We start from the raw sequence: 55,402 nt of genomic DNA, 5'->3' as shown, positions 1-55,402 counted from the left end.
GGATAATCGCGAGATTTGCTCCACCATTGGGCGAAGATAAACGATATCAAGGCCGGGGAGGCTCCGTGGCCCAAGAGGCGCGAAAAATCGAGGCAATGGACATCGGCGTTGTCATTCGGCAATCGCCGGGTGTGACCCGTTGGGCGAAGTGGGTTTGGCGCGCTGTGGCGCTTTTGCCCGGCGCCGGACCGGCGGATTGGCATGTCATGCGCCGCGAGGGCGAGGTGACCGAGTTTCACGCCGGCACGCGCCGCGTGGAGCTTTTTCGCAGCGATTGCGAAGCCTATGCCGAGAATCTCGCAACGCGTGAGCCCTCGCTCTTTGTCGTGATGCGCGAACCGCAGCCGGGCCAGCCCGGGGCCGGGCCGCTTGAGCTTACCCTCGTGACCGCGTCTCCCTTCGAGGCGCAGGATTATTGCGACAGCGGGGAAGAGATCGTCGAGAAAGTCCCGATGCCGCCCGTCGTGCGCGACTGGGTCGAGAATTTCGTGATGGCCCATGAGGCGTTCGAGCCGTTCAAGAAGCGGCGCCGGGACAAGCGGCGGATTGACCTTCGCGAAGACGGCATTGGCGATCCGCGCATCGCCCAGATCTCGGACGTCTATCGCTCGCCCACCCTGTTGCGTGCGGGCCAGAAGGGGCGCCTGCAATGAAGCAGGAGGGCGATTTCTGGTCACGCCGCAAGGCGCGGGTCCGGCAGGAGACCGAAGCAGAGGTTCGGCGCGAGACCGTCGCCGCCCATGACGCGGAGGTTGAGGCCGAAGAGCGCGCGCTGGAGGGCAAATCCGACGAGGAGGTGCTCGCGGAGCTCGACCTGCCCGATCCCGAGACGCTGACCAGCAGCGAGGAGTTGCGCGAATTCCTGACGGCCAAACTGCCCGGGCGGCTGCGGCGGCGGGCGATGCGGCGGCTCTGGCGGGTGAACCCCGTTCTGGCCAATCTCGACGGGCTCAATGACTATGACGAGGATTACCGCACGGCCGAGTTGATGGGCGATGCGGTCCGCACAAGTTACCGCGTCGGCGAGGGGCTTCTCGCCCATGTGAAGGCCTTGGCCGAACAGGCAGAGCGCGCCAGTTTGCCCGAAGCGGCCGCGGACGCGGATCTGGACGCGGGCGACACGGATGAAATTTTGGCGTATGCTCAAGGCGAGGCGGCCCAGGGCGACCCCGGCGACGCGGAGCCTGCGCCGCGCGCAGAAGTCGCGCCAACGGCAGAGCCCGACGCAGAGGTTGACGCGGAGCCAGACGCGCCCGCGCCGCGCCGCCGGACAATGCGCTTTACGTTCAACGATCCTGCCGCGCCAAGCGCCGCAGGGCAGGGATAGGGGGCGAGACGTTTCCATGAGCCAGCAGACCGCCAGCCCGATCATCGACGAAGAGGAGCGCCTCCGGGCGGATCTCTATAACTTTCTGGGCCTGCTGCTGTCGGCCCCGCCGGATCGGATGGTCCTCGATCAGACCGCCGGACTCTCGGGGGATGACAGCGCGCTTGGTCAGGCCATCACCGCGCTCGCCGGCAAGGCGCGTGGGCGCAGCCTCAAGGCGCTGCCGCGCGAGTTCAACGCGCTCTTCATCGGGCTCGGCCGGGGCGAGCTTCTGCCCTATGCCAGCTATTATCTCACCGGGTTCCTCAACGAAAAACCGCTCGCTCTCTTGCGGCGCGACATGGCCGCGCAGGGTATTAGCCGCGCGCCCAACGTGTTCGAGCCCGAAGACAACATCGCCTCGCTCATGGAAATGATGGCGGGGATGATCGTCGGCCGCTTCGGCGCGCCGGCAGGCGCGGAAGCGCAGAAGGCGTTTTTCGCCCGCCACATCGCCCCCTGGGCCGGCCATTTCTTCAAGGACCTGACCGACGCCCGCAATGCCGATTTCTATGCGGCGGTGGGCGAGGTTGGCCGGGTGTTCATGGAGATCGAGGCCGAGGGCTTTCGAATGATCGCGGAGACATCCGCACAAGGTGGCGCCACGCGCGCCGACAGCAGGGAAGGTATGCCGTCATGAAGGAGACACCGGAGAAATCCGCAAGCCGTCGAGATTTTCTCAAACTCGCATCGGTTTCGGCCCCCGCGGCCGTGGCCGCCGTTGCCGTCAGCGGAACGCAAGCCGAGGCAAGCGTGGTCGATCCCTCGTCCGACCGGATGCAGGACACCGAACACACACGCGCCTATTTCGAAACCGCGCGGTTCTGAGCGGACAAGTGATGCGACGCGCCCGGTTGCCGGGCGCCGAGACGATGAAACCCGTGCCGCGTGAGATACGCCGCAGACGACACCAAGCACGCGTTGCGCGCCAAGCGACGCAGGCCAGGGAGGACAGACAATGCTGAGAAAAAAGACATCCACCGCAACGCGGCGGCCTCAGCGGACCCGCATGCTCAACGACAGCGCCCGCACGACGGTTGACCGGCGCGCTTTCCTGCGCGGCTCGGGCCTCGCGATCGGCGGGCTTGCCGCGATCAGCGCCACCGGCGGGACCGTGACGCAAGCCACCGCCCAGACCGCGGCGGCCAACGCCGTCGAGACGATCAAGTCGGTCTGCACCCACTGCTCCGTAGGCTGCACCGTGGTGGCCGAAGTGTCGGACGGCGTCTGGATCGGGCAGGAGCCCGGCTGGGACAGCCCCTTCAACCTCGGCTCGCACTGCGCCAAGGGCGCCTCGGTCCGCGAGCACGCGCATGGCGAACGGCGTCTGAAATACCCGATGAAGATGGTCGGCGGCGAATGGGTCCGCGTCTCGTGGGATGAGGCGATCAACGAGATCGGCGACCAGATGCTCTCGATCCGCGAGGAAAGCGGGCCGGACAGCGTCTACTGGCTCGGCTCGGCCAAGCACTCCAACGAACAGGCCTATCTCTTCCGCAAATTCGCAGCCTACTGGGGCACGAACAACGTCGACCACCAGGCGCGGATCTGCCACTCGACCACCGTTGCGGGCGTTGCCAACACATGGGGCTACGGCGCCATGACCAACTCCTACAACGACATCCATAAATCCCGCGCGATCTTCATCATCGGCGGCAACCCGGCCGAGGCGCACCCGGTTTCTCTCCTGCACGTGCTGCGCGCCAAGGAGCAGAACAACGCGCCGCTCATCGTCTGCGACCCGCGCTTCACGCGCACCGCGGCCCATGCCGATGAATATGTGCGCTTCCGGCCCGGCTCGGATGTTGCGCTCGTCTGGGGCATCCTGTGGCACATTTTCCAGAACGGCTGGGAGGACAAGGAGTTCATCCGCACCCGCGTCTGGGGGATGGATCAGATCCGCGAAGAAGTCGCGAAATGGACGCCTGACGAGGTTGAGCGCGTGACCGGCACGCCGGGCAGCCAGCTCGAACGCGTCGCCCGGACGCTTGCCAACAACCGCCCCGGGACCGTGATCTGGTGTATGGGCGGGACCCAGCACACCAACGGCAACAACAACACTCGGGCCTACTGCATCCTGCAATTGGCGCTCGGCAACATGGGCACAGCCGGCGGCGGCACCAACATCTTCCGCGGCCATGACAACGTGCAGGGCGCGACGGACCTCGGCGTTCTCGCCGATACGCTGCCGGGCTACTACGGGCTTTCCGCCGGTTCCTGGGCCCACTGGGCGCGGGTCTGGGAAGAGGATCTCGACTGGCTGAAGGGTCGTTTCGCGACGCTCTCGGTCGAGGGGGCCGACGACAAGGACATGATGAATGTCACCGGCATCCCGGTGAGCCGTTGGATCGACGGGGTGCTGGAGGAACGCGAGAACCTCGAACAGCCCGACAACACCCGCGCCATGGTGCTCTGGGGCCACGCGCCCAACTCGCAGACGCGGATGAAGGAAATGAAGACGGCGATGGAGAAACTCGATCTCCTCGTGGTCGTCGATCCCTATCCCACCGTCTCGGCGGTGCTGCATGACCGAACGGACGGTGTCTACCTTCTGCCCGCGGCAACCCAGTTCGAAACGCGCGGGTCCGTGACCGCCTCCAACCGGTCGCTGCAGTGGCGCGATCAGGTGGTGGATCCGCTCTTCGAGAGCTTGCCGGATCATACGATCATCGCGAAATTCGCCCAGAAGTTCGGCTTTGAAGATCGCCTCTTCCGCAACATCGAAATGGATGGGGAGGAGCCCAACGTCGAAGACATCACCCGCGAGTTCAACCGCGGCATGTGGACGATCGGCTACACCGGCCAGAGCCCGGAACGGCTCAAGCTCCATATGGAAAACCAGCACACCTTCGACCGCACGACGCTGCGCGCGAATGGCGGTCCGGCCGATGGCGATTACTACGGTCTGCCCTGGCCGAGCTGGGGCACCGCCGGGATGAACCACCCCGGGACGGCCAACCTCTACGACATGTCGCTGCCCGTGGCCGAAGGCGGCCTGACCTTCCGCGCCCGGTTCGGCGTGGAGCGCGATGGCGACAATCTGCTGGCCGATGGGGTCTATTCCGTGGGCTCGGAAATCCAGGATGGCTATCCCGAATTCACCATGCAGATGCTCATCGATCTCGGCTGGGACAGCGATCTGACGGCCTATGAGCGGCGTATGATCGAATATGTCGCGGGCTACATCGACGAGCGGCCGAGCACGGCAACGGAAGTCGGCGAGCAGTCGCAGACCGGGCCTTATCCGTCCGATTATGTCGATCGCGTCGGCGGCGTGAACTGGAAGACCGACCTCTCGGGCGGGATCCAGCGGGTCGCGATCGCCCATGGGTGCGCGCCCTTCGGCAACGCCAAGGCCCGCGCCGTGGTCTGGACCTTCCCCGATCCGGTGCCGGTCCACCGCGAGCCGCTCTACTCCAACCGTCGCGATCTGGTTGCGGATTATCCGACTTACGAGGACAAGACCTTCTGGCGCGTGCCGACGCTCTATGCCTCGATCCAGAAGAACGACTTCAGCGAAGAGTACCCGATGATCCTGACCTCCGGGCGGCTTGTCGAATACGAGGGCGGGGGCGATGAGACGCGCTCCAACCCGTGGCTGGCCGAATTGCAGCAGGACATGTTCGTCGAGATCAACCCGCGCGATGCCAACAACCTCGGCGTCCGCGACGGGGCGCAAGTCTGGGTCGAAGGGCCCGAGGGCGGCAAGGTCAAGGTCATGGCGATGGTGACCGAGCGCGTGGGCGCGGGCGTGGCCTTCATGCCCTTCCACTTCGGCGGCCATTTCGAAGGGGCGGATCTGAGGTCCAAATATCCTGACGGGGCGGATCCGTATGTCTTGGGTGAATCGACCAACACCGCCCAGACCTACGGCTACGATTCGGTCACCCAGATGCAGGAGACCAAAGCCACTCTCTGCAAGATCATGCCAGCGTAAGGAGGAGATAGAACATGGCACGAGCTAAATTTCTCTGCGACGCCGAACGCTGCATCGAATGCAATGCCTGCGTGACGGCCTGTAAAAACGAGCACGAGGTGCCTTGGGGCATCAACCGGCGCCGGGTGGTAACCATCGAGGATGGCAAGCCCGGCGAGCGGTCGATCTCGGTCGCCTGCATGCACTGCTCCGACGCGCCTTGTATGGCGGTCTGCCCGGTGGACTGTTTCTACCAGACCGCCGACGGCGTGGTGCTTCACTCGAAGGACCTCTGCATCGGTTGCGGCTACTGCTTCTACGCCTGCCCCTTCGGCGCGCCGCAGTATCCGCAAGCGGGCAACTTCGGCTCACGCGGCAAGATGGACAAATGCACCTTCTGCGCCGGCGGCCCCGAGGAGAACCACTCTTCGGCGGAGTTCGCCAAATACGGCCGCAACCGGATCGCGGAAGGCAAGCTGCCGATCTGCGCCGAGATGTGCTCCACCAAAGCGCTGCTCGCCGGCGACGGCGATGTCGTCTCGGCGATCTACCGCGAACGCGTTGTCGCCCGCGGCTTCGGCTCCGGCGCCTGGGGCTGGGGCACCGCCTATGACCAGAAGGGCGGCTGACCGCCGCGACCCTTGAAGAGACCGGGGCGGCACCTCTGTCGCCCCGATCCCGCCCGGACCGGTCGTCGCCATACGCCATCGACCCGACCCCTTTGACCTTCCCCCGGAGAACGTCATGATCCGCCATGTCCTCGCCCTGATGCTCACCGTCCTGTTCGCAGCGCCCCTCGCGACGGGCCTTGCCGCGCAAGACGCCGACCTGCCCCCGATCGACCGGACAGACACCGGCGGAGCCACGACGTTGGAGGACATCCTGCGGCGGCAGGAAGGGCTCGAAGTGGATGACAGCTATCGCCGCGAATTCGGCGACGAAGACGCGCCACCCTCCGACTATGCTCCCGGCCTCGGTACGCTCGGGGGCCAATCCGACGCCGATCTCTGGCGCGGCATGCGTTACAACGCCCTCGACATCACCACCCAGGCGCGCGGGCCCGCTGCCGATGTGCTCATTCAGGACGGCGGCATGGCCTGGCTCCAGTTCCGCGAGGGGCCGCTCGCACGATACGGCGCGCTCCTCCTCGGCGGGACGATCGTCCTGCTCGCGGTCTTCTACCTCATTCGCGGGCGCATTCGCATCGAGGGCGAAAAAACCGGCCGGACGGTCAAGCGTTTCGGCGCCTTCGAGCGGTTCTCCCACTGGGTGCTCGCCGGTTCCTTCATCCTGCTCGCCCTGACCGGGCTGCTCTCGCTCTTTGGCCGCAAGGTCCTCATCCCGCTCTTCGGCCATGAGGCGTTTTCGACGCTCGCCATCGCCAGCAAGTGGATCCACAACAACGTCTCCTGGGCCTTCATGGTCGCGCTGCTGTCGATTTTCATCCTCTGGGTGATCCACAATATCCCCAACAGGACGGACCTCGCCTGGATCCGCCAGGGCGGCGGTTTCATCGGCCACGGTCATCCGCCGGCCAAGAAATTCAACTTCGGTCAAAAGATCATCTTCTGGTCCGTAATTCTCTTCGGCGCCTCGATTTCCGTCTCCGGCCTCTCGCTGCTCTTCCCGTTCGAGTTTCCCATGTTCGCGGCGACCTTCGAAAAGGCCAACGCCTTCGGGCTGCCCGCGCTCTTCGGGATGGACCCGTTGCCGACCGTTCTCGCGCCGCATCAGGAAATGCAGCTGTCCCAACTTTGGCATGCGATCGTCGGCTTTGTCCTCATGGCGATCATCATCGCGCATATCTACATCGGGACCCTCGGCATGGAGGGGGCCTTCGACGCGATGGGCAGTGGCGAGGTCGAGGAACAATGGGCGCGCGAACACCACAGCTTGTGGCTCGAAGAGGTCAAGCAAACCGAAGCGGCGACGGGCGAAAGGGCCGCCACACCCGCCGAATGATCCGCGCGGCGCTGCTCTTCTGCGTCGTCGCCGGCCCCTTGGCGGCGGAGGGCTTTCAGACGCTCAAGGGCCATGGCGGCCCGATCATGGACATCGCCGTGCACGGCCCCTCCGACCAGATCGCGAGTGCGAGTTTCGACAATTCGGTTGGCCTCTGGCAGGGGGGCGTGCCCCGTTGGCTGGAGGCGCACGACGCTGCAGTCATGAGCGCGGCCTGGATCGATGAGCGCCGCCTCGTCACCGGCGGAGACGACTTTTCCCTGCGACTCTGGGATCTCGGATCGGACCGGCCGCTTCGAATGGATGGCCACGCGGGCAAGGTTGCTTCGGTCGCGGTTTCCCCGAGCGGCGCGCGGATCGCCTCGGCAAGCTGGGATGGGCGGATCGGGCTCTGGACCAGAGGCGGCGTGTTGCAGGGGTACCTTGAGGACCACGACGGCGCAGTGAACGACGTGGCCTTCACGCCGGACGGCGCGGGGCTCTACTCGGTCTCGGCGGATGGCACGCTGCGCCACTGGTCCCTCGCGACCGGCGACGCGCGGGTGATCCTGAGTAACGGCTTCGGGATCAACACGCTCGCGCTGCCGGTCTCCGGCAACTGGCTCGCCTTCGGCGCGGTCGACGGGGTGACCAAGGTGATCGATCCGGTCTCCGGGGCCGTCCTTGCGGACATGACGCTCGACCGACGCCCGATCCTCGCGATGGCGCTGAACCCGGATGAGACCCGTCTTGCAGTGGGCGACGGGGACGGTTTCATCATGGTTCTCGACACCGCCACCTGGCGCGTTGTTCACGACTTCCGCGCGGCCCTCCGCGGCCCGATCTGGGCTCTCGGTTGGGCGGAGGGGGGCGAGGCCCTGCTCGCAGCGGGGATCGAGGATGTCATCTATTCCTGGCCGCTGACCGGGCTCGACGCGTTCGAACCGGACGCCCCCGAGGAACAGTCCTTCCTGCGCGATCCGGACAGCATGGGAAACGGCGAGCGGCAGTTCATGCGCAAATGCTCGATCTGCCATGAGGTGACGCCCGGCCCCTCCCGCCGCGCGGGGCCGTCGCTGCATGCGCTTTTCGGGCGTCCGGCCGCGAGTGTGCCGGGCTATACCTACTCCCAGACGTTGCTGGACTCCGGCATCATCTGGTCGGAAGAGACCATCGACGGGCTGTTCGATCTCGGTCCGGAACACTATATTCCAGGGTCGAAGATGCCGATGCAAAGGATCGTCGAACGGTCGGATCGTGCTGACCTGATCGACTATCTCAAACGCGCCACGCGGCCAGAGGAGAACTGAGATGAAAGCAATGTTGGGGGCCTTCGTTGCCATTGCCGTGATTGGCGTGATCGCCGGATTGGGCCTGCATGAAATTGGCTTCAGCAGCGCCGAACAGGGCAGCAGCGACGCGGTGCGGCTCGGCGACGAGGGCTAGGCGCGATACGCAAAAACGCCAGCGTGAAGCGAACAAGCCAGCCCGAACGGGCTGGCTTGCGCGCGGTTTAGCTGGGCTCGGGCCTAGAAGTCGGCCCAGGCCTCTTCGCTGTCGTTCATGTGGAACTCTTGCACCGGGGCGCCATTCGCCACCTGTTTGACAGGGGCCGTATGCGAGACCGCGTGGGGCACATGGGCAGAGACCGCGGCGACGGGCGTGCTCGTGGGGCTTGTCCAGTTCACCGTGAAGCCGCCAAGTGCCTGTTTCAGCTCGGTTGTCTCGTTCGACAGCACCGAGATCGCAGCGGCGGTTTCCTCGAAGGTGCCCACGTTGTGCTGCGTCACCGAGTCGAGCTGGTTCATCGCTTCGCTGATCTGCGACAAGCCCTCGGATTGCTCGTTGCTACTGGTCGCGATGCCACCCACATGATCGGAAATCTGCGATACCGAACCCGCGATTTCGTTCAGCGCATCACCGGCGCGGCGGACGAGTTGGACGCCATTCTCAACGTCGACGCGGGATTTCTGGATCACGTCCGAAATCTCTTTCGCCGCCTTGGATGACCGTTGCGCAAGCTCGCGCACCTCCGATGCGACCACCGCGAAGCCGCGGCCACTGTCACCGGCCCGCGCCGCCTCGACCCCGGCGTTGAGGGCCAGGAGGTTGGTCTGGAAGGCGATGTCGTCGATCACGCTGACGATCTGGGAGATGCGTTGCGACGAGGCTTCGATCTTGCCCACGGCGTCGATGGCTTGCTCCACGACCTGCTCGGAGTTTTCCGCATCCGACCGGGCGCTCGCGACGAGCCGTTCGGCTTCGCGCGCCCCATCGGCGGCGGTTGTTACCGCAGCGGAGATCTGGGTGATCGCCGCGACGGATTCGGCCAGCGTCGAGGCCTGTTTCTCGGTGCGCTCGGAGAGGTTCGTGGAACTTTCCGAGATGCTGGAAATCTCGCCGTTGATGTTTTCCGCGCGCTCATTGATCGAGATCACGGTGTTTTCGATGAGCGAAATGGCTTCGTTGAAGTCTGAGCGCAGGGTTTCGTAGTCCGGCGCGAAGGGCTCGTCGATCCGCACCGTGAAGTCACCGCGGGAAAGGTTTTCGAGCCCCTTGCGGATCCCGCTCACGGCGGTGGCCTGCTCGCTTTGCATCTTCTCGGCGCGGGCGTTGGACGCGTCGAGCGCGCGGGTGGCTGCGGTCACGTCACGGCCGGTGGCCACGATGCGGAAGACCTTGCCCGAGGCATCTTTCACCGCGCAAAGCGCGCCGTCGATGATCTTCGACTCGCCAGCACCGCCTGCGAATTCAAAGCGACCGAAGAGCGATTCGCCGGATCCGAGCCGCGACATGACGTCCGCCCCGGAGGCGCCTTCGAAGCTCGCGATGTCGCTGAGGCCGGAGTTGGAGCGGCTGCCCATGACATCGGCGTAGTTGCTGTTGCTTTCAATGAAAGCGCCGGTCTCGTCAAAGGCCGCGCGGACGTTTTCGGCGTCCATGGCTTCGAAGATCGATGCGTTGATCCGGGCCTCGGTGATGTCGGCGATTTCGATGACCATGCCCGCAATTTCGCCCTCGGGCGTCCGCACGGTATTGATCTCGGTCGCGAGGCTGACGCCGTTTTCGACCACCTCGGAGCGAGAGTGTTCCTGCCCGGACGCTGCATTGATCACGCCGTCGAAGGAGGAACTGAGCGAGGCGAATTTCATGCCGACAAGGGCATTGGCATCGGCCAGAAGGCCGAGCTTTTCTCCCAAAAGGGCCGCAGCGGCGGGGTTCGAGGCTTCGACCGTGCCTTCGGTGTCGAGCATGACCATCGCGGCGGAAGAATTCTGGAAGCCGGCGCCCTTGCGGATCGCATCCGCGCTTGCGGCTTCAGCGGCCTGAAGATCAAGCCGGAAGGCGTCAAGCTGGCGCGCAATGCCCCCGATTTCATCCCCGCGGCCGGTGAGCGGAACCTCCGTTCCAAGATCGCCCTCCCCGACTGAGTGCATTGCGGCACCGACACGGGTGAGAGGCTTGGAAATCATGATCCGCAGCAGAACCGCCGATCCGACGAGGGCCGCAGTCAGGATGATCGCCGCGATGATGCCGGAGCGCTGAAGATCCCCGGCAATAATGGTGAGCATCGGCTCTGTGGTGGCCACGATCGCGACCGCGCCGAGGGCGTCGCCGTCCCCGACTTTCACCGGATAGGCCACGGTCTGACGGTCAGCACTGCTTTGGCGCTCGCCTGCGGCCACGGCAGCCTGAGCGAGGGCGGCGGCTTCCTGTGCCGCGGGCGTGTCGATCGCGCCCGCGCTGGCGACCACCGCACCCGAGGAATCCACGCCGAGAAGCGCAGTGAAACTGCCATTCGATTTCTTGAGCGTATCTTCCAGCAGGGGCACAACGGTGTCATGCTTGCCGAACCGGAAGGCGCCGGACACCTGCCCGGCGAGCAGGCCGGCGACCTTGTTGGCGAGCTGTTCCGAGCCGAGATGGGCCACATCACGGGCAGTATTTCTCGCCTGATAGGAAAGAGACACAGCTATGAGCGCAGCCGTTAACGCAATCAGGGCTGTGCATTTTACAAATACGGACTTGAAAACCGATGATTTTGCTTGGGACGTACTCATATCCGGTGCCTCTCTCTCAATGGTGCGCGTCGATCAGAAGAGCGCTTCGGCGTTCAGGCCGACCGTCAGCGCGCCGACTGGCATATTGGTGGCCGGATCATTGATCGGGATCGAAACCTGAGCCTGGAACGTCTGGCTGCTTTCGTCGAATTCGACGGCGCCGATGTGGACCGCGTCGGGGCCGACATCGTAGGTTTCGGAATGCTTGGCCTCGTCACCCTGCCAGTAGTCGGACGTGGTGCCCGATGCGGCGACATTGAGCCCGACGCTGTCCATCAGGAACACCTCGGTCACGACACCGCCGGACTGTTCGATGACCCCGCGCAGGAAGTCCGCCGCGGAGTTGTTGAGCACCTGATTGATGATTTCGGAATTGCCGTTGCCGACCTCATTGCGCCAGGTGTTGTCGAGCTCGAGGATCTCGGGTTCGCTCAGGCCGGACGTCTTGGCGTTTTGCGCCTGAATCGCGCTTACGAGAATCGACTCGCCCGACCATTGGCGGATTTCGTTCTCAAGGTAGCCGCGCAGTGCGGGCTCGAAGTCATTGGCATGCGCATGGCCAGCCACAGTCACAGCTGCCGCAAGCGCGGCGATGCAAAGTTTGATCTTCATGATGTTCATCTCCTACCTCGTGCGGGACACCAACGCCCTCCTGGCACGTAGCAGTGGACGTTAGGGCAGAGGTCTTAGGGGAGAGTGAATACCTAAAATTGTCTAAATTTTGCGGGCGCTGGCCTCAGGCGAAGAGGCCCCGGCGCAAGAGGTTCATCCCTGCGATGAGCAGGACCAGCAGGGTCGCGCGGCGGAATGTGTCCTGATCGATTCGATCCTGCAGCTTGCGGCCCACATACATGCCGACCAGCGCCGGGAGGATCATGACGATCGAGAGCGGCGCGGTTTTCGCGGTGAGCACGCCGGAGCCGATGTGGGCAAAGACGAGGGCGATGGCGCCGAGCCCGTAGATGACGCCCTGGGTCCGGATGTGTTCGCGCTTTTCGGTGTTGAGCGCGGAGAGATAGGCCACGGTCGGCGGGCCCCAGACGCCCGACAGGCCACCGATGAACCCGGCGAAGGCGCCGACGATGGCCTCGATCGTCGGCGTCGCGCGGCGCAAGACGAGCGGAACGCCCGCAAGCTGCAGCGCGGCGAAGAGAATGATCGGAACGGCGATGAAGAGCAGCAGCAGGTTCTGGGGCAGAAGGCTCACAAGCTGGGCCGCGAGGAGGAGCATGACGAGGCCCATCAGCAGGAAAATGCGGAAGCGTTTTGCCGTCTGGACGAAGGCGCGCCAGCCCTCGCCGAAGGCCTGCAGCAGGTTCGTCACCAGGGTCGGGCCGATCAGTGCGGCAAGGGCAAGCTCAGGCGCCATTACACTAGAAAGCCCAGAAATCATGATCATAGGCATCGCGAAGCCGACCAGCCCCTTGATCACACCCGCGAAGAGCGCGACCCCAAGCGCGATGAGCAGGGCGAGGGGGCTGAGAAGATCGGCGAGGATATCCATAGGGCGGTTATGGCGATGCGGTGGGGGCTTGTCGAGGTGGTGGTTCGAACTGGCGCTACGGATTTCTTAAGGTAATATCCAGCAAATAATTGTGCAAAAATCGTATTTATGTTGCGCTGCAACTGCGAAGGCCTTATTGCCTTTGGTGGGATTTCGAGGAGAGCGACATGGCGCAGGATGGGGCCGCTGGCACGCAGATCAACATGAGCGGGCTGTTGGAGATGACCGGGCAGGCGATCGCACCGGCGGCGGCGTCTTTGGAGGCGGCCCGCAGCGCGCTTCGTGATCTGGTGAGCGAAGGCGGGCGGGTAACTTCGCGCGGGGTGGAGCGGCATCAAAGCGCGTCGCACGGCGTGGCGTGGCTTGCGACCTATGTGGAGGCTCTGCGGCAGCTTCACGCCTGGGCCCAGCGGCTCGATGAAGCGGGCAGATTCTCGGAGATGGAGGCGCTGATTCTCCAGATCGGGTTCGGAGAATATCTGGCGCAGATCGCGGGCGGTATCGCCATGAACCAGACGGAGATCTTCCGGCTGTCAGAGCTTGGACTCGATGCCAGTGAATTGCACGAAGGCGCCGCAGGGGCGCTTGTTCGGTCTGGCAATTCGCAAGAGGCCCGCACCCGATTGGCCGAGTTGATGGTCGAACGCGCGGCGGAAATTACCCCCGGCGCGACGGGGCTTGATGACGAGCTTGAGATGATTCGCGCGCAATTTCGCCGCTATGCACTGGAGCGGATCGAACCGCAGGCCCACGACTGGCACCTCAAGGACGAGTTGATTCCGATGGAAATCATCGACGAGCTCGCCGAAATGGGGGTTTTTGGCCTTACGATTCCGGAAGAGCTGGGCGGGCTTGGACTGTCCAAGGCGGCGATGTGTGTGGTCTCGGAGGAGCTCTCGCGCGGGTATATCGGCGTGGGCTCGCTCGGGACGCGCTCGGAAATCGCGGCCGAGCTGATCCTCTGCGGCGGGACGGAGGCGCAGAAGACTGCGTGGCTGCCGAAGATCGCGGCGGCGGAGATTTTGCCGACGGCGGTGTTTACCGAGCCGAATACCGGTTCGGATCTTGGCGCGTTGCGCACGCGCGCGGTTCGCGATGGTGAGGATTGGCGCGTGACGGGCAACAAGACCTGGATCACCCACGCGTCGCGCGCCCATGTGATGACCCTTCTTGCGCGAACCGACCCGGAGAGCACGGACCACCGGGGGCTGAGCATGTTTCTCGCCGAGAAAATGCCGGGCACCGATGCCGATCCCTTTCCGACCGAGGGCATGACCGGCGGCGAGATCGAGGTTCTGGGCTATCGCGGCATGAAGGAATTCGAGCTCGGTTTCGACAATTTCCGCGTTGCGGGCGACAACTTGCTTGGCGGTGAGGAAGGCAAGGGGTTCAAGCAGCTCATGGAGACGTTTGAGTCGGCCCGGATCCAGACGGCGGCGCGGGCGATCGGCGTGGCGCAATCGGCGCTGGATGTCTCATTGCAATATGCGCTGGACCGGAAACAGTTCGGGCAAAGCCTCATTCATTTTCCACGTGTGTCGAACAAACTCGCGATGATGGCCGTCGAGATCATGATCGCGCGACAACTCACCTATTTCTCGGCCTGGGAAAAGGACAATGGCCACCGCTGCGATCTCGAAGCGGGCATGGCCAAGCTTTTAGGCGCGCGCGTTGCCTGGGCCGCGGCCGACAACGGTTTGCAGATTCATGGGGGGAACGGGTTCGCACTGGAATATCGCATTTCGCGAATCCTGTGCGATGCCCGCATTCTCAACATCTTCGAAGGCGCGGCGGAAATTCAGGCGCAGGTCATCGCCCGACGCCTGCTTGCGTGACGGGCCCGTCAGAAGTTGAAGTTCACACCAAGCGAAATGTAGGGCAGCACGCCGAAATCTTCGAGATCATCGTTGATGTCCGCGATTTCGGCCTCGTAGTCTTCGCGATCAGCCGCGGCGAGGCTTTCCTGGCCCTTTGACGAAATTTCCAGCGCGGTGAGGCGCGCGCCCAGTTCGACCGCGACGCCCCAGGTGTCACCAAAGCTATGGGCGTAGCCGAGGGCGAGGGCCGGGGCGACAGAGCGTTGCTGCTCGACGGTGATCTCGAAATCGCCCGAATAGGTATCGCCGTCAAATTCCGGGTCGGTGACCTCGCCGCTGAGGGAGTAGCCGCCGAAATGCACCCCGCCGGAGACGCGGAACCCGCCTTGCCACGGGTGGTAGTCGGCCATCAGGCCGAGCGAATTCACCGAGATCTCGCCGTCGACATCGTTCCCGTCCATATCGAAGCTGTCCGACAGGCTGCCCATGTAGAGCGGTGCGCGGACGCGCAGGCTGGGGGAAATCTCGGCGCTCGGAGCGGCGAAGATCCCAAGCGTGGAGACGCCGGATTCCAGTGTGAAATTGCCCGCCGCCTGTGCGTTGGCCCCGGAGGCAAGGAAAAGGGCGGCGAGGGTGATGGAAAGCCGTTTCATGAGAAGTCTCCGGTACGTGAGTCGCGTGTGGTTGTCTGCGAGCCACAGTGCTGCCTCGCGGATTAACAAAGGGCTAAAACAGGCCCCTATTTGGCCACTGTTTTCTAACCCGGTTTCAACGGTGCCGCGCCAGGCGATCGAGGAGCCGCGCGCGGGCCTGGGGCAGGGGTTTGTGCGCGAGCCCGGCGGCGAGGTGATGCTGAAGAAAATGGCCGGTGACGGCGAGCCCCTCGCGGATGTCCCCGGGCGATCCGTCGCCCTCGCCGCGCAGGCTGGCAGGGAGCGGGAGCAGACGGGCGGCCCAGTCCCCGGCCCCGGCGGCCGAAACGGCGCGACCGGTGCGGGGAGAGACGTAAATCAGTGGGCCAGAGACCCCGGTCACGGCGCAGGCGCTGAGGTCGAGCCCGAAGCCGAGATCCTCCAGCAGCGCCATTTCCCAACGAAGATAACCGCTTAGCCAGGTATCCGCCTCCGCGATCATGTCGAGCAGGGCGACGGAGGCATCATAGAGCCCCGGGTGTGGATCGCGTTCGGGCAGCGCAAAGGACAGCAGCGCCACGACCGACGACATGCCCGAGAGCGCCAGAGGATCGCCAAGCGCGCCCGCGCGGCTGCGGACCGGCTCGACGGTGAACGCTCCGATGTGATCCTCCAGCCGGGCCTTCCACGTCAGGTCAAGCTGCGCGCCGGGTTGGAGCACCGGCGACAGGCGCCGCCCCGCGCCGCCGCGGACCACGCCCACGTGCCGTCCGTGCGCGGCGGTCATCACCTCGAGGATCGCCGCCGATTCCCCGTGGCGGCGGGTCGCCAGAACGATGCCTTGCTCGCGCCATTCCACGGCCGCTGCCTCCGGGGTGTTGCAAAGGTATGAAGAGCCTAGCTCGCCAGCCCGTCTTGATCCAGCAGGTGCCGGCCCTGGCGGTCTTCCACCTCGATCACCCAAAGATCGGGATCGAAGGAGCGCTGTTTGGCGGCGGCGGTATCAACATCCGGCTCGCCGCCCTCCGCGAGCGTGATCCACTTGCGTTCGCCGGTCATGAGATCGAAGGAGCGTTGGAAGAGCGTGGCCTTGCCGTCAAGCGTTGCGAGCTTGATGAGGACGGCGCCGGCCGTGTCGTCGCCATGGGCGGTCACGAAGGCGGGGATGTTCTCCAGCCGGAGCCGCGCGAGATAGGCATCGACCCAAAACCGCGTCGTGAGCCGGGCCATCAGCGGCGCGCCCGCAGCCCGGCGCGCCGGTCAATCATTGCCATCGCGGAAATCGAGGCCCATCTGCTCGTAGCGCTCTCTTTCGTCGAGCCATTTCTCGCGGACGCGGACCTGACAGAAAAGATGCACGCGCCGCCCGAGGAAGGTCTCAAGTTCTTCGCGCGCGGCCGTGCTCACCGCCTTGATCGTCTCGCCCTTGTTGCCGAGCACGATGCCCTTGTGGCCTTGGCGCGTGACATAGATGATCTGATCGATGCGGGCCGAGCCATCCTTGCGCTCCTCCCACGCCTCGGTTTCGACGGTGAGCTGATAGGGCAGTTCCTGATGCAGCCGCAGGGTCAGCTTCTCGCGGGTCATCTCGGCGGCGATCATACGCATCGGCAGATCCGCGATCTGATCCTCCGGATAGAGCCACGGGCTTTCGGGCAAGGTTTCGGCCAGCCAGCCGCGCAGATCGTCGACGCCATAGCCCTTTTCGGCGGAGATCATGAAGGTCTTGGCGAAATCGAAGGCCTCGTTGAGCTCTTGGGTCAGCGACAGCAGGACATCGCTCTTGACCCGGTCGATCTTGTTGATCGCGAGCGCCACGGGCCGGCCGTGGACGACCTCGCCGAGCCCCTCCAGGATCCGCCGGACGCCATCGGTGATGCCACGGTGCGCCTCGATCAGCAGGACGATGATATCGGCGTCAGCGGCCCCGCCCCAGGCAGCGGCAACCATCGCGCGGTCAAGCCGGCGGCGCGGCTGGAAGAGGCCGGGGGTGTCGACGAAGACGAGCTGGCTCTCGCCCTCCATCGCCACGCCGCGAATGCGCGCGCGCGTCGTCTGGACCTTGTGGGTCACGATAGAGACCTTCGCGCCCACCATCCGGTTGAGCAGCGTGGACTTGCCCGCGTTGGGTTCGCCGATGAGCGCAATGAAGCCGGCGCGTGTTGTCATGTCTGGATGCCCTTGATGCAAGTCAGCCCCTCTAGCCGATTGAGCGGCGGCTGGCCAGAGAAATCAAGTCTTGGACACTCAAGCCTTGGGCGGGGTGAGCCGGGCAAGCAGGGCCTTGGCGGCGGCCTGTTCGGCGAGGCGCTTGGATCCGGCCTTGGCCTCCTCGCGCTCGCCGGTGATCAGTTCGGCGGCGATGGTGAAGTCGGGGGCGTGATCCGGGCCGCTGCGCGCGACCTGAAGGTACTTCGGCGGGGGCAGGCCCCGCGCCTGGGCCCATTCCTGCAGCGAGGTCTTGGGATCGCGGGCGTCTTCCTCGACCTGGGCCACGCGCGGGCCCCAGAGCCGGAGGATCAGATCGCGTGCCGGAGCAAAGCCGCCATCAAGATAGACCGCGGCGATCACCGCCTCCATCGCGTCGCCCAGAAGCGCGAGCTTGCGCCGACCGCCCGAGAGCATTTCGGAGCGCCCCAGCTTGAGCACCTCGCCAAGCTCGATCTGCCGCGCCACGTCGGCACAGGCCTCCTTGCGGACCAGCGCGTTGAACCGCGGGGCGAGCTGCCCTTCGGAGGCGGTTTCATCCTCGGCCAGCAGGGTCTCGGCCATCACCAGCCCGAGCACCCGGTCGCCGAGGAATTCGAGCCGCTGGTTGTCCTCGCGGGAGGGCGAGCTCATGGAGGGGTGCGTCAATGCGCGGATCAGGAGCTCCGGCGTCTGGAAGCGATAGCCGATCCGCGTCTCGAACGCGCGCATCTCCGCCGAAAGCTTCACTAGATCGCCTTGAAGAACCGGTCGCCGCGCCAGGTCCAGAAATGCAGCAGAGAACGCCCGGCGGAGGAGAAGACCACCCGGTCCGCGCGGCCGACAATATCCTTGAGCGGCACGAACCCGACGCCGCCGAGGTTCTGCGGCACGCGGCTGTCGGTGGAATTGTCGCGGTTGTCACCCATGAAGAAGAAATGCCCCTCGGGCACGGTGTAGACGCCGGTGTCGTCCAGCGCCTGTTCGCCGATGTCGAGCGTGGCATAGCTCACCCCGTTGGGCAGGGTTTCGATCGTGCGCGGCTTGACGCATTCGCCGCCCTCACCGACCGCCCCGTTGGCGCAGCGCGGGCGCAGCCCTTGCGGCCCCTGCGCCTCATAGGTTTCGCGGAAAAGCCCGTCGTCCTGTTGCGGCACGGCATCGCCGTTGAGGAACAGCTGGCCGCCCTGCATCTGGACGGTATCGCCGGGCAGGCCGATCAGGCGTTTGATGAAATCGCGCCCGGTGACCGGATGGCGGAAGACCACCACGTCGCCGCGTTCGGGCATCCGGCCCAGCAGACGGTCTTCCTTTTCGGTGGCAAAGCCGCAGAAGTCATCCGCGCCGATATCGATCCCGAGCCCGGGCGCGATGATCGAAGGGCAGGAGGCATAGGAATAGCCATAGGCCATCTTGTTGACGAAGAGGAAATCCCCGATCAGCAGCGTGTCTTTCATCGAGCCCGAGGGGATCCAGAACGGCTGGAAGAAAAACGTGCGGAATATGCCCGCGATCAGGAGCGCGTAGACGATGGTCTTGATGGTCTCGACGACGCTGCTCATTGCGCTCTTTGACTTTTCGGCCATGTGGGGAGGGGCTTTCCGGCAATTTCGGTCCCGCGCTACATGAGCGGGCGAGGCGGCTCTGTCAAGTTACCACCGCGTGAGCGCGGCCTCATCCTCGTCGCGCGCGGCGACCCAATCGGCCCCTGCGGCGGTACGCTCCTTTTTCCAGAAGGGGGCGCGGGATTTGAGGTAGTCCATCAGAAACTCGGCCGCGGCAAAGGCATCGCCCCGGTGGCGCGCGGCGGTGGCGACCATCATGATCGTCTCACCAGGGGTAAGGCGACCATGGCGGTGGATCACCAGCACATCGCCGAGCGCCCAGCGGGCCTGCGCCTCTCGCGCAATCGCCTCGATCGCGCGTTCGGTCATGCCCGGATAGTGCTCGATCATCATCTCCAGCAGCGGCGCATCACCGGTATCGCGCACGATGCCGGAAAAGGTCACGATTGCGCCCATGTCGGTGCGGCCCGCCGCGAATTCCCGCGCCTCGCCGGCGAAGTCGAACGGGGCGTCCTGAACCGAGACGCGCATCGCTCAGCCCCCGGTCATCGGCGGGAAGAAGGCCACCTCGCGCACGCCGTCCAGCGGCGCGTCGAACTCGGCCAGCTCCTGATCCAGCGCGACCCGCAGAGCCGAGATATCGGCAAAGGCCGCGGCATAGCGTTCCTCCCGCGCGCGCAGCTCCTCGACCAGCGCGGCAACGGTGGCGGCCGAGGTCTCGACCCGCTCCTTCGGCAGGCCGATCCGCTCGCGCACCCAGGCGAAATAGAGAACGTCGATCATCATCAGTCCCTCAGGTGGGGCAGGGCCTTGCGGAAATAATCCCAGCCGGTGATGAGCGTAAGCGCCGCAGCGATCCAGAGCAGCGCCATGCCCAGACGGCCCGACCAGATCATCCCGGTGTATTTCCAGCGCAGGCCCTGAAGATCCTCCAGCTTGCCCGCCACCACATCCGCGATCATCTCGCCGCTCATCCCCCAGGAGGACATGACGAGGTAATGCTCGAAGACCCCTTGGGCAAAGAGCACCGCGATCGCGACCATCTGGGCCGTGGTCTTCCACTTGGCGAGGCTGGTGACCTTGAGCGTCCCGGCGGTGGTGCCGAGAAATTCGCGCATGCCCGCAACGAACACCTCGCGGAAGGCGATGACCGTGGCGGGCAAGACGAGCCACGGCGACATCGAGGAATAGCCCACGATGACCAGCAGCGCGATCATCACCATGGCCTTGTCGGCGATGGGATCGAGCATCGCGCCGAGGCGGCTTTCCTGTTTCCAGCTCCGCGCGAGATAGCCATCGAACCAATCGGTCACCGCCGCTCCGACAAAGAGCAGGAGCGCGAACCAATCGGCATAGGGCCGCGTGAAATAGAGAAACATCACAGCCACGGCCGGGGCCGCAAGCAGCCGCAGCGTCGTGAGCATATTTGGGATCGTCATGGTCATCGAGCGGGTTCTACCGCGCCCGGGAGGGGACGGGAAGAGCTTTGCCACGAGGGCGGCGGATTTCGCCGATCCGAATTGGCCGGGCCGGTTACTCCACCGCGCGAATCAGCTTGCGCTCCAGCACGCGCAGCACGGTCTTGAGGTCATGCCCGCGTTTGAGCACCTGCCCGTCGATACCCACCACCGCGAAGAGCCCCTGCCGATTGCGCAGCTTGGGGCGCTTTTCGATGCGATAGAGCGGATTTTCCGCCGTGCGGCGAAAGACCGAGAAAACCGCGACCTCGCGCAGCGATGAGATTCCGTAATCTCGCCATTCGCCCGCGGCCACCATGCGCCCATAGAGCGAGAGGATGAGGGAGAGTTCACTGCGGTGGAATGAAACGCGTTCGGACGAGGCTTGGCCGGGGAAGGGCGTGAGTGAATTCATGGGACAAGAGTTGCGCCAAAGCCCGGTCAAATCAAGAGGATTTGCAGGTTGGGGCGGGCCAGGACGCGGTCGGGTTCATTGCCCGACCGCTCTTTGCCTGTATGAAACGCCATCGGGGGGGCACCTGCTCGACTTTGCCCATCCGTGGCTCCGACTCTGCGCGTCGGCTTGCAACCAAAGTCGCCTGCAAGTCTTTGAGAGCGGTTAATCGAACGTCCCGAGGCGCGGGCCGCGCCGGTAACCATGATGCGGTCTAGCGCGGAAGTTGGAGCGGATAGCCGAGCTTTTCGAAGTCGGCGGCATAGAGGCGCCGGACGATGGCGAGAGCGTCTTCGGTGTAGTGCTCGGCCAGCCGATTGGAGGACCCGGTCGGCTTGGGCCCGCGCCGCTGCAAGCTTGCGGGGGACTCGCCGAAGATCCGGTTGTGGACCACCGCGATGTCCTCGTCGAGCCGTTCCATACGCCCGAGAAAATCTAGCGCGTCCAGTGGCATAGGGAGGACTTGCGTTTGCGGCGCCCAATGCGGATCATCGTGCAACCCGCCGTCATCGAGATAGCGGCAGAATGCGGCGAAATCCGGTGCGGCGATGCCATTGCGGGCGAACCAGCGGCGGGCCCGGCGGGCGGCGGCGCGGGTCTTGACCACCTTGTCGAGATAGGCCGAGAGCGTACGCGCGAAGGGATCGCGAACGAAGGCGAACTTGAAAGCCTCCTTGGCGATGCGCTCGACATCGGCCGCTCTGGCCGCGCTGGGCCGGGCGAAAAACTGTTTCGGCTTGAGGTCCTTGCCGATGCCCCGTGCGCGGGCGCCGTCGACAAGGCTGCCGAGGATGGTGGAATTCGCGACCTTGGGGAGCCTTGCGTAGAAGAAATTCAGCTCCCGAGACCAAGCGCCGCGAAGGTCCACTTCGGTCAGCCAGATCTCCCCTGTGTAGGGCCATCGGCGGTAATAGGGACAAAGATGCGGCGCCGCGCGTTTGAGGACGCGGTCCATGGGATCGAGGAGAGGGTTGAGAAACTGTCCTCGGCTCATGACGAGGGGGCGGTCAGGTGCCGTAGCGCGCGAGGAAGGTCTTGGTGGCTTCCGTCGCCGCGTGGTGGAGCTGTGTTTCGTCCGGCCGGTCACCGAGGCCGAAAAGCAGCTTGAGGAAGATCCCTGCCTTGCAGAGCTCGCAGAACTGTTGCGCCGCGAGTTCCAGATCGTCGATGCGCAGCTCGCCGCGCTCGATCGCGAGGCGGAAGTAATCGCAAAGCGCCGCTTCGACGATCGCGGGCCCGGAATTGTAGAAGGTCTGGCCAAGTTCGGGGAAGCGCTCGCGCTCGGCCGCGCAAATGCGAAACACCTGTGTGCCGATGCGGGATGTCACGAATTCCAGCAGATGCACCCCGGCCTGACCCAGCACCACATCCGGCGCGTTGCTCATGTCGATGTCATGCACGGCGCGCTCGGCCTGGCGCGCGCACTCGGTCGTCGCGACTTCCAGAAACAGAAGCCGCTTGTCAGGGAAATAGCTGTAGAGCGTCGCCTTGGAGACACCCGCCGTGCGGGCGATATCATCGACGGAGGCGCCTTCGAACCCATCCGTCATGAACACTTTCAGCGCCCCCGCCACGACCTGGTCGTATTTCCGTCCCTTGCGGACGGGGGCCATTGTTTCCGTCATTCAGAACCTCCCGCGAACGCCGCCAGTATAAGCAGCGCGCCTCGCGGCGGGCAAGACGATGCTCAGCTTTCGGAGCAGTGCGCTTGCGACAGAGCCGTGCCGCAGGCGCGCGATGTGCCGTCCTGGGGCTGGGTCGGGAAGGTCAGTTGCGGCAGATCCACCATAAGGCCGAAGGCCGAAGCCGGCGCGGAGGCGAGAGTGGCAAGCCCGAGGGCGGAGGCAAGGATGAGCTTTTTCATGAGAGTGACTCGCTTTTATCTAAATTACAGGTCTAAAAATAAACCGAACGGTTCAGTTCTGCAAGGCAAAAGTAAACTGATCAGTACAGTTTGGTCGTCAATACGTAAAATTTACGTAAGGTTAACTATACTTCAAATCGCGGAGTGTTCAAGAGATGCCTCCCCGACGCTCCCCGATGCTCCCTGGCCATACCTGCTTGCGCGCCCGCGCGGCTGTCTCTACCTCTGGCGGGGTGATCGATATCTTTCTCAAGACACTCCCCTTTTTTGCCCTGATTGCGCTTGGCTTCGCGGCGGTGCGCGCGCGGATTTTCCCGCAAGACGCGACCATCTACCTGACGCGGTTCGTCTTTTACTTCGCCCTGTCGGCCATGCTCTTTCGCTTCACCGCGAGCCTCTCGATCGCCGATATCTGGGAGCCGCAGACCGCCGGGGCCTATCTCTTCGGCTGCGTGATCGTCTACGCGCTCGCGACCGCTGTCGGCATGGCGCGGCGGCAGGGGACGGAAGTGACGGCGGTGGAGGCGCAATGCGCGGTGATCGGCAACACGGGCTTCCTTGGCGTGCCGATGCTGACCCTCCTGCTCGGCCCCGCCGCCATCGCGCCGATTCTGCTGATCCTGTCGATCGATCTGTTCATCTTCAGCTCGCTCATCGTGATCCTCATCACCGGCTCGCGCGACGGGCGCATGTCGCGTGGCGTGCTGCGCACAATCGGGGTCGGACTGCTGAAAAACCCGATGATCGTGTCGATGGCCTGCGGGCTGAGCTGGTCGGCCTCCGGCGCGCCGATGCCCGTCCCGCTTGATGATTTCGTGACGCTTCTGGGCAATGCCGCAACCCCTGGCGCGCTCTTTGCCATCGGCGCCTCTCTCGCGTCCAAGAGCACCGAACGGCTCAGCGTGGCTGGCTGGCTCAGCTTTTGCAAACTGGTGCTGCACCCGGCCTGCGTCGCGCTGGGGGCGCTGGTGCTCTTCGACGTGGACACATACGACGCGGGCGTGATCATCAGCGCCGCGGCCCTGCCGGTTGCGGGCAACGTCTTCATGCTCGCCCAACACTACGGCGTCGCGCCGCAGCGGGTGTCGGCCTCGATCCTGATCTCGACACTGTTTTCGATCCTGACCGTGAGCCTCGTGATCGGTTGGGTAACCATGCTTTAACCATCTCGGGCGGCAATGGCCCCGGATGGACGGCGCAGGAAGGGACGACGCGGCATGACACCACAGGCGGTGATCTTCGACATCGGGAATGTGCTTATCGAGTGGCAGCCGGAGCGGTATTTCGACTGGGTCGTGGGCCCCGAGCGGCGCCGCGCGATGTTTGCCGCGGTGGACCTGCACGGGATGAACGATCGCATCGACCGGGGCGCTTCTTTCCGCGATACGGTGGAGCAAACGGCCCGCGCCTTCCCCGCCTTCGCGCCGGAAATCCGGATGTGGCATGACAATTGGCTGGAGCTCGCGTCGCCCCCGATTCCGCGCTCGGTTCGACTGCTGCACGCGTTGCGCGAGGCGGGCGTGCCGGTCTTTGCGCTCTCCAATTTCGGGCGGGACAATTTCGCTCGCAGCGCCGGGGCGCATGCGTTCCTGCGGGACTTCGACCGGGCCTATATTTCCGGCGAGATGAAGATGGCCAAGCCCGATGACGAGATCTACGCGGCGGTGGAGGCCGATTGCGGCCTCGCGCCCGGCGCGCTGCTCTTTGCCGATGATCGCGCCGACAATATCGCGACCGCCGCCCGCCGCGGCTGGCAGACGCATCTCTTCGAGGGGCCGGACGGTTGGGCCGATGCGCTCATCGGCTACGGTCTTCTCACCCCGGAGGCGGCGCGCTAGATCACGCCGCCTGAACCACGGGCGCGCGGGTTTCCCGCACCGGCAGATGCACCAACGCCGAGAGCGCACCCACCCCCACGCCGACCCACCAGACCGCCTCGTAATTGCCATAGATGTCGTACATCCGCCCGCCGAGCCAGACGCCGATGAAGCTCCCGAGCTGGTGGCTGAAGAACACGATGCCGTAGAGCGTGCCCATGTAGCGCAGCCCCCAGATGTGGGCCACGAGCCCGGAGGTCAGCGGTACGGTCGCGAGCCACAGCGCGCCCATCACCAGCGAGAAGATGAGCACCGAGCCCGGCGTGATCGGCAGCATGATGAAGACGGCGGCCGTCACGGTCCGCGCCAGGTAGATCCCCGCGAGCAGGTATTTCTTGGACCAGCGCTTGCCCGCCCAGCCGGCGGCCAGCGTGCCCGCGATATTGGCCAGCCCGATGAGTGAGATCGAGATCGCGCCGAGTGCCGAGGTCGTCGTGATCCCCAGCCCGTGCAGCATGCCGCCCGGCATGATCGGGCCGCACATCTCGGTCACGAAGGCGGGGAAATGCGCGGTAATGAAGGCAAGCTGATAGCCGCAGCTGAAAAACCCGATGAAGATGAGCGTGAACGACGGATCGCGCGCCGCCTTGAGCAGCACCGCGCCCATGCTCTCTTCAAGCTCGGTCCGGCTGGCCGGCGCGGGCGCGCGCATCAGCGGCAGGGTGAAGATCGTTGCGAGAATCGCACCTGCGAAGCACAGGAAGACCGTCTGCCACGGCAAGAAGCCAAGCAGCCATTCCGCCAGCGGCGCGCCGAAGACCTGCCCCGCGCTGCCCGCCGCCGTGGCGATGGCAAGCGACATCGAGCGCGTCTCGTCCGAGCTTGCCCGCCCGACCACGGCGAGAATGACCCCGAACCCAGTCCCGGCGATGCCGAATCCGACGAGGATCTCCAGCATCTGATGCGCTTCCGGCGTGACCGCGAAACTCGACAGGACAAGCCCCACCGCATAGATCAGCGCGCCGAAGACGATCGCCTTGCGATCGCCGATCTTCTCGGCCATCGCGCCAAAAAGCGGCTGCCCGATCCCCCAGGCAAGGTTCTGAATCGCGATGGCAAGGCTGAACTCGGCGCGGAGCCAGCCGAATTCTTCCGAGATCGGAATCTGGAACACCCCGAAACTCGCCCTGATCGCAAAAGACACCATGATGACCACGCACCCGACGATGAGGACCGGCGTGAAGAGCTGGGGTTTGGGTGACATGGCGTGCTCCGGGATTGCCGGCGCAGGATACGCCCAACGGCTTTACGGTCAAATCAGCAGATGTGATGAGATGCGACACAATCCGTGTTGCGCGCGCCCACGCCGCGCCGTCCTGCGCGTGAAGACTCCACAGCGCCCGCCGCCTGAGGTAAGCGGGCGGCATGACCACGCTTCCCGATATCTACGCCCAAATGGTGCAGCGCGGCGAGATCACCGCCGACGCGGCGCAAGAAGCCGTCCTGCCCGAATTCGAACGCATTCGCGCCGAGCTTTCCCGCCCCGTCAAGCGCGGCTTTTTCCGCCGGGCACCCGAGCCTGTGCGCGGCCTCTACATCTGGGGCGGCGTCGGGCGTGGCAAATCCATGTTGATGGACCTGATGGTCGATCACGCGGGCGTCCCCTGCCGGCGGGTCCACTTCCACGCCTTCATGCAAGAGGTCCACGCCGGAATGCACGCCGCGCGCAAGGAGGGGGTGGACGACGCCATCGCCCCGGTGGCCGAGGAGTCGGCCAAGGGCCTGCGCCTGCTCGCGCTCGACGAGATGCAAATCACCGACATCACCGACGCGATGATCGTCGGCCGGTTCTTCGAGAAACTGTTCGCCGCCGGGGTCACGGTCGTCACCACATCCAATCGCGCACCGGACGATCTCTACAGGGACGGGCTCAACCGCCAGCTCTTCCTGCCCTTCATCGAGCTTCTGAAAGAGCGAATGGTGGTGCGCGAACTGGTGTCCAAAACGGACTACCGCCAGGACCGGCTCGCGGGCGAACAGGTCTATTTCGCCCCCGCCGACACCGAGGCCCGCCGCGCCATCGCGGCCATCTGGGCGGATCTGTCGGCAGAGGTCGCCCCGCTGGTGCTGCACGTCAAAGGCCGGCGGATCGAATTGCCGGCCGTCTCGCGCGGGGTCGCCAAGGCGAGTTTCTTCGATCTCTGCGGCCAACCGCTTGGCCCCGCCGACTACCTCGTGCTCGCCGAAACCATCCGCGTGCTCATCCTCGAAGACATCCCCCAGATGGGTCGCTTCAACTTCAACGAAGCCAAGCGCTTCGTGACCCTGATTGACGCGCTCTACGAGGCCCGCGTGCGCCTGATCTGCTCCGCCGCCGCCGATCCCGAATACCTCTACATCGAAGGGGAGGGCAGCTTCGAGTTCGAACGCACGGCCAGCCGCCTGCGCGAAATGATGTCCGAAGGCTGGGGCGCGCCAGCCCCCTGAGTCGCCGCGGTCTCCCCCTCGCGCCAATCGCACGCAGTGCCAGACGTCGTGCGCCGAAGGCGCTCCTTTTGATAACGGATCGGTGCTCCGCGCCCGCCGTCCGCCCCGCGCTTTTCCGCCCGCGCCGGGCCGTGTCCGGGGAATTCACTGGAAGCCCCTCGGACTGACTCCTATGTTGCCAATGGAACGCAGCCGACACGCAATTTGAAAGGGCCGATTTTCATGACGTGGCGCACCCATTGGCAGACTTTCCGCGCCCGGATCGCCCCCGTCGCATCTTTGGCCGGGTTGGCGGGCCTTGCTGCCCTGCCGGCCGTCGCGCTAGACGATATCCGCCTGCGCGTCACGCGCGATTCTGATGATCTGCGCCCCCGGCTCAGCAACGCCTCGCTCCTGCGCCAGGGCGAGACCGAGTTCGAAAGCGCCCGGGACATCTACGCCGCGGCCCTCGCCGACTACCGCCGCCTGACCGAAGCGCTCTATTCCGAGGGCTACTACAGCGGCGTGATTTCCATCACTCTGGACGGGCGCGAGGCCAGCGAGATCGCGCCGCTGAGCGTGCCGCGCTCGGTCGATCTGGTGACCATTACCGTCGATCCCGGCCGCAGCTTCCGCTTTGGCGACGCCCGCATCGCCCCGCTCGCCCCGGGCACCGAGCGCCCCGAGGCCTTCCGCACCGGCGAGCGCGCCCGCGCCGATGTCCTGCGCGAGGTGGTCGAGACCGCGATCCGCGACTGGCGCGATGAGGGCCACGCCCGCGCAGCGCTCACCTCCCAGAGCCTCGTCGCCAACCATGCTCGCCGCCGGCTCGACGCGGAATTCGACCTCGATCCCGGCCGCAAATACGTCTTCGGTGCGCTCATTCACCGCGGCGAGAGCGCCGTGCGCGACATGCGCATCCGCCGCATCGGTGGGCTGCCCGAGGGAGAGGTCTTCAGCGTCGAGGCGCTCGAGGACGTGGTGCGCCGCCTGCGGCGGACCGGGGCTTTCGCCTCCGTCACGCTGGAAGAAGAGCCCGCCGACCCCGATGGCAACGTGATGAACATCATCGTCAAGGTGGCCGACGAAGAGCCGCGCCGCTTCGGCTTCGGCGCCGAGCTCTTCTCCCGTGAGGGGCTGGAGCTCAGCGCCTTCTGGTTTCACCGCAACCTGCTTGGCGGGGCCGAACGGTTCCGGGTCGACGGCGCGATTTCCAACATCAACGGCGACACCAGCGGGATCGACTATTCCGCCGGGGCCCGCATCACCACGCCGGGCCGTTTCGGCGCCGACACGGTGCTCTTTGCCTTCACCCAATACGAATTCCTCGACGAGGCGGATTACACCTCCGAAAACCTCGAAGTGGGCGTCGGCGCAACGCGCTACATCTCCGAGGGGCTCGAAGCCGAGCTGGGCTTCAGCTACACCTTCTCCGAAACCGAAGACGATCTCGGCCGCCGCAGCTATGAATATCTCAGCTATCCGCTCGCCCTGATCTGGGACGGGCGCGATGACACGCTCGACCCCCGCGAGGGCCACTACGTCCGCGCCGGCCTGCGCCCCTTCACCGGGCTGGGCGATCTGGGCAGCGGCGTGCGCGGCACGCTCGATGCGCGCGGTTATCTCGGCGTCGGCGCCGAGGATCGGTTCGTGCTGGCCGCCCGGCTCCAGTTCGGCGCGGTTGCGGGCCCCGAGCTTGTCGATACGCCGCGCGATTTCCTGTTCTACTCCGGTGGCGGCGGGACCGTCCGGGGCCAGCCCTACCAATCGCTCGGTGTTGATCTCGGCGGCGGCGTGACCCTCGGGGGCCGCAGTTTCCTCGGGCTCTCGGGCGAGTTGCGCGCGGATGTGAGCGACGCGCTGCAGGGTGTGGTCTTCGCCGACGCGGGCTACATCGGCGCCGAGGAAGTCTACGACGGCTCCGGGGAATGGCATTCCGGCGCAGGGCTCGGCCTGCGGTACAAGACCGCGATCGGCCCGATCCGCCTCGATCTCGCCACCCCGCTCGACGACGAGACCGACGAGCGCATCCAGTTCTACATCGGCATCGGGCAGGCGTTCTGATGTGGGTGCGCGCTCTTCGGGTGCTCTGCACCGCTGCCGCACTCGCCTGCGCCGCGCCGCTTGCCATCGGCCAGCAAGGGGATGGCGCCGAGGCCCCGCTCAGCGCCGATGACGTGGGCGTGGGCGGCGACGCCGACCGCGGATTCCTTCAGGGCCTGCTGGAAGACAACCTCTCCAGCGCCGGGCGCGAGGTGCGGATCATCGGCTTCGAAGGCGCCCTGAGTTCGCGCGCCCGGATCGACCGGCTGACCATCGCCGACGACGATGGGATCTGGCTCACCATGACCGACCTCGTGCTCGACTGGAACCGCCGCGCCCTCCTGCGCGGCGCGCTCGCTGTCGAGGAGCTCTCGGTCGGTGCGATCGACCTGCCGCGCCTGCCGCGAACCGAGGGCGAGGCGCTCCCGGAGGCCGGCGCCGCCGAGCCCTTCAGCCTCCCCGATCTACCGGTCTCGGTTGATATCGGGGTCCTGCGGATCGAAACGGCCCAAATCGGCGCGCCGGTCATGGGCCAGGAGGTCGCCTTCGGGCTCAGCGGCTCGGCGCAGCTCGCGGACGGTGCGGGCCGCGCCCGGCTCACGCTGGATCGGCAGGATGGCCCCGAGGGGCGCTTTGAGCTGACGGCGAATTACGACAACGAGACCGGCGTGCTTGACCTCGATCTGGCCTTGCAAGAGGCCGCCGGCGGGTTGCTCGCCCAGAACAGCGGCATGCCCGGCGCCCCGGCGCTTGCCCTCACCGTTGCGGGCAGCGGCCCGCTGGATGACTTCACCGCCGAGATCGCGCTCTCCACCGAAGACACGCCCCGCCTTGCGGGCGAGGTTGCGTTGCGCGGCGTCTCCGAGACCGGCGGGCGACGCTTCGCGGCGGATATCTCCGGCGACATCCGGCCCATGCTCGATCCCGCTTATCACGAGTTTCTCGGCGAGGAACTTGCGCTCGCGCTGGAGGGCGAGACCGGGGGCGAGGACGGCGGGCTCGCAATCGAGACGTTGCGGCTCGATGCCGAGGCGATCACCGTGAGCGGCGCGCTTGAGCTCGGCGCCGGGAGCTGGCCGGAGCGCTTTGCCCTGCAGGCCGAAATCCGGCTGGAGGATGGCGCGCCCGTGCTGCTGTCGATCCCCGGCGAAGAGACCCGCCTCACCGACGCGACGCTCGATTTGCGCTACGATGCCGCCGAGGGCGAGGGCTGGGAGCTGGACCTCGCCGTGGACGGGTTTGACCGCGGCGGGATGCAGATCGAAACCCTGACCGCCACGGGCGCGGGCCGCCTGCGCAATGGCGCGGGGACCTTGCCCGGCGGCGCGTCCGGCGCGCTGCGGCTGCTGGCGGACGGGGTCGCCCCGGCGGACGCCGGTCTGGCCGAGGCTCTGGGCGCACGCCTGACGGGGGGGCTCGCCTTCGAATGGACCGAGGGCCAGCCCCTGCGCCTTTCCGAAATCGATCTTGATGGGGAGGGGTACCGTCTCTTCGGCGAGCTCGCGGTGCGCGGGATGGAAGAGCAGGTTGACGTCCAGCTCGACGGCGCGGTGACGCTTGATGCCGACGATCTGTCGCGCTTTGCCGCGCTGGTCGGGGAGCCGCTCGCCGGCGCCGCCACGCTCGACATCACCGGGCAGGTCACGCCCGTCTCCGGCGGGTTCGACGCGGAAATCACCGGCACCGCGCGCGATCTCGCCATCGGCCAGCCGCGGCTCGATCCGCTCTTTGCCGGGCCCGCGCAGCTCGCGCTGACCGCCCGGCGCGACACCGAGGGGCTGCATCTCGACGGGCTCGAGATCGAGGCCCCCGGCGCTGATCTGACCGGTACGGCCTTCGTCGCCGAAGAGGGATCGCACGCCGATCTGACGCTCTCGCTGCCCGATATCGCGCCGCTCGTCCCCGAGCTTTCCGGCGCCGCCGCGCTCACCGCGCAGGCGCGTCAGACCGGGCCGCGCTGGCGCATCACCGCAGGTCTCGACGGGGCGGCGGACCTGCGCGCGAGCGCCGATGTTACCGTGACGCTCATGGAGGGCGCGCCGGGCCCGGTGACCGGGCGCGTCGAGGCCGCTTTGGGCGAGCTCGGAGCGCTGTCGGAGCTTCTGGACCGGCCGCTGTCGGGCCGCGCGGAGCTGTCGGTGGCGGGCGATGGCAACATCGCGGAGCGGACCGCGCGGGTGCGCCTTGAGGCCACAGGTCAGGACATCATCACCGGGATCCCCGAGCTTGACGGCTACCTTGCCGGCGCGAGCCAGGCCTCGGCCCGCGTTGCCCGCACCGAGGCGGGGCTCACCGTCGATGACCTCGCCCTCGACACCCCCAACGCCCAACTCACCGGCGCGCTCCGCTGGGCCGAGACCGGCTCCCGCGCGGTGCTGGACCTCGCGCTAGCGGATGTCTCCCCGCTCGTGCCCGAGCTTTCCGGCCCGCTCGCGATCACGGCCGAGGCCGAGCAGGAGGGCGAAAGCTGGGATATCTCGGCCACCGCCTCCGGGCTTGGCGGCGCGACCGCCGCGGCCGACGTCACGGTGGTGTTGACGGATGGCGCGCCGGGGCCTGTCGCGGGTTCAGTCGAGGCAAGCGTCGATCAGCTCTCGGCTTTCTCCGCCCTCGCCGGCCGGCCGCTCGCGGGCCAGCTCTCGCTCGCGGTGCAGGGCAGCGGCGACGTGGCGCGACAAACCGGCCGCGTGAGTTTTCAGGGCCAAGGCGCAGGGCTCTCCGCCGGGCTCGGCAGCGTGGATCCGGTCCTCGGCGGGCAGGCGCGCTTCGAGGGCGTTGTCGAGCGCGACGAGGACGGCGCGATCGTGCTCGACGGTGTGGAACTGCGCAGCGGGCAGGTGTCGGCGGACATCTCCGGGCTCTATGGCGGGCCGGCGGGGAGCCGGATCACGCTGGAGGCGCGGCTCGCCGATCTGGGGCTCTTCGTGAGCGAGCTTGCCGGTCCGGTACAGGCCAGCGGCACCCTGACCCAGAGCGCGCCCGGCTCGGACTGGGTGGTCGACGCGGAGCTCGGCGGGCCCGGCAACACCTCGGCGCGGGTCACCGGCCGCGCGGCGCAGGATGGCAGCGATCTCGACCTCAGCGCCAATGGCGGCGCCTCGCTCGCCCTCGCCAACCCGTTCATCGCGCCCAATATCGTCAACGGCAGCGCCGACTTCGCGCTCCGGGTCAACGGCCCGCCGGAGGTCAGCTCGGTCTCGGGCCGGGTCACGAGCGCGGGCGCGCGGCTGTCGATCCCTGAGGCCTCTTTTTCGCTGGAGCAGATTGACCTCGCCGCCGACATCGCCGGCGGGGTGGCCGATCTGTCGCTCGACGGGCGCGTGACTGCGGGCGGGCGGCTCAGCCTTGCCGGCACGCTCGGCCTTGATGCGCCCTATCGCGCCGATCTCACCGCCGATTTGCGCAACATCGATGTGGTGCGCCCCGGGCTCCTCGACACCCAGTTCGACGGTCAGATCAACGTGGCCGGCCCGCTGGCGGGCGGCGCGCGAATCGGGGGGCGGATCGAGGTGGATATGGCCGAGCTGCGCATTCCCGAAGCGGGCGGCGGCGCGGGCATGGCGCTGCCGGACCTTGCACATGTCAACGAGCCCGCCGACGTGCGGGCAAGCCGGCAGCGCGCGGGGCTGGTGGAGACCGGGGAGGCAGAGCCAAGCGAGGGCCCGGTCTTCGATCTGGCGATCACGGTCTCGGCCCCGACGCAGGTTTTCGTCCGCGGGCGCGGGCTCGATGCCGAGCTTGGCGGCGTGATCGGCCTGCGGGGCACAACCCGGGATCCGGTGACCGAAGGACAGCTGTCTCTGATCCGGGGCCGGCTCGACATCCTCGGCCAGCGGCTGGAGCTTGACCGCGCGACGATCAGCCTGCAGGGCGATTTCGACCCGTACGTCGACCTTTCGGCCACCACGTCGAGCAGCGACGCGGATGTGACGATTTCGGTCGTCGGCCCGGCCTCGGACCCGGCAGTCACCTTCTCCTCCTCGCCCGATTTGCCTGAAGACGAAATCCTCGCGCGGCTCCTCTTTGACCGCGATCTGTCGGAAATATCGGCCTTTCAGGCCCTGCGCATCGCGGCGGCGATCCGCACGCTGACGGGCCGGGGCAACGGGCTCTTCGGCAATCTGCGCGACAGCATCGGGGTGGACGATCTCGACATCACGACCGATGAGGAGGGCAACACCGGCCTGACCATCGGCGCCTATCTCGACGAGAACATCTACACCGATGTGACCGTCGATTCGGAGGGGCAGACAGAGATCAACCTCAACCTGTCGATCTCGCGTTCAGTGACGGCGCGCGGATCGCTCGGCTCGGACGGGAGCACGGGCGTCGGGGTGTTTTTCGAACGCGACTACTGAGCGACACGGCGGAGCGAAAGGCGGCGATTCATGCAGCTTTTGTACTCGTGCGCCCAATTCAGGCATTGGTCAAACTTGCCATTGACTATTCCGACAGTTTCTATCAAGAACTAGAGAGCGGCGTCGAACCTGTCGCCTCCGATCCCGCGCGTTGCTCCGAAACGGACATACGACGCGGATCGCAAGGCCACGCGCCGGGCGTGCCACAGTGGCACGAAACGGACGAACAACGATCACGCGCCTTGGGCGGCTGGAAGCCGGCGCAAGGCACCAACGGAGAGAGGGAACACGCGATGATGAACCAAGCTGTGTCGACTGCAAATGCCGTTCCGGCCCTGCCGCAACACAATGCCGTGGAACTGACTGGCGGGGGCAAGACCGCGCAAATCGTGCTGGACGATCAGGTCTACGTCCTGCGCATCACCCGCGCGGGCAAGCTCATCCTCACCAAGTGATCTTCGCCGCAAGGCAATGAGGGCATTGACCCCTCAGTCCAGGGGCGCGGTCTGATAGAGGCGCACGGACAAGCCACCATGCGCCACCGCTGGCGCATCGGGAAAAAAGGGCAGGCCGGTCGAGCGCGCGAGCCCGCCATCGCTAGTGATGATGCCGACGCGCCATCCGGCGAATCGCTCTGAAAGGGTCTGGCCGAGTGCGCCGTAGAGCGCAAAGAGCGCCTTGCGATTGCCGATCCGCGCGCCATAGGGCGGGTTGGCGATCACAAGGCCGGGGCTGTCGCAGGGCGGTGTAAGCTCGCTCACCGGCTGGCGCGCAAAGCTGGTCCAGCCCTCGACCCCGGCGCGTTCGGCATTGGCCGCGCTGCCCGAAATCGCCCCCGCATCCCGGTCAAACCCAAAGAGGCGCGGCGCCGTCGGGGGCGCGCTGACCGTGGCGGACCCTTTCAGCGTCTCGAAGGCCGCCGCGTCATACGGCACCATAGATTGAAAGGCGAACTCCCGGCTGCGGCCCGGCCAGAGCCCCGCCGCGATCTCCGCCGCTTCGATGACAAAGGTGCCCGAGCCGCACATGGGATCGACCACCGGCTCGCGCCCGTCATACCCGCAGGAGCGCAGGAAGAGCGCCGCGAGATTCTCGCGCATCGGCGCCTTGCCGACCTGCGACTTGTGGCCCCGACGGTGCAGCGGCGCGCCGGACGTATCGAGGCTGAGTGTGCACAGATCGTCGTCGATCCGCACCATGACGCGCACCGCCGCCTCCGCATCTTCTGTCGCGCCCAGCGTTTCGGCGATGGCGCGGGCGACGCGCTGTGCGGCGGCGCGGTGGTGGTAGATTCGAGAGGCGCGGCAGACCGCTTCCACGCGGAATGGCACATCGGGCCGGAGCCACGCGGCCCAGTCGATCCGCCGGGCGCGCTTGTCGAGCTGCGCCAGGTGCATCGCCCGGAACTCGCCGATCCGCAGGATGACCCGCGCCGGCCCGCGCAAGACGAGGTTGGCGCGCATCGCCTCTGCCCAATCGCCGCGAAACGCGACGCCGCCGGGGCTAAGCTCCGCGCCCGCGAACCCCGCCGCGCGGGTCTCTTCAAGAAGCGCGGCCTCAAGGCCCGGCGCCACGGCGAGAAAAATTTCGTGCTGGTCACTCATCCAAGGAGCCTTAGCGCGCCCCGGCGCCGAGCACGAGGGGGATCACCCCAGGCATTCGGCGATTCTCGTGCTCAGATCGCGCAAAAGCGCGGGATAGAAGCCCGCGCCGGGGGGCAGGTCCGCGCCGACCGGGTCGAGATAGGCGATCCTGGCGCCGGTGCCGGAGAGGACGGTTTGCAGCAGCCCGGCGTTGAATTGCGGCTCGGCAAAACCGCAGCGCACGCCGCGCCCGGTGATATGCGCCTGAAGCGTCTTCAGCCGTGCCGGGCCCGGCGCCGCGGCATCGCTGAGCGCGACCGCGCCGGCGGAGGCAAGCCCGAACCGGGTCTCGAAATACTGGTAGGCGTCGTGAAACACGATGAAGGGCTGGTCGCGCACGGGCTCAAGCCGCGCGGCGGCCTCGGCTTCGGCCCGCGAGATCTCAGCGACGGCGGCCTCAGCGTTGGCGGCATAGGTCTCGGCGCCGTCCGGGTCGATGGCGGAGAGATACCCCGCAATCAGAGCGATCCAGCGGCGGGCGTTTTCCGGATCGAGCCAGGCATGGGGATCGGTGTCGCCGTGGTCATGATCGTGATCGTCGGTTTCGGCGGCGAAGAGGGCGTTTTCGCGGGTGTCGAGCTTGAGCGTGCCGGGGTGGCTCAGGAGCGCGAGTTTGCGCGCGTCCTGTGCGAGCGAGCCGAGCGCGGAGGGCAACCACGGCGTCAGCGCTTCGCCAACGTAGATCACCAGCTCGGCCTCTTGCAACGCCGCCGCTTCGGACGGGCGCAGCGCGTAGCCGTGGGGCGAGGCGCCGGGGCGCACCAGCGTCGTGACATCCTCATCGCCGCCCATCACATCGGCCACCAGCGCGGCCACCGGCGCGATATCCGCGACCACCCTGGGCCCCGCCACGGCGCCATGCGCCGCGCCCAACAGCGCAATTCCAGCCAGCAAAACAACTCCCAAACGCATCCCGGACACCTTCCATGAATTCAGCATCCGCGCTTGATAAATGTTATTCTATAACATATCAAGTCGAAACGCGCCGGGACCGGGCGCGGCGAGATCCGAGGGCGGAAGGCACAGTTTGATGATAGGTTTCGAAAAGCACGATCACGGGCATTGCATCACCGATGCGGTGAGCGAAGCAGAGCGCCACTGCGCGGCCGAGGGGCTTCAGTTCACGCCGATTCGCCGGCGCGTGCTTGAGCTTCTGCTTGCCGAGCATCGGGCGATGGGCGCCTATGAGGTGCTGGACCACCTGCGCGAGGAGGGGCTCGGCTCACAGCCGCCCGTGGCCTACAGGGCCTTGGATTTCCTGGTGAAACACGGGTTTGCCCACCGTATCGAAAAGCTCAATGCCTTTGCCGCCTGCGCCCATCCGGGGGAGGATCATGTCCCGGTGTTCCTGATCTGCCGGGGCTGCAACGGCGTCGCGGAAACCACGTCGGATACCGCGCGCGGCGTGCTGGTCAAGGACGCCGCGGCGACTGGGTTCACGCTCGAACGGGTCATGGTCGAGGGCGAGGGGCTTTGCCCGAAATGCACCGCGGATGACACTGCGGGCGGCGCGACTGGCGGGGCGCGGGCATGAGCCTTGTACAGCTAGAAGATGTCTCGGTGGCGCATGGGCGCAACACCGTGCTCAGCCATGTGAATTTTCGGATCGATCGGGGCGAGATCGTGACCGTCGTCGGGCCCAATGGGTCGGGCAAGTCGACCTTCCTGCGCGCGATCATCGGCGCGGTCCGCCCCGCGCGGGGGCGGGTGAGCCGGGCCAAGGGCTTGCGCATCGGCTATGTGCCCCAGAAATTGCCGCTCGATCCGACCCTGCCGATCACGGTGGGGCGTTTTCTGTCACTGCCCACGCGGGTTGCACCCGAAGCCGCGAAATCCGCTCTGGCAGAGGCCGAGGTGCCAGATCTCGCCGGGCGGCAGATGAGCGATCTGTCGGGCGGTCAATTTCAGCGCGTGTTGCTGGCGCGGGCGCTTCTGGCGCAGCCGGATCTGCTGCTTCTCGACGAGGCGACGCAGGGGCTCGATCAACCCGGCTCGGCGCGGTTCTACCGCCAGATCGAGGCGTTGCGGCAGGAGCGCGGCTGCGCTGTTCTCATGGTCAGCCATGAGCTGCACGTGGTGATGAGCGCGTCGGACCGGGTGATCTGCCTCAACGGGCACGTCTGCTGTGAGGGCCAGCCGGAGCACGTCGCCTCCGCGCCGGAATACCGCGCGCTCTTCGGCACCGGGACGCAAGGCGCGCTGGCGCTCTACCGCCACGATCACGACCACGACCATGATCATGCCCACGATCACGCCCACGATCACGCGCAGGGCCACCACGACCACGCCGACCCCGCCCCGGCGGCGCAAGCGCAGGAGGCCGCGCGATGACGCTGCTTGACGATTTCATGGTCCGCGCCGCCCTGGCCGGGCTCGGCGTCGCGCTGGCCGCCGCGCCGCTCGGCTCTTTCGTGGTCTGGCGGCGGATGGCCTATTTCGGAGACGCAACGGCCCATGCGGGTATCCTCGGCGTGGCGCTCGCGCTGGCCATGTCCGTGCCGATCTTTGCCGGGGCGCTCGTCCTCGCTTTGGCGATGGCGCTCGGGGCAACGGCGCTCGCGGGGCGCGGCTTCGCAATGGACACGATGCTCGGCGTGCTCGCCCATTCCGCGCTGGCGTTCGGGCTGGTGGCGGTGTCCTTCCTGCCCTCGGTGCGCATCGATCTGATGGGCTATCTCTTTGGCGATATCCTTGCGGTCTCCAAGACCGATCTCGCGGTGATCTGGATCGGCGCGGGGCTCGTGTTGGCGTTACTGGCCTGGCGCTGGTCGGCGCTGCTGACCGCCACCTTGGGCGAGGATCTGGCCTATTCCTGCGGCATCAACCCGGCCCGCGAGCGGCTGGTGCTGACGCTGGCGCTGGCGCTTGTGGTGGCGGTGGCGATCAAGGTGGTCGGGGTGCTCCTGATCGCCGCGATGCTGGTCATTCCGCCCGCCACGGCGCGGGTCTTTTCCAGCACGCCGGAGGGCATGGTCCTGCGCGCCGGGGTCTGCGGCGCGGTGGCGGCAGTGGGGGGCTTGCGCCTTGCGTTCTTGCTCGACACGCCGGCGGGGCCAACGATTGTCTGCCTCGCGGCGGTGCTCTTCCTCGTGGCCTATCTGATCCGCGGGGTATTGCCCGCGCGGGCTTGAGTCACTTCGGCGGCAGCGAGAGGGCGTGGCCCACGGCGAGGCTCCGCCAGCGGTCGAAGACCCGCGCCGGGCAGTCCTCCGCCGCGATCCGGTAGAGCCCGCGCATCCGCCGCCCGCCCATCTCCATGACCTCGCCATGGCCGATGGCGAGCGCGGCCGCGTCGTTCTCCACGCCCACACGGAACATGAAGACCTCGGCGCCGGAGGGCTCGATCCACGCCCCGCCGACCATGTGGCCCATGACCATGAAACAGGTCCCGCCCATCATGTTGCGCTCCGAGACGCCGACGAGCCCGCCCAGTGCCTCGCGGAACCGCGCGTTGAGCTCCTCCGAGATTGCCATGGCCCCCCCTTTCTCAGATCACTGCCAGGCCGATGAGGATCACCGCGGCGATGAACACCGTCTGGGCGGCGAGGATGCCAAAAGCGCTCCCACCGACGCGGCGCAGCTCGGCGATGGAGGTGCGCATGCCCACGGCGGCCACGGCCGTGACCAGAAGCGCGCGAGAGATCGCGTCGGCCGGTGCGCGCAGCATGTCGGGCACAAACCCGGCGGTGTTGATCGCGGCCAGCAGCAGGAAGGCCGCGACAAAACCGGGCAGCAACGGCGGCCGCTCGCCCCCCTCGCCCCCGGCCCCGCGCAGGACCAGCGCCCCGAGAAAGACCACCGGCGCCAGCAGCGTGACGCGGAAGAGTTTCACCAGCGTGGAGATATCGCCCGTCTCGTCCGAGACCGAATAGCCCGCGCCGACGACCTGGGCCACGTCGTGAATCGTCCCGCCGAGGAAAATACCGGTCTGCTGAGGGTCGAGGCCGAGGGTCCGGGCGAGGATCGGGTAGAGGATCATCGCCAGCGTCGAGAGCAGCGTGACCGAGATGACAGTGAAGGCCAGATCGCGCTCGCCGTCCTGCCGGCGGGGCAGGATTGACGAAATCGCCATCGCCGCCGAGGCGCCGCAAATCGCCACCGCGCCCCCCGTGAGGAAGGCAAAGAGCCGATCGCGCCCGACGAGCGGGACCAGCGCCAGCGAGGCGAGCACCGTGGCCGCCACGCCCCCGAGCACCAGCGCCACATGGGCCGGGCCGATCTCGGCCAGCATCCCCGCGCTGACCCGCAGGCCCAGCAGCGCGACGCCGATGCGCAGCACCGAGCGCGAGGCAAAGGCGATGCCGGGGGCGGTGCGGGCTTCCTCGGAGAGAAACTGCAACGGCATCCCCAGCAGGATCGCCATCAGCATCACCGGCGCGCCGTAGTGCTCCGACAGGAACTGGGCGGACATGGCCACCATTGCGGCCAGGGCGAGGCCGGGGAAGAGGCGCGCGGCGCGCCCGGCAAGGTCGTCTGTCACGGTGTCTCCTTCAATCGGGGATCAGCCCGCTCGGCACCCGGTCGGGCACGCCGAAGGGCGTTGTATCGGTGCTGGCTCCGGTCAGAGACTGAAGAAACGCGACCAGCGCGTCGATCTCTTCCGGGCTGCGCGCCGGCAGGTAGACATCGCGCGCCAGCGATTGCCTGTCCATCTCTCGTGCGTCGGTCTGAATGATGAAATCATACTCGGCAAGCCAATCCACCGCCGGCAGCGCGGCGAGGTCCCGCGTCCAGCGCGCCCGCGCGGTTTCGGGGTCGAGGTGGTGGCCGATCATGTCGTGCAGGGTGGGGTAGGCGCCGTTGTGTCCATAAGGCGCGGTCAGCGCGACATTGCGCAGCATCGGCGTGCGGAAGCGGTAGGCGTCGGCGAGATCGTCGCTCTCGCCAAGCCGGCCGAGATCGCGGGCGATGGGATCGAAGGGCCGGGTCCGGCCGGGACCGAAGGCGGGCAGCCCGAGCGCGCGGAACTTGTGATCGCTCAGCATTGGCCCGGCGTGGCATCCGCTGCAGCCCGCCTCGCCGAAGAACAGCGCCATGCCCGACTTTGCCTTGTCGCCGAGCGCTGTTTCGTCACCGCGCAGGTAGGCGTCGAACGGGCTGTCGATGCTGCGAAATTCTACCGAGATGAAGGCCGCGAGCGCGTTGGCGATCTCCACGATGGTGATCTCTTCGGGCGTCTCGATGTGGTCGAAAGCCTCGGTGAAACGCGCGCCATATTCCGGGATGACGCGCACCCGTTTGGCGATGATCGCCCAGCCCCGGTCCAGCCGGTCATTGATCGCGCCGCCGATCTCGTTCTCTTCCGGATCGCCGGCCATTTCCGCTTCGGAGGTCATCGGAAAGAGCGCCTGCGCCGCGACGACGGACGCAAGCCCGCGCGGAAGGCGCTCTTCGGCGGGCGTGTCGAACCCGTTGCCGTAAAGATCGCTTTGCGACACGCGCCCGTCATGCATGAGCACCGCGATCTCCGCCGCCCCGAGGTTCCACAGCGCGGGCGCGTTGCGCGGGATGCGCTTGTGGATGCGGGTCGCGCCGGTGCCGGGGGTGCGGTCGGGGCCGAGCCCCTCGCCGCCCTCGCCGATCCCGAGCGAGAGCCCGTCGGAGCTGCCGAAACGGGGGTGGTGACAGGTGCCGCAGGCGATGTTTTTATTGCCCGACAGGATTTTGTCGTAGAAGAGCAACTGGCCGAGCGCGGCCTGCCGGGGATCGACCTCCACGAAATCCGCCTCGCTCAGCGGGCGGGGCAGGTCAAGCGCCGCCGCTGGCCCGGCAAACCCGGCGAGACAGAGAAGGACGGCCCAGATATGACCCGGTTTTTGATTGCCTGCTTCATGGCGGTTTTGAGTTTCAGCCCGGCGCGCGCGGAAATCGAGACCGCGCGCGATCTGATGGAGGCGGGCCGGTTCGAGGAAGCGCGCGCGGCGCTTCTGCCCGCCGCGCGGTCGGGCAACGCCGATGCCGAGGAGCTCATCGGCGTGATGTATGCCATGGGCCTTGGGGTCGCGCGCGATGACCGGCGCGCCTTCGAATGGTACCTGCGCAGTTCGCTCAAGGGGCATCCCGGCGCGCAATCGGGTATCGGCTGGTACTACGAAACCGGCCGGGGTCTGCCCGCGCCGGACCTTGTCCGCGCCTACATGTGGTATGCGCTCTCGGCCATTGGCGGCGATCCCGATGCCGCGATCAGCCTTGAGGACATCACGCGGAAGATGACGGCGGAAGAAATCGAAGATGCTCATGTGCTTGTCGGTGACTACGGGGCCTGGCTCTATCCCCGGCGCTGATGCCGTGGTCGCGAGCGGCGGTCCGGTAGCCCCTTGCCCCCCTTTTCAAATTGCTTTTCCAATCGAGCCGGCGCGAAACGTCGCCGGCGCCGCGCCCGTCGCGGCGGCAGTGTCATGGCGGTCCGGAACCCTGCGCCCGCCGCAATACGCGGGCGCTCCGGTGCCACGATCCGATTAGATCACAATTTCTTGATCTGTAAAGCCCGCCCGTCGGGATCGCCCGCCCGTGTCTCCCCGCGGGGCGCCGGTCGGGCGGGCTTCGCGAGATCAGTTCAGGTCGGCATCGCGCGCGGCGCCAATCTCGGCTTCGGCCTCGGAGACGGCGCTGTTGAGGGCGTTGAAGATGTCCTCGCCGCGGGTCACGTTGGCTTTGAACCAGTTATAGACCGGCGCCGCGGCTTCCTTGAACGCGGCCTTCTGATCCGGTGTCGGCACGTAGAGATCACCGCCGCCTTCGACGAATTCCTCATAGGCCGCGATCGACTTGCGCTTGGGCGAGGCGAATGTCGCCTGTTGCAGCGCGTAGAACCCGTCGACCACAACGCGGCGCATGTCTTCGGGCATCCCGAGGAAGGACTCGTTGGACATCCACCACAGCGCGCCCATGTAGGCATGGCCGTCGAGCGTGACATATTGCAGGCCCGCATCGGGAAATTTCATGCCCATGATGTCGGTGATGCCGTTCTTGGAGCCTTCGACCACGCCGGTCTGGAACGAGGTGAAGAGTTCGGGCCACGGGATCGGCGTCGGGCTCGCGCCGAGTGCCTTGACCAGCTCTTGCGGCAGGTCGGCGACCACGGTGCGGATCTTGAGGCCCTCCATGTCGGCGGGTTCGGCGACGCGGCGCTTGGTGTTGGCGAAGTTGCGCCAGCCACCGGTGTTGCCGATGGTCATCAGGCGGATCGTGTCGCCGGAATCCTCGAGCGCCATGGCGCGCATCTCGCGGGTGAAATCGCCCGAGAGCACGGCCTCGGCGATCCGGTCGTCGGACATCAGGTACGGCAGGTCGAGCACCTGGACGTAGGGGAAGATCCCCGAGGCGCCGCCCGAGGTCGAGACATAGATGTCGATCGAGCCGTCGGCCACGCCCTGCAGGCATTCCGCGCCGTTGGAGCACAGCTGCGTGCCCATGAAGATTTCGACCTCGATGGCGCCGTTGGAGGCGCTTTCCACGAAGTTCTTGAAGACCACGAGCCCGTCGTAATCCTCGTCGTTTTCGTTGGAGTTCGCCGTGGCGCGCAGGGTGTAATCCTGGGCCGTGGCGGTCAGCGCCGTGCCGGCGAGAAGCGCCGCCGTGGCGAGGGTCCGAAGGGTTGAAGTGAGCATCTGGTCCTCCCTTATTGCTCTGGGTCGTTCAGTTGGCGAACCCGGTCAGGCGCGGGATCGTCATGGAAATGGCGGGAACGAAGGTGATCAGGAAGATCACCGCGATCTCGATGGCGAGAAACGGCAGGATGGCGCGGGCGATCGTCGTCACCTTCTCGCGTGAGACGGCGGCGGCGACGAAAAGCACCAGCCCCATGGGCGGCGTGGCGAGCCCGACGGTCAGGTTGACGCACATGATGATGGCGAAATGCACCGAGTCGATGCCGAGATCGGTGAAGACCGGCCCGAGGATCGGCCCGAGGATGATGATCGCGGGGCCCGCGTCGAGAAACATGCCTACCACGAAGAGCAGCAGGTTGATCAGGAACAGCAGGATCAGCGGGTTTTCTGTCAGCGTCAGGATGAAATCGGCGAGCACTTCGGGCGCGTGGCTCAGGCTCACCACCGTCTTGAACGACATGGCCGCGCCGACGAGCAGCAGCACCACCGCGGAGGTGAGGCCCGCGCGGGTGAAGACCTCGGGCAGATCCTTGAGCCGCATGCTGCGCAGCAGACCCAGCGAGACCAGCAGCGCGTAGGCCACGGCAACGGCGGCGGCTTCGGTCGGGGTGAAGACCCCGGCGAGGATGCCGCCGAGGATCAGCACCGGCGTCTGGAGCGGCAGGACGGCGCGTTTGCTCACGATGCGGAACTCAGGGCTCACCATCCGGCGCAAGGCCAAAAGCAACCCGTGGGCCAGCAGCACGCCGCCGCCAAAGGCAAGCCACCGTCCGGCGCTCGTCGGCTCCGCCCCCAGGGGGATGAATTGCGCGAAGAGCAGCCCGAGGTTGAGACGCAGGAGCACGAAGGAAAAGAAGTATTCGACCCGCCCGATCTGGGGGTTGTCGAACACCACGCGCCGCGCGGCGGGCAGCTCGTAGCGGTCGGCCAGAAGCCGCACCGTCACCATCAGCCCGACGCCCACGAGGATCCCCGGCACGATGCCGGCAAGAAAGAGAGCGGCGACGCTTTCGCCCATGACATAGGCATAGATGATCATGATCCCCGAGGGCGGGATGATCGGCCCGATGACCGAGCTGGCGGCGGTCACGGCGGCGGCGAAACGGCGGGTGTATCCCTCGTTCTCCATTGCCGGGATGAGCATCGAGCCGAGCGCGGAGGTGTCGGCCACGGCCGAGCCGGAGAGCCCGGCGAAGAGGATCGAGGACAGTATGTTGACCTGCGCCAGCCCGCCGCGCAGATGCCCCATGAGCGCCTGGGAGAATTCCACCAGCCGCAGTGTGATGCCGCCGCGGTTCATCAGCTCGCCCGCGAGCATGAAGAAGGGGATCGCCATGAGCGGGAAGCTGTCCATGCCGTTGTAAAGGTTGCGGTAAAGGAGCGTGAGGTCACGTTCCTGCCCGTTGAACAGAAGCACGATGCCGGGCGCCGCCAGCAGGCCGAAGAACACCGGCAGCCCGATCATCAGGAACAGCAGGAACAGCGGGAGGAACCAGATCAGGGTCATTCTGCGCCTCCGGTCGCGTCTTCGGGGATCGCGGGCAGGGCGGCCTCGGCCCCCCCGAGCGCGATCACCCGGCGCAGGATCAGCTCGACATTGACGAGGATCAGCAGCGCGAGGCCAACGACGAGCGACGCCATCATCCAGCTGCGCGGCACACGGTACCAGCTGTCGAAGCCGAGCGAGGTCGGCACGTAGAGCGAGGCGGTGGCGAAGCGGCCCCCGAGCCCGGTGACCTCCTTCCAGCCGATCTGGATCGCCAGCACGAGGACGATGAGCGAGAGGGCGAGCAGCAGGAGCGACAGCAGCCGCCCGACGAGATTGGGCAGCGCGAGTGCGAGCGTGTCGATCGCCACGAACCCGCCGCGGCGCAGGGCCGTGGGGGCCATCAGCCCGGTCATCCAGAGCATGCAGAACCGCGCGGCCTCATCGGGCCAGGGCAGGGCGTTGTTGAGCAGGTAGCGAAACACCACCTGCACGAGGATCGCCACGACCATCGCCCCCATGGCCAGCACGCCGATCCCCCGGCCAATGGCCAGGAGCCCCTCGTTGACCCGGTGCAGAAGTCCGAGCCCCGCCAATATTGCTTTCATCCCCGTTCCTCCCCGAACCCGGACTGCTACTCTGCCGCGAAGACCCCGATACGGCCACGAAAAAATGCCAGCGCGTCACCATCTTCGCGCAGTTCGGCGCGCAGCACGTGGCCCAGCATGATGGCATGATCGCCGCCGTCGTAGACCGCCTTGCGCCGGCATTCGAACCGCGCGAGGCATCCGTCGATCAGCGGCACGCCCTCCGGGCTCAAGCGCGGCGCCTCCCCGCGCAGCGCATGAGCATCCTCGGCGATCGCCCAGCAGAGCGGCGCCTGCTCGGCCGCGAGCACGTGGATCGCGAAATGTTCGGCCCGGTCGAAATGGGCAAAGCGGCGCGAGGCGCGCGCCGGTGACCACAGCACGAGCGCCGGGTCGAGCGAGACGGAGGTGAAACTGTTGGCGGTGATCGCGACGGGGCCGGCGTCCGAGCCGCAGGTCACCACGGTGACGCCGGTGGCGAACCGCCCGAAGGCATCGCGCAGCAGGCGGGTGTTGCCCGCGTCCGGGGCAAAGCGCGTGACCTCGGGCGCGGCGCCCATCAGGGGACCTCGGCCCCGAGCGCGGCCTCGTAGAGCTGGAACCATTCGGTGCGCGCCAGATTGACGTCGAGCGCATCGGAAATCCGCTTGATCCGGTCGAGCGAGTTGGTGCCCATCACCGGCAGGATCTTCGCCGGGTGGCGCAAAAGGAAGGCCACGGCGACCGCCGCGCGATCCACGCCCCGATCCGCGGCGATGGCATCGAGCCGCGCCCCGAGAGCGCCCGCATCGCCCATCAGCGTCCCGCCCCCGAGCGGGGACCAGGCCATGACCGGGAGCGCCGCCTGCTGGTGGAACGCCAGATCGCCATTGCTGAAGGGCGCAGTCGCGGTGAGGGACAGCTCGATCTGGTTGGTGGCCAGCGGCGTGGCCATGGCCGATTGCAGCAAGGACCAGTCCCAGGGACGGAAGTTCGACACGCCCACCGCGCGGACCTTGCCGCTCTTGACCACCTCGTCAAGCGCCGCGCCGGTCTCTTCGTGATCCATCAGCGGGTCCGGCCGGTGGATCAGCAGCAGGTCGATCCGATCGGTGTGCATCAGGCGCAGCGAGTGCTCGACCGAGGCGAGGATATGGGCGCGCGAGGTGTCGTAGTGCTTGACCGGGGTGCCTGCGTGGCGGCCGATCGGGGCGATGATGTCGCATTTCGTGACGATCTCGATCCGGTCGCGCAACTCGGGCGTGAGCGCGCGGCCAAGCAGCTCCTCGGCGCCGTAGTCGCCATAGATGTCGGCCTGATCCATCGTGGTGATGCCCTGATCGAGACAGGCGGCGATCTTGTCGCGCACGTGTTCGGGCGAGGTATCGGCATCATCGCCGAGCCGCCACATGCCATAGACGAGGCGGCTGAAACTCAGGTCCTGGGTGATCGAGACGCGGTCCATCAGCGGCGGACTCCTTGGGCAAGAGGGGTTGCGGGGGGCTCTGCGGGGACGCGGCCATAGGCCTCCGGCAGGGAGCATGTCTTGAGCTGGGGCAGCACGCGGGCGCCGAAATGTTCGGCCTCCTCGATATGTGGATAGCCCGAGAGGATGAAGGCGCGGATGCCCATCTTGCGGTAGCGCTCCAGCTTGGTGAGCACCTGATCGGTCGAGCCGACAAGCGCCGCGCCGCAGCCCGAGCGCGCCCGGCCGATGCCGGTCCAGAGGCCGGGCTCCACATAGCCGAACTTGTCGGCCAGCTCGCGGTTGCGCGCCTGATGGGCCACGCCGAGCGAGGTGGAATCATGCGCCCGCTCGCGGATCATCCGGCCATAGTCGTCATCGAGTTTCGACACGATGTGATCGGCGTAGTCGCGCGCCTCCGCCTCGGTGTCGCGCACGATCACATGCACCCGCAGCCCGTAATCCAGCGTCCGCCCGTGGCGCTCCGCCGCCGCATGGGCCGCGCGCATCCGCCCTGCGAGCTGATCCTCGGTTTCGGGCCACATGAGGTAGACGTCGCAATGCTCACCACAGAGCTCCAGCGCCGCCGGGGAATAGCCGCCGAAATAGAGCAGCGGGCCGCCGGTCTGGTAGGGTTTGGCCGGATCGGTCGTGAGGCCCTCGAATTGATAGATCTCGCCCTTGTGGTTGATCTCGTCACGGGTCCAGGCCTGTTTGAGGATCTCCACCACCTCGCGCGAGCGGGCGTAGCGATAGGCGCTGTCTGCCGTCTCGCCGGGGAAATCGGAGGAGATGACGTTGAGCGTCAACCGGCCCTCAAGCATGTGGTCGAGCGTGGCGACGGTGCGGGCGAGCATGATGGGCTGCATCTCGCCGCACCGGATCGCGGCGAGCATGTTGATCGACGAGGTGATCGGCGCGCAGCCGGCCACGAAACTCAGCGTGTCCTGCCCGACCTGATAGGAGGAGGGGCAGAGGATGTTGCGGAACCCCTGCGCCTCGGCGGTCTTCACGATCTGCGAGCAGTGGGCCCAGGAGGAGCGCAGATCGCCCTCCGGCACGCCGAGAAAACGGTAGTCATCCGAGCAGAGCGCCGCGAACCACGAGACCTCGGCGGCGTCGAGGTCGGGCGAGGTGATCGGGACGATGGTCATGGGCGGCGCTCCGGGTCTGGGCGGTCTGTCGGCGATTTCCCAGTTGCGTAGCAGCCGAATTGATGTAGATCAATAGTGTATCAATAATTGCGGATACACGCCCTCGATGCCCAGTGCCCCCGCCATAGCCGCCTCGGAAAACCCCACGGGCCTGCCGGTCTATCTCCAGATCAGCGAGATGCTGATCCGCGAGATCGCGGTGGGGCGGCTGGCCGACGGGGCGCGGCTCCCGCCCGAGCGGGAGATGGCGCGCGAGCTCGGCGCCTCGGTCGGCACGCTGCGCAAGGCGCTGGCGGAGTTGGAGGCCAAGGGCATGCTGGAGCGGCGGCAGGGGTCGGGCAACTACGTCCGCGCCAATGATGCCGCCCAGAGCCTTTATTCGATGTTCCGGCTGGAGCTCATCGGCGGCGGCGGGCTTCCCACCGCGCGGTTTCTCGACGTGGCCGAGATGGCCAAGCCCGCCGATCTGCCGGGTTTCGGCACCTCCGGGCGCGCAACCCGGATGCGGCGGCTGCGTCTGCTCAACGATACCCCGATCGCGGTCGAGGAGATCTGGCTCGACGGCGCGGCGGGCGAGGTCCGGCCCGCGGATCTTTCCGAATCGCTCTACCACTATTACCAGACCCGGCTCGGGTTCTGGATCGCCCGGGCGGAGGATCGCGTCGCCATTGGCGCGGTGCCCGGCTGGGCCCCGGGGGAGTTTGCCCCCCGGCCCGGCGCGATCACCGGGTATATCGAACGGCTGAGCTGGGCCCAGAGCCCCGAGCCGGTCGAGTTTTCACGCACCTGGTTCGACACGGACAAGGCGATCTACCTGCAACGGCTGCGATGAGGGGCCCATGACCAAGACGATAACCTACGGCATCATCGGCTGCGGCATGATGGGACAGGAACACCTGCGCAACATCGCGCTTCTGCCCGGCGCGCAGGTCGGCGCGATCTATGAGCCCGATCCGGACATGGCCGCGCTCGCCCGCCGGCTCGCTCCCGGCGCGCGGTTTTTCACCGATCTGGACGCGATGCTCGCCAGCGACCGGATCGATTGCCTGCTGATCGCCAGCCCCAACCATCATCACCTCGCCCAGCTCGAAGCCATCGCCCGGGCGCGGCCCCGCCCGGTCCTGGTGGAAAAACCTCTGCTGACCCACGAATCCGATCTCGCCCGGCTTGCCGCCTTCCGCGCCAGCTATGCCGCGCCGGTCTGGGTCGCGATGGAATACCGCTACATGCCCGCGATCGCCGAATTCCTGCGCGCCGCGCCGGGGGCCACGGGCGGCATCCGGATGCTGAGCCTGCGCGAACACCGCTTTCCCTTCCTGCCCAAAGTGGGCGACTGGAACCGTTTCGCCGATCAGACCGGCGGCACCTTCGTAGAGAAATGCTGCCATTTCTTCGACCTGATGCGCCTTGCGCTCGGGGCGGAGCCGGTGCGGATCATGGCCTCGGCGGGGCAGGACGTGAACCACCTTGTGCCCGACGAGACCGGCCCGCGCGCGGATGTGCTCGACAACGGCTACGTCATCGTCGATTTCGAAGGCGGCGCCCGGGCGCTGCTCGATCTGTGCATGTTCGCCGAGGGCTCGGAGTATCAGGAGGAGATCTCCGCCGTGGGCCCCAAGGGCAAGATCGAAGCCCGCGTGCCGGGGCCTGCGCGGTTCTGGCCCGAGCGCCTCGGCCCACCGCCGGAGGGGCAGCTCATCCTCAGCCCGCGCCACCCCAAGGGCGCGCTGCGCCGCGCCGTGCCGGTCCCGCAGGACCTTCTGGAGGCCGGCGATCACAACGGCGCCACCTTCTACCAGCATCAGCGGTTCCTCGCCCTCGTGCGCGGCGAGACCGGCGCGCCGGAGGTCACAATCGAGGACGGGCTGATCTCGGTGCTGATGGGCCGCGCGGCCGAACGCTCGGCCCGCGAGGGGCGCGCCGTGGCCATGGCCGAGATGCTCGCGCTCCATGCGCAAGGCGCGGCGCAGGCGGAGGGGCTCGCGGCGGGCTGATCCCCGTGCGCCGCTCGGTCTGAACCCGGTCTGAACCCGGTTCGGTCTCGGTCGGGCCTCGGTCAGGCGCGCAGGCCCCGTCCGCAAGCGCACAGATCGCCCCCTCGCAATGCGCGCCCATGCCGCTAATATCTCTGGTCAACGGCGCCGGGCCATCCGGCGCGCCATGCGATGACCAAGGAGGCCCCCCATGGCCGATGACACACCCCTGCGCAAATTGCAGACCCAGGGCGTCCATCATATCACCCTGCTCGGCGCCGACCGGCAGACCTCGATCGATTTCTGGGAAGGCGTGCTCGGCATGCCCTTCATCTTCGAGCAGCCCAATCTCGATGATCCCGAAGAGGGCCATCTCTATTTCGATCCCGGCGACGGGCGGCTGATCACGATCTTCACCAACGAGAGCCGCGCGCCGACCCATCGCCGTGTGCCGATGGTGCCCGGCGCGGTGCACCACCTTGCGCTCAACGTGAGTCAGGCGACGTTCTGGCAAGCGCCCAAACGGCTCGACGCGCGCGGTATCCCGCACTCGGGGCCGACCGACCGCGGCTTCATGGACTCGATCTATTTCACCGATCCGCTCGGCTTTCTCATCGAGCTCGCGAGCTACCGGTTCGAGCCGCCGGAGGGCTGCCGCCACGCCGATGTCATGATCGAGGCCCACCGGATTCGCGTCGCGCGGGGCGATTACAACATCGACCGCGAACACCTCGCCGATGCGATCGAGCTGCTGGTGGAGCGCACGCAGCAGACCCTCTCGCCCTCGCGCGCGCCCGCCGATCCCTACTGAGGCCGGGCCCAGCGCAGCCACCGGCGGCGATTTGCGACACGCCGCCGCAGCGGGCGTCCTCGGCTGTCAAGTCGGACAAAAGACGGTAGAGTGCGGGTATTCCATGTCAGCGATTCCCACACGGGTGCAGAGTATCATGAGCGTCGAGAGTCACAGCGCGTTTCCCGATCTGAGCGATCAGGAGGGAACAGAAGAGGCGCCCCGCGACGGGGCGGCCGATCCCGCCGAGGCGGAGCGTCCCATGGGCCAGGCGGTCTGGCGCGGGTGGCGCGGCAAATGCCCCAACTGCGGCTCCGGCCCGCTGTTTCGCGGCTATCTCAAGGTGCGCGAGACCTGCCCGGTCTGCGACGAGGATCTCCACCACCACCGCGCCGATGACGGCCCGGCCTATCTCACGATCCTGGTCGTGGGTCATATCGTGGTGCCGCTTCTGCATTTCGTCTTTGTCACGTGGCGGCCCGATCCGATGACGCTCTTTACGCTCTTTGCCGTGCTCAGCGTGGCGCTGTCGCTCTACCTGCTGCCGCGGCTCAAGGGCGTGGTCGTGGGCATCCAGTGGTCCCGCCGGATGCACGGGTTCGGACGGTCGGACTATGGCGCCCCCGCGGGGTGAGCCCCGCGCGCCGGCTGCGACTGAAGCGGCGGCGGACGGGTCCGGGGCGGTCATCCGCCACGCGGCGGCGGTCATCGCGCTGCGCGATGCGGATGGGCCCGCGCCATCGATCCTGATGGGCCAGCGCGGCGCGCGCGCGGCCTTCATGCCCTCCAAGATGGTCTTTCCCGGTGGCGCGGTCGATCCGGGCGACGCGTCCGTCCCGCTGTCGGGCCCGCTCTCGCCCGGCTGCCGCGCGCGGCTGGCCCAAGGGGCGGGCGGGGTCTCGCCGGAGGCGCTCGCCGCTGCCGCGATCCGCGAGCTTTGGGAAGAGACGGGTCAGATCCTTGGCGCGCCGGGGCCGTGGCCCGAGGCCGCGCCGCTCGACTGGCGCGGGTTTGCCGAGGCCGGACTGCTTCCCGCGCCGGGCGCGCTCCGGTTCCTCTTTCGCGCGCTGACCCCGCCGGGCCGTCCGCGCCGCTTCGACGCGCGGTTCTTCATCGTCGAGGCCGAGGCGCTCGCCAGCGATCTCGATGATTTCTCCCGCGCGGGGGATGAGCTTTCGGGGCTGCGCTGGGTGCCGCTGGCGGCGGCGCGCAATCTCAACCTGCCCTACGTGATCGAGCTGGTGCTGGCCGAGATCGATGCCTGGCGCAGGCATCGCGCCGCACCCGAAGCCGTGCCGCATCTGGTCAATGACGCCGCGGGCAGCCGTGTCACGCTCCTGCGCGGCTGAGCCTGCTCAGAGGTCTTCGGTCTCCACCACGATCGGCGCCTTTACGGTCGGATCGCAGGCGACCATCGCATTGCCGGGATCGCTGATGATGAGCCCGCCGGCCTGCCGGCAGGTCTCGAAGCCCATCCGTCCGTTGATGACCATGTATTCCGTCGGGCCCGCCGGGATCGCCGCCGCACCGCCGCTTCCGCCCGCGGGCATCCCCTCCATGCAGCCTGCCAGCGGCATGAGGCCAATCGCTACCATCCAACCTGTCTTCACGCGCCTTACCCCGTCTCGTCTGGCCTGTTCAATCGGGGCGCAGTTTCGCCCCGTTGCCCCGGGTTTGTCCATCGCCGGAGCGCCCGAGCGGGCGCGCGGGGCGCGCAAGGCTGGGCGGGAGGGGGATTTTGCGGTAGAGTGTCACCATTCAACAACAGTGATTTCAACCAGAGGCCGCGATGCCGCCCTTTCCCCGCCCGCCGGAGTTCCCCTACGACACCGCGACCGAGATCGCGGCGCTGCGCCGCTGGCGCGACACCAAGCCGGGCCGCTCGATCCCGCCGCGCGGGGCCGGAAACCTCCTGCTCGCCTCGTGGAACATCGCCAATCTGGGTGATCCGGGCCAGCCGCGCGATGCGCGGGATCTGGCGCTCATGGCCGAGATGATCAGCTGGTTCGACCTCGTCGCGATTCAGGAGGTCAAGCGCGATGCCGGCCCGCTGCAGGCCCTGCGCGCGATGCTGCCCGAGAGCTACCGCGCCGTCTTCACCGACTGGGCCGGCAATAACGAGCGCCTCGCCTATCTCTACGACAGCGCCGTGGTCGAGCGGCTGGAGCTTGCCGGCGAGATCGCCGTGGCGCCCGCCTCGCAGCGCTATGTCCGCCTGCCCGGGATCGAGGCCAAGTTCCGCGGCTTTGATCGCAACCCCTTCGCCGTCGGCTTCGCGCGCGAGGGGCTGCGCCTCACCGTGGTCAACGCCCATCTCTACTTCGGCTCCGACAGCACCCGCCACAAGAACCGCCGCGCACTGGAGAATTATGCCGTCGCCCGCTGGGCCGATCTCAACCGCAAGAGCGCCGATGCCTATACCCGCAATGTGATCGTGATCGGCGATCTCAACATGCCCAAGGCCGAACCGGACGATCCGATCTATGCCGCCCTGACCAAGCGCGGGCTCTTCCTGCCGATCCACCAGACGCGCATCGGCACGACCATCGCGGGCGATGCCCACTATGACCAGATCGCCTTCTTCCCCGGCCAGTCGGCCACGCGCTTCCGCACCTCGGGGGTTTTCGATTTCGACGGGGCCGTCTTCGCCGAACTCTGGCAGGCCGAAGGTGAGCGCCCCTTCGACGCCTTCGTCCGATATCACCTCTCCGATCACCGCCTCCTCTGGGCGCAGTTCGATTGCGCCGAGGAGGCGGGCTGACCGATCAGTAGGGCATCGGGCAGGCGCGGTGGGCCGCGTCGATGTCGTTCAGCACCTCTTCGCTCAACGAAAGGCCAGAGGCGCCGAGAATGCGGTCAAGCTGCGGGATGCTGGTCGCGCCGAAGATCACCGAGGTCATGAAGGGGCGCGCGGCGGCCCAGGCGATGGCCATTTGCACCGGGTCGAGCCCGTGTTTCGCGGCAATCCCCAGATAGAGCGCCACCGCCTCATAGGCGCGCGGCACGTTGCGCCCGCCCAGATCCGGGCCGATTGCCTTGCGCGAGCCCTCGGGCACGGCGCCGTTCTGATACTTTCCGGTCAACAGCCCCGTCGCCAGCGGCGAATAGGCCAGCAGCCCCACATCCTCATGATGCGCCAGCTCCGCCATATCGGTGTCGAAGAGCCGGCAGAGCAGCGAATATTCGTTCTGCACGCTGACCGCCCGCGGCCCGCCGCGCGCCTCGGCAATGCGCACCCACTGCGCGAGGCCCCAGGCGCTCTCGTTCGAGAGGCCGAAATGCCGGATCGTGCCGCGCTTGCGCTCGGCCTCCAGCGCGTCGATCACCTCCTCCATGTTGGCGATGGTCTCGGCGTGGTCCTGATCGGTCGCGTCGAAGGTCCAGTTCTGGCGGAAGGCATAGCTGCCGCGGTTGGGCCAGTGGAGCTGGTACAGGTCGATGTAATCGGTGTTGAGCCGGCGCAGGTTGCCCTCGATGACCTCGGGGATCGACTGGCCGGTGATCGGTGCGCCGCCCCGGGTGTGGCGAAAACCGGCGCCGGAATGCTTGGTGGCGACGATGAAATCCTCGCGCCGCCCGCCCCGTTCGAACCATTGCCCGATGATCCGCTCGGTGCGGCCCACCGTCTCGGCGAGGATCGGCGTGACGGGATACATTTCGGCCGTGTCGATGAAATTGATACCCGCATCGAGCGCCCGGACGATCTGCTCATGGGCCTCGTCGAGATTGTTCTGCGAGCCCCAGGTCATGCTGCCGAGGCACAGCTCGGACACCATGACATCGGTGCGGCCCAACCGGTTCATCTTCATGCGACGCGTGCTCCTTCTGGTCTGTTCCGCGCGGAAATCCGGCGGAAATTTGGCGGAGATTGCGCGGAGGGCGCGCGGAAGGCAAGGGCCGCGCGCCATCACCCGGATCGGGGGGCGGGGCCGGGTTGAGAACATTTGGCGAACATGGCTAGACTGGCGGCATGACGACTCACCTTCTCGACCGCCGCCCCACGCGGGACCGGCCCGTGATCCGCCTCGGCGAGGAGATCGCCCTCGCGCGCGGGGTGGTGCATGAATGCTGCGACACGGGGCGGCGGAGCTTTGCGCTCTGGCTCGCGGGGGCGATGGAGGGGCCGGTGCTCTGGATCGGCGCGGCCTGGGAGCGCGCGCGGCTCTATCCGCCGGGCATGGTGCCCTTCGCCGATCCGGGCCGGTTCCTCTTTGTGGACTGCGCCAAGCCCGAAGACATGCTCTGGACGATCGAGGAGGCGCTGCGCGACGGCGCCGTGCCGCTGGTGGTGGCCGATCTGCAGGGGTTGCCCAACCTGACACAGGTGCGCCGCATGACGCTGGCCGCCGAGGAGGGCGCATCGATTACCGGCCGGCCGCCGCTCGCGCTCCTGCTCACCCCGGGCGAGGGCGGCGCGCGCGGGGTCGAGAGCCGCTGGTCCATGCGCCCCATCGCCCAGGAGGACGGCGGCCCGCGCTACGACAGCGCGGGCTACGCCGACGCGGGCTATCGCGGCCCGCCCTGCGGCAGCCTCGCCTGCGGCCCCGACGACCGCTGGCACCTCACCCGCCAACGCGCCCGCACCGCCCCGGTCAGGGATTTCCGCGTCGCCAGAGCGGAGGGCGCGGGGCTGCGGGTGCTGGCGGCGGCACCGGGCTCCCCGCTTTGATGCGGCGGTGGCAGGGGGGCGGCAATCGGATCGCCGCTTGCGTCCAGAGCTACAAGGCCGCCCACCTCCCCCCGGCGCGGGACAAGGCCGATAGGCCGCCGCGCCAGCGCAGGACCGTCCCCGCGGTCATGCGCTTTGCACTGGCCCGTAGACCTTTGAGTGAGGAAGTATCTTGGCACCATTAAGCGCACCGTTCAGCCGTTGCAGCGCATTCCCACGGTCCTGCGCTGGCGCGGCTTGGTGACGTCCACGGACGTGGTGTAGCTGGCGGTGGCCATCGGGTTTCCCGGTAGGGTTGGGTTGCGACAACCAACCTGAACCAAGGACGACACCCGATGACCAAACCTATGATGGACCTGCGTGCGCTTGTCGAAAAGAGTGCCGATTCCGACCTGCTGCGTGAGATGATCGGCTTCGCAGCCGAGCGGCTGATGGAACTTGAGGTCGGCGCCAAGACCGGTGCCGATTACGGCGAGAAAAGCAGCGATCGGCTGGCGCAACGGAACGGATACCGCGACCGAGACTGGCAGACCCGTGCGGGCAGCGTCGAGCTGCGCATTCCGCGTCTGCGTACCGGGTCGTACTTCCCGTCTTTCCT

General features: G+C 66.9%; 58 protein-coding genes. 28 read left to right on the top strand and 30 right to left on the bottom strand.

Features of this window, described 5'->3' with window-relative positions:
• The first annotated feature begins 95 nt into the window (after nt 1–95).
• The 9 genes from BM353_RS03215 to BM353_RS17150 all read left to right on the top strand — a co-directional run bounded on the left by BM353_RS03215 (nt 96) and on the right by BM353_RS17150 (nt 8,669).
• Entirely contained in the window at nt 96–653 is a 558-nt protein-coding gene (locus BM353_RS03215; RefSeq protein ID WP_092077497.1) for a DUF3305 domain-containing protein, read from the top strand.
• Nucleotides 650–1,327, top strand: a complete 678-nt coding sequence (locus BM353_RS03210) for a DUF3306 domain-containing protein (RefSeq protein WP_092076596.1) — start codon at nt 650–652, stop codon at nt 1,325–1,327. The genes BM353_RS03215 and BM353_RS03210 overlap by 4 nt, the downstream gene beginning before the upstream one ends.
• Nucleotides 1,328–1,343: 16 nt before the next feature.
• Complete coding sequence (locus tag BM353_RS03205; protein ID WP_092076594.1) at nt 1,344–2,006, top strand: TorD/DmsD family molecular chaperone; 663 nt, start codon at nt 1,344–1,346, stop codon at nt 2,004–2,006.
• Nucleotides 2,003–2,194, top strand: coding sequence for a ubiquinol-cytochrome c reductase iron-sulfur subunit N-terminal domain-containing protein (locus BM353_RS03200; RefSeq protein ID WP_092076592.1), 192 nt, complete (start codon nt 2,003–2,005; stop codon nt 2,192–2,194). The genes BM353_RS03205 and BM353_RS03200 overlap by 4 nt, the downstream gene beginning before the upstream one ends.
• Before the next feature lie 130 nt (nt 2,195–2,324).
• Nucleotides 2,325–5,303: a formate dehydrogenase subunit alpha gene (locus BM353_RS03195; RefSeq protein ID WP_092076590.1), complete on the top strand. Its 2,979-nt coding sequence runs from the start codon at nt 2,325–2,327 to the stop codon at nt 5,301–5,303.
• 14 nt (nt 5,304–5,317) lie between these two features.
• Nucleotides 5,318–5,911, top strand: a complete 594-nt coding sequence (fdh3B, locus tag BM353_RS03190; RefSeq protein WP_092076588.1) for a formate dehydrogenase FDH3 subunit beta — start codon at nt 5,318–5,320, stop codon at nt 5,909–5,911.
• Nucleotides 5,912–6,026: 115 nt separating this feature from the next.
• Nucleotides 6,027–7,244, top strand: coding sequence for a formate dehydrogenase subunit gamma (locus BM353_RS03185; protein WP_092076586.1), 1,218 nt, complete (start codon nt 6,027–6,029; stop codon nt 7,242–7,244).
• Nucleotides 7,241–8,533 carry a c-type cytochrome gene (locus BM353_RS03180; protein WP_092076583.1) on the top strand — a complete coding sequence of 431 codons (1,293 nt, stop codon included), beginning with the start codon at nt 7,241–7,243 and terminating at the stop codon, nt 8,531–8,533. Before BM353_RS03185 ends, BM353_RS03180 begins: the two co-directional genes overlap by 4 nt.
• Before the next feature lies 1 nt (nt 8,534).
• Nucleotides 8,535–8,669: a hypothetical protein gene (locus BM353_RS17150; RefSeq protein ID WP_281248103.1), complete on the top strand. Its 135-nt coding sequence runs from the start codon at nt 8,535–8,537 to the stop codon at nt 8,667–8,669.
• A gap of 83 nt (nt 8,670–8,752) precedes the next feature.
• Here the strand turns inward: BM353_RS17150 and BM353_RS03175 are convergent, their stop codons facing one another.
• From BM353_RS03175 to BM353_RS03165, 3 genes are all read right to left on the bottom strand, one after another.
• Nucleotides 8,753–11,155, bottom strand: a complete 2,403-nt coding sequence (locus tag BM353_RS03175) for a methyl-accepting chemotaxis protein (protein WP_177220443.1) — start codon at nt 11,153–11,155, stop codon at nt 8,753–8,755.
• A gap of 162 nt (nt 11,156–11,317) precedes the next feature.
• The gene (locus BM353_RS03170; RefSeq protein WP_092077495.1) at nt 11,318–11,896 is read right to left on the bottom strand and encodes a hypothetical protein; all 579 of its coding nucleotides are present in this window, start codon (nt 11,894–11,896) and stop codon (nt 11,318–11,320) included.
• Between the two features lie 124 nt (nt 11,897–12,020).
• Nucleotides 12,021–12,788 carry a sulfite exporter TauE/SafE family protein gene (locus tag BM353_RS03165; RefSeq protein ID WP_092076578.1) on the bottom strand — a complete coding sequence of 256 codons (768 nt, stop codon included), beginning with the start codon at nt 12,786–12,788 and terminating at the stop codon, nt 12,021–12,023.
• A gap of 167 nt (nt 12,789–12,955) precedes the next feature.
• On the opposite strand from BM353_RS03165, the gene BM353_RS03160 reads away from it, so the two are divergent.
• Nucleotides 12,956–14,623: an acyl-CoA dehydrogenase family protein gene (locus BM353_RS03160; protein ID WP_092076576.1), complete on the top strand. Its 1,668-nt coding sequence runs from the start codon at nt 12,956–12,958 to the stop codon at nt 14,621–14,623.
• An 8-nt stretch (nt 14,624–14,631) separates the two neighbouring features.
• Here the strand turns inward: BM353_RS03160 and BM353_RS03155 are convergent, their stop codons facing one another.
• The 13 genes from BM353_RS03155 to BM353_RS16850 form a co-directional block, all read right to left on the bottom strand.
• Complete coding sequence (locus BM353_RS03155; RefSeq protein ID WP_092076574.1) at nt 14,632–15,258, bottom strand: autotransporter domain-containing protein; 627 nt, start codon at nt 15,256–15,258, stop codon at nt 14,632–14,634.
• Between the two features lie 115 nt (nt 15,259–15,373).
• Nucleotides 15,374–16,096 carry a DNA repair protein RecO gene (gene recO, locus BM353_RS03150; RefSeq protein WP_092076572.1) on the bottom strand — a complete coding sequence of 241 codons (723 nt, stop codon included), beginning with the start codon at nt 16,094–16,096 and terminating at the stop codon, nt 15,374–15,376.
• A 38-nt stretch (nt 16,097–16,134) separates the two neighbouring features.
• Nucleotides 16,135–16,467, bottom strand: a complete 333-nt coding sequence (locus BM353_RS03145; protein ID WP_092076570.1) for a DUF1491 family protein — start codon at nt 16,465–16,467, stop codon at nt 16,135–16,137.
• 30 nt (nt 16,468–16,497) lie between these two features.
• Nucleotides 16,498–17,406, bottom strand: a complete 909-nt coding sequence (era, locus tag BM353_RS03140) for a GTPase Era (RefSeq protein WP_092076568.1) — start codon at nt 17,404–17,406, stop codon at nt 16,498–16,500.
• 78 nt (nt 17,407–17,484) lie between these two features.
• Entirely contained in the window at nt 17,485–18,174 is a 690-nt protein-coding gene (rnc, locus tag BM353_RS03135; protein ID WP_092076566.1) for a ribonuclease III, read from the bottom strand.
• Nucleotides 18,174–19,010: a signal peptidase I gene (gene lepB / locus BM353_RS03130; protein ID WP_092076564.1), complete on the bottom strand. Its 837-nt coding sequence runs from the start codon at nt 19,008–19,010 to the stop codon at nt 18,174–18,176. Before lepB ends, rnc begins: the two co-directional genes overlap by 1 nt.
• 66 nt (nt 19,011–19,076) lie before the next feature.
• Complete coding sequence (locus tag BM353_RS03125) at nt 19,077–19,520, bottom strand: molybdenum cofactor biosynthesis protein MoaE (RefSeq protein ID WP_092076562.1); 444 nt, start codon at nt 19,518–19,520, stop codon at nt 19,077–19,079.
• A gap of 3 nt (nt 19,521–19,523) precedes the next feature.
• Nucleotides 19,524–19,772 carry a molybdopterin converting factor subunit 1 gene (gene moaD / locus BM353_RS03120; protein ID WP_092077493.1) on the bottom strand — a complete coding sequence of 83 codons (249 nt, stop codon included), beginning with the start codon at nt 19,770–19,772 and terminating at the stop codon, nt 19,524–19,526.
• A 2-nt stretch (nt 19,773–19,774) separates the two neighbouring features.
• Entirely contained in the window at nt 19,775–20,434 is a 660-nt protein-coding gene (gene pgsA, locus BM353_RS03115) for a CDP-diacylglycerol--glycerol-3-phosphate 3-phosphatidyltransferase (RefSeq protein WP_092076560.1), read from the bottom strand.
• Nucleotides 20,435–20,522: 88 nt separating this feature from the next.
• A complete protein-coding gene (locus tag BM353_RS03110) occupies nt 20,523–20,861 on the bottom strand; it encodes a DUF2794 domain-containing protein (RefSeq protein WP_092076558.1) in 339 nt (112 codons plus the stop codon).
• A 253-nt stretch (nt 20,862–21,114) separates the two neighbouring features.
• A complete protein-coding gene (locus tag BM353_RS03105; protein WP_092076556.1) occupies nt 21,115–21,894 on the bottom strand; it encodes a sulfotransferase family 2 domain-containing protein in 780 nt (259 codons plus the stop codon).
• 13 nt (nt 21,895–21,907) lie between these two features.
• On the bottom strand, nt 21,908–22,525 hold the full coding sequence (locus BM353_RS03100) for a TetR/AcrR family transcriptional regulator (protein WP_092076554.1): 618 nt from the start codon (nt 22,523–22,525) through the stop codon (nt 21,908–21,910).
• 62 nt (nt 22,526–22,587) lie between these two features.
• The gene (locus tag BM353_RS16850; RefSeq protein WP_177220442.1) at nt 22,588–22,764 is read right to left on the bottom strand and encodes a hypothetical protein; all 177 of its coding nucleotides are present in this window, start codon (nt 22,762–22,764) and stop codon (nt 22,588–22,590) included.
• Between the two features lie 233 nt (nt 22,765–22,997).
• Here BM353_RS16850 and BM353_RS03095 point away from each other — a divergent pair, with 233 nt between their 5' ends.
• Both BM353_RS03095 and BM353_RS03090 read left to right on the top strand, forming a co-directional pair.
• The gene (locus BM353_RS03095; RefSeq protein WP_092076552.1) at nt 22,998–23,927 is read left to right on the top strand and encodes an AEC family transporter; all 930 of its coding nucleotides are present in this window, start codon (nt 22,998–23,000) and stop codon (nt 23,925–23,927) included.
• 54 nt (nt 23,928–23,981) lie between these two features.
• Nucleotides 23,982–24,602 (top strand): HAD family hydrolase, encoded by a 621-nt coding sequence (locus BM353_RS03090; protein WP_092076550.1) that lies wholly within the window; start codon nt 23,982–23,984, stop codon nt 24,600–24,602.
• Between the two features lies 1 nt (nt 24,603).
• Here the strand turns inward: BM353_RS03090 and BM353_RS03085 are convergent, their stop codons facing one another.
• Complete coding sequence (locus tag BM353_RS03085) at nt 24,604–25,845, bottom strand: MFS transporter (RefSeq protein ID WP_092076548.1); 1,242 nt, start codon at nt 25,843–25,845, stop codon at nt 24,604–24,606.
• 161 nt (nt 25,846–26,006) lie between these two features.
• Here BM353_RS03085 and zapE point away from each other — a divergent pair, with 161 nt between their 5' ends.
• The 4 genes from zapE to hemP all read left to right on the top strand — a co-directional run bounded on the left by zapE (nt 26,007) and on the right by hemP (nt 33,903).
• On the top strand, nt 26,007–27,068 hold the full coding sequence (gene zapE / locus BM353_RS03080; protein WP_092076546.1) for a cell division protein ZapE: 1,062 nt from the start codon (nt 26,007–26,009) through the stop codon (nt 27,066–27,068).
• 222 nt (nt 27,069–27,290) lie between these two features.
• A complete protein-coding gene (locus BM353_RS03075) occupies nt 27,291–29,111 on the top strand; it encodes an autotransporter assembly complex protein TamA (protein WP_092076544.1) in 1,821 nt (606 codons plus the stop codon).
• Nucleotides 29,111–33,448 (top strand): translocation/assembly module TamB domain-containing protein, encoded by a 4,338-nt coding sequence (locus BM353_RS03070; protein ID WP_092076542.1) that lies wholly within the window; start codon nt 29,111–29,113, stop codon nt 33,446–33,448. The genes BM353_RS03075 and BM353_RS03070 overlap by 1 nt, the downstream gene beginning before the upstream one ends.
• Nucleotides 33,449–33,741: 293 nt before the next feature.
• On the top strand, nt 33,742–33,903 hold the full coding sequence (gene hemP, locus BM353_RS03065; RefSeq protein ID WP_092077491.1) for a hemin uptake protein HemP: 162 nt from the start codon (nt 33,742–33,744) through the stop codon (nt 33,901–33,903).
• 33 nt (nt 33,904–33,936) lie between these two features.
• On the opposite strand, the gene BM353_RS03060 is transcribed toward hemP, so the two are convergent.
• Entirely contained in the window at nt 33,937–35,052 is a 1,116-nt protein-coding gene (locus BM353_RS03060; protein WP_092076540.1) for a THUMP domain-containing class I SAM-dependent RNA methyltransferase, read from the bottom strand.
• A gap of 42 nt (nt 35,053–35,094) precedes the next feature.
• Entirely contained in the window at nt 35,095–36,003 is a 909-nt protein-coding gene (locus BM353_RS03055; RefSeq protein WP_245759544.1) for a zinc ABC transporter substrate-binding protein, read from the bottom strand.
• Between the two features lie 118 nt (nt 36,004–36,121).
• Between BM353_RS03055 and BM353_RS03050 the strand changes: the two genes are divergently transcribed.
• The 3 genes from BM353_RS03050 to BM353_RS03040 are packed head-to-tail and all read left to right on the top strand — an operon-like array spanning nt 36,122 to nt 38,222.
• A complete protein-coding gene (locus tag BM353_RS03050; protein WP_092076536.1) occupies nt 36,122–36,625 on the top strand; it encodes a transcriptional repressor in 504 nt (167 codons plus the stop codon).
• Entirely contained in the window at nt 36,622–37,422 is an 801-nt protein-coding gene (locus BM353_RS03045) for a metal ABC transporter ATP-binding protein (protein WP_092076534.1), read from the top strand. Before BM353_RS03050 ends, BM353_RS03045 begins: the two co-directional genes overlap by 4 nt.
• Nucleotides 37,423–37,424: 2 nt before the next feature.
• Nucleotides 37,425–38,222 carry an iron chelate uptake ABC transporter family permease subunit gene (locus BM353_RS03040; RefSeq protein WP_092077489.1) on the top strand — a complete coding sequence of 266 codons (798 nt, stop codon included), beginning with the start codon at nt 37,425–37,427 and terminating at the stop codon, nt 38,220–38,222.
• A gap of 1 nt (nt 38,223) precedes the next feature.
• On the opposite strand, the gene BM353_RS03035 is transcribed toward BM353_RS03040, so the two are convergent.
• The 3 genes from BM353_RS03035 to BM353_RS03025 are packed head-to-tail and all read right to left on the bottom strand — an operon-like array spanning nt 38,224 to nt 40,808.
• On the bottom strand, nt 38,224–38,565 hold the full coding sequence (locus tag BM353_RS03035; protein ID WP_092076532.1) for a hypothetical protein: 342 nt from the start codon (nt 38,563–38,565) through the stop codon (nt 38,224–38,226).
• Between the two features lie 13 nt (nt 38,566–38,578).
• On the bottom strand, nt 38,579–39,571 hold the full coding sequence (locus BM353_RS03030) for a YeiH family protein (RefSeq protein WP_281248101.1): 993 nt from the start codon (nt 39,569–39,571) through the stop codon (nt 38,579–38,581).
• Nucleotides 39,572–39,581: 10 nt separating this feature from the next.
• On the bottom strand, nt 39,582–40,808 hold the full coding sequence (locus BM353_RS03025; protein WP_245759543.1) for a cytochrome-c peroxidase: 1,227 nt from the start codon (nt 40,806–40,808) through the stop codon (nt 39,582–39,584).
• Nucleotides 40,809–40,895: 87 nt separating this feature from the next.
• Between BM353_RS03025 and BM353_RS03020 the strand changes: the two genes are divergently transcribed.
• Complete coding sequence (locus tag BM353_RS03020) at nt 40,896–41,375, top strand: tetratricopeptide repeat protein (protein WP_092077483.1); 480 nt, start codon at nt 40,896–40,898, stop codon at nt 41,373–41,375.
• Between the two features lie 267 nt (nt 41,376–41,642).
• Here the strand turns inward: BM353_RS03020 and BM353_RS03015 are convergent, their stop codons facing one another.
• The 6 genes from BM353_RS03015 to BM353_RS02990 are packed head-to-tail and all read right to left on the bottom strand — an operon-like array spanning nt 41,643 to nt 47,372.
• On the bottom strand, nt 41,643–42,701 hold the full coding sequence (locus BM353_RS03015) for a TRAP transporter substrate-binding protein (protein ID WP_092076530.1): 1,059 nt from the start codon (nt 42,699–42,701) through the stop codon (nt 41,643–41,645).
• Nucleotides 42,702–42,729: 28 nt separating this feature from the next.
• The gene (locus tag BM353_RS03010) at nt 42,730–44,208 is read right to left on the bottom strand and encodes a TRAP transporter large permease (RefSeq protein ID WP_092076528.1); all 1,479 of its coding nucleotides are present in this window, start codon (nt 44,206–44,208) and stop codon (nt 42,730–42,732) included.
• The gene (locus BM353_RS03005; protein ID WP_092076526.1) at nt 44,205–44,795 is read right to left on the bottom strand and encodes a TRAP transporter small permease; all 591 of its coding nucleotides are present in this window, start codon (nt 44,793–44,795) and stop codon (nt 44,205–44,207) included. The genes BM353_RS03010 and BM353_RS03005 overlap by 4 nt, the downstream gene beginning before the upstream one ends.
• A 26-nt stretch (nt 44,796–44,821) precedes the next feature.
• A complete protein-coding gene (locus BM353_RS03000; RefSeq protein WP_092076524.1) occupies nt 44,822–45,334 on the bottom strand; it encodes a flavin reductase family protein in 513 nt (170 codons plus the stop codon).
• Nucleotides 45,334–46,218: an aldo/keto reductase gene (locus tag BM353_RS02995; protein WP_092076522.1), complete on the bottom strand. Its 885-nt coding sequence runs from the start codon at nt 46,216–46,218 to the stop codon at nt 45,334–45,336. The genes BM353_RS03000 and BM353_RS02995 overlap by 1 nt, the downstream gene beginning before the upstream one ends.
• Entirely contained in the window at nt 46,218–47,372 is a 1,155-nt protein-coding gene (locus BM353_RS02990; protein ID WP_092076520.1) for an LLM class flavin-dependent oxidoreductase, read from the bottom strand. Before BM353_RS02990 ends, BM353_RS02995 begins: the two co-directional genes overlap by 1 nt.
• Before the next feature lie 106 nt (nt 47,373–47,478).
• Between BM353_RS02990 and BM353_RS02985 the strand changes: the two genes are divergently transcribed.
• From BM353_RS02985 to BM353_RS02965, 5 genes are all read left to right on the top strand, one after another.
• The gene (locus BM353_RS02985; protein ID WP_092076518.1) at nt 47,479–48,204 is read left to right on the top strand and encodes a GntR family transcriptional regulator; all 726 of its coding nucleotides are present in this window, start codon (nt 47,479–47,481) and stop codon (nt 48,202–48,204) included.
• Between the two features lie 7 nt (nt 48,205–48,211).
• Entirely contained in the window at nt 48,212–49,366 is a 1,155-nt protein-coding gene (locus BM353_RS02980) for a Gfo/Idh/MocA family protein (RefSeq protein ID WP_092076516.1), read from the top strand.
• A gap of 208 nt (nt 49,367–49,574) precedes the next feature.
• Nucleotides 49,575–50,156: a VOC family protein gene (locus BM353_RS02975; RefSeq protein ID WP_092077481.1), complete on the top strand. Its 582-nt coding sequence runs from the start codon at nt 49,575–49,577 to the stop codon at nt 50,154–50,156.
• A 136-nt stretch (nt 50,157–50,292) separates the two neighbouring features.
• A complete protein-coding gene (locus BM353_RS02970; protein WP_092076514.1) occupies nt 50,293–50,769 on the top strand; it encodes a DUF983 domain-containing protein in 477 nt (158 codons plus the stop codon).
• The gene (locus BM353_RS02965) at nt 50,750–51,484 is read left to right on the top strand and encodes an NUDIX hydrolase (protein ID WP_177220441.1); all 735 of its coding nucleotides are present in this window, start codon (nt 50,750–50,752) and stop codon (nt 51,482–51,484) included. The genes BM353_RS02970 and BM353_RS02965 overlap by 20 nt, the downstream gene beginning before the upstream one ends.
• Before the next feature lie 6 nt (nt 51,485–51,490).
• Here BM353_RS02965 and BM353_RS02960 read toward each other — a convergent pair whose 3' ends face one another.
• Nucleotides 51,491–51,730, bottom strand: a complete 240-nt coding sequence (locus tag BM353_RS02960) for a hypothetical protein (protein WP_143104089.1) — start codon at nt 51,728–51,730, stop codon at nt 51,491–51,493.
• Nucleotides 51,731–51,924: 194 nt separating this feature from the next.
• Between BM353_RS02960 and BM353_RS02955 the strand changes: the two genes are divergently transcribed.
• Nucleotides 51,925–52,896: an endonuclease/exonuclease/phosphatase family protein gene (locus BM353_RS02955; protein WP_092076510.1), complete on the top strand. Its 972-nt coding sequence runs from the start codon at nt 51,925–51,927 to the stop codon at nt 52,894–52,896.
• 4 nt (nt 52,897–52,900) lie between these two features.
• Here the strand turns inward: BM353_RS02955 and BM353_RS02950 are convergent, their stop codons facing one another.
• The gene (locus tag BM353_RS02950) at nt 52,901–53,944 is read right to left on the bottom strand and encodes an aldo/keto reductase (protein WP_092076508.1); all 1,044 of its coding nucleotides are present in this window, start codon (nt 53,942–53,944) and stop codon (nt 52,901–52,903) included.
• Between the two features lie 161 nt (nt 53,945–54,105).
• On the opposite strand from BM353_RS02950, the gene BM353_RS02945 reads away from it, so the two are divergent.
• The gene (locus BM353_RS02945) at nt 54,106–54,804 is read left to right on the top strand and encodes an ImuA family protein (RefSeq protein WP_092076506.1); all 699 of its coding nucleotides are present in this window, start codon (nt 54,106–54,108) and stop codon (nt 54,802–54,804) included.
• A gap of 335 nt (nt 54,805–55,139) precedes the next feature.
• Nucleotides 55,140–55,402 (top strand): transposase (locus BM353_RS02940; protein WP_177220440.1); only part of this gene is annotated, 263 nt, incomplete at its 3' end.

Origin of the sequence: Poseidonocella sedimentorum, assembly GCF_900116005.1 — a bacterium.
Lineage (GTDB): Bacteria > Pseudomonadota > Alphaproteobacteria > Rhodobacterales > Rhodobacteraceae > Poseidonocella > Poseidonocella sedimentorum.
Note: the sequence above shows the minus strand (reverse complement) of the source record. Positions and strands in the feature narration are given on the sequence as shown.

Coding starts and splice junctions, on each gene's coding strand:
- BM353_RS03170 (WP_092077495.1), bottom strand. CDS start 11,896: ATGAAGATCAAACTTTGCATCGCCGCGCTTGCGGCAGCTGTGACTGTG.
- BM353_RS03100 (WP_092076554.1), bottom strand. CDS start 22,525: ATGACGGAAACAATGGCCCCCGTCCGCAAGGGACGGAAATACGACCAG.
- era (WP_092076568.1), bottom strand. CDS start 17,406: ATGACAACACGCGCCGGCTTCATTGCGCTCATCGGCGAACCCAACGCG.
- BM353_RS03045 (WP_092076534.1), top strand. CDS start 36,622: ATGAGCCTTGTACAGCTAGAAGATGTCTCGGTGGCGCATGGGCGCAAC.
- BM353_RS03200 (WP_092076592.1), top strand. CDS start 2,003: ATGAAGGAGACACCGGAGAAATCCGCAAGCCGTCGAGATTTTCTCAAA.
- BM353_RS03000 (WP_092076524.1), bottom strand. CDS start 45,334: ATGGGCGCCGCGCCCGAGGTCACGCGCTTTGCCCCGGACGCGGGCAAC.
- BM353_RS03180 (WP_092076583.1), top strand. CDS start 7,241: ATGATCCGCGCGGCGCTGCTCTTCTGCGTCGTCGCCGGCCCCTTGGCG.
- BM353_RS03210 (WP_092076596.1), top strand. CDS start 650: ATGAAGCAGGAGGGCGATTTCTGGTCACGCCGCAAGGCGCGGGTCCGG.
- BM353_RS03155 (WP_092076574.1), bottom strand. CDS start 15,258: ATGAAACGGCTTTCCATCACCCTCGCCGCCCTTTTCCTTGCCTCCGGG.
- BM353_RS03090 (WP_092076550.1), top strand. CDS start 23,982: ATGACACCACAGGCGGTGATCTTCGACATCGGGAATGTGCTTATCGAG.
- BM353_RS02985 (WP_092076518.1), top strand. CDS start 47,479: ATGCCCAGTGCCCCCGCCATAGCCGCCTCGGAAAACCCCACGGGCCTG.
- BM353_RS17150 (WP_281248103.1), top strand. CDS start 8,535: ATGAAAGCAATGTTGGGGGCCTTCGTTGCCATTGCCGTGATTGGCGTG.
- BM353_RS16850 (WP_177220442.1), bottom strand. CDS start 22,764: ATGAAAAAGCTCATCCTTGCCTCCGCCCTCGGGCTTGCCACTCTCGCC.
- BM353_RS02995 (WP_092076522.1), bottom strand. CDS start 46,218: ATGGACCGCGTCTCGATCACCCAGGACCTGAGTTTCAGCCGCCTCGTC.
- zapE (WP_092076546.1), top strand. CDS start 26,007: ATGACCACGCTTCCCGATATCTACGCCCAAATGGTGCAGCGCGGCGAG.
- BM353_RS03160 (WP_092076576.1), top strand. CDS start 12,956: ATGGCGCAGGATGGGGCCGCTGGCACGCAGATCAACATGAGCGGGCTG.
- BM353_RS03105 (WP_092076556.1), bottom strand. CDS start 21,894: ATGAGCCGAGGACAGTTTCTCAACCCTCTCCTCGATCCCATGGACCGC.
- BM353_RS03215 (WP_092077497.1), top strand. CDS start 96: ATGGACATCGGCGTTGTCATTCGGCAATCGCCGGGTGTGACCCGTTGG.
- BM353_RS02965 (WP_177220441.1), top strand. CDS start 50,750: ATGGCGCCCCCGCGGGGTGAGCCCCGCGCGCCGGCTGCGACTGAAGCG.
- BM353_RS03125 (WP_092076562.1), bottom strand. CDS start 19,520: ATGCGCGTCTCGGTTCAGGACGCCCCGTTCGACTTCGCCGGCGAGGCG.
- BM353_RS03205 (WP_092076594.1), top strand. CDS start 1,344: ATGAGCCAGCAGACCGCCAGCCCGATCATCGACGAAGAGGAGCGCCTC.
- BM353_RS03145 (WP_092076570.1), bottom strand. CDS start 16,467: ATGGCCCGGCTCACGACGCGGTTTTGGGTCGATGCCTATCTCGCGCGG.
- BM353_RS03060 (WP_092076540.1), bottom strand. CDS start 35,052: ATGAGTGACCAGCACGAAATTTTTCTCGCCGTGGCGCCGGGCCTTGAG.
- BM353_RS03195 (WP_092076590.1), top strand. CDS start 2,325: ATGCTGAGAAAAAAGACATCCACCGCAACGCGGCGGCCTCAGCGGACC.
- moaD (WP_092077493.1), bottom strand. CDS start 19,772: ATGATCGACGTTCTCTATTTCGCCTGGGTGCGCGAGCGGATCGGCCTG.
- BM353_RS02980 (WP_092076516.1), top strand. CDS start 48,212: ATGACCAAGACGATAACCTACGGCATCATCGGCTGCGGCATGATGGGA.
- BM353_RS03075 (WP_092076544.1), top strand. CDS start 27,291: ATGACGTGGCGCACCCATTGGCAGACTTTCCGCGCCCGGATCGCCCCC.
- BM353_RS03050 (WP_092076536.1), top strand. CDS start 36,122: ATGATAGGTTTCGAAAAGCACGATCACGGGCATTGCATCACCGATGCG.
- BM353_RS03020 (WP_092077483.1), top strand. CDS start 40,896: ATGACCCGGTTTTTGATTGCCTGCTTCATGGCGGTTTTGAGTTTCAGC.
- lepB (WP_092076564.1), bottom strand. CDS start 19,010: ATGGCCGAAAAGTCAAAGAGCGCAATGAGCAGCGTCGTCGAGACCATC.
- BM353_RS02990 (WP_092076520.1), bottom strand. CDS start 47,372: ATGACCATCGTCCCGATCACCTCGCCCGACCTCGACGCCGCCGAGGTC.
- BM353_RS03110 (WP_092076558.1), bottom strand. CDS start 20,861: ATGAATTCACTCACGCCCTTCCCCGGCCAAGCCTCGTCCGAACGCGTT.
- BM353_RS03035 (WP_092076532.1), bottom strand. CDS start 38,565: ATGGCAATCTCGGAGGAGCTCAACGCGCGGTTCCGCGAGGCACTGGGC.
- pgsA (WP_092076560.1), bottom strand. CDS start 20,434: ATGACCATGACGATCCCAAATATGCTCACGACGCTGCGGCTGCTTGCG.
- BM353_RS03015 (WP_092076530.1), bottom strand. CDS start 42,701: ATGCTCACTTCAACCCTTCGGACCCTCGCCACGGCGGCGCTTCTCGCC.
- BM353_RS02970 (WP_092076514.1), top strand. CDS start 50,293: ATGAGCGTCGAGAGTCACAGCGCGTTTCCCGATCTGAGCGATCAGGAG.
- BM353_RS02960 (WP_143104089.1), bottom strand. CDS start 51,730: ATGGTAGCGATTGGCCTCATGCCGCTGGCAGGCTGCATGGAGGGGATG.
- BM353_RS02950 (WP_092076508.1), bottom strand. CDS start 53,944: ATGAAGATGAACCGGTTGGGCCGCACCGATGTCATGGTGTCCGAGCTG.
- BM353_RS03055 (WP_245759544.1), bottom strand. CDS start 36,003: ATGCGTTTGGGAGTTGTTTTGCTGGCTGGAATTGCGCTGTTGGGCGCG.
- BM353_RS03070 (WP_092076542.1), top strand. CDS start 29,111: ATGTGGGTGCGCGCTCTTCGGGTGCTCTGCACCGCTGCCGCACTCGCC.
- BM353_RS03010 (WP_092076528.1), bottom strand. CDS start 44,208: ATGACCCTGATCTGGTTCCTCCCGCTGTTCCTGCTGTTCCTGATGATC.
- BM353_RS02945 (WP_092076506.1), top strand. CDS start 54,106: ATGACGACTCACCTTCTCGACCGCCGCCCCACGCGGGACCGGCCCGTG.
- hemP (WP_092077491.1), top strand. CDS start 33,742: ATGATGAACCAAGCTGTGTCGACTGCAAATGCCGTTCCGGCCCTGCCG.
- BM353_RS02955 (WP_092076510.1), top strand. CDS start 51,925: ATGCCGCCCTTTCCCCGCCCGCCGGAGTTCCCCTACGACACCGCGACC.
- BM353_RS03185 (WP_092076586.1), top strand. CDS start 6,027: ATGATCCGCCATGTCCTCGCCCTGATGCTCACCGTCCTGTTCGCAGCG.
- BM353_RS03005 (WP_092076526.1), bottom strand. CDS start 44,795: ATGAAAGCAATATTGGCGGGGCTCGGACTTCTGCACCGGGTCAACGAG.
- BM353_RS03085 (WP_092076548.1), bottom strand. CDS start 25,845: ATGTCACCCAAACCCCAGCTCTTCACGCCGGTCCTCATCGTCGGGTGC.
- BM353_RS03165 (WP_092076578.1), bottom strand. CDS start 12,788: ATGGATATCCTCGCCGATCTTCTCAGCCCCCTCGCCCTGCTCATCGCG.
- fdh3B (WP_092076588.1), top strand. CDS start 5,318: ATGGCACGAGCTAAATTTCTCTGCGACGCCGAACGCTGCATCGAATGC.